The following is a 57,007-nucleotide window of genomic DNA, read 5'->3' as shown; positions in this document are numbered from 1 at the left end:
GTTCCGGGCCGGCTGCGGGTGACCGCCGGCACCCCCGAAGAGAACGACGCGTTCCTCGAAGCGGTGCGCGCACTGAAGAGTTCGGTGGGGGACACCCCCACACCCCCGAAGGAGCAGAAGCGATGAGCCGGGTAGGACGCGTCGAGCGCACCACCAAGGAGACGTCCGTCGTCGTGGAGATCGATCTCGACGGCACCGGGAAGGTCGATGTGGCGACCGGGGTCGGCTTCTACGACCACATGCTCGACCAGCTGGGCCGCCACGGTCTGTTCGACCTGACCGTCAAGACCGACGGCGATCTGCACATCGACAGCCACCACACCATCGAGGACACCGCCCTGGCGCTGGGTGCCGCTTTCAAGCAGGCACTCGGCGACAAGGTCGGCATCTACCGCTTCGGCAACTGCACGGTGCCGCTGGACGAGTCGCTCGCCCAGGTGACCGTCGACCTCTCCGGCCGCCCCTACCTCGTGCACACCGAGCCGGAGAACATGGCGCCGATGATCGGCGCGTACGACACCACGATGACCCGGCACATCCTGGAGTCCTTCGTGGCCCAGGCGCAGATCGCGCTGCACGTCCACGTGCCGTACGGTCGCAACGCCCACCACATCGTGGAGTGCCAGTTCAAGGCGCTGGCGCGGGCGCTGCGCTACGCCTCGGAGCGCGACCCGCGCGCAGCCGGAATCCTTCCGTCCACGAAGGGTGCCCTCTAGTCGTGAACGGTCTTTCCACGGTTCTGATCGTCGTCGGGCTCTTCCTGATCGGCGGCATCATCTCCTTCGCCAAGCAGCAGATGCCCAAGGGCCTGATCGCGCTGCTGTCCGTCGGCGCCGCCATGTGCCTCGCCGCCGGCGTCCTGCGACTGGACGTGTGGTCATGAGCGGGCGGAAGAACGTCGTCGTCTTCGACTACGGCTTCGGCAACGTCCGGTCCGCCGAGCGGGCCCTCGCACGCGTCGGCGCGGACGTCGAGATCACCCGCGACTTCGACCGGGCGATGAACGCCGACGGGCTGCTCGTGCCGGGTGTCGGCGCCTTCTCCGCCTGTATGACGGGGCTGCGGGAGGCGCGTGGCCACTGGGTCGTCGACCGCAGGCTCTCCGGGGGCCGCCCGGTCATGGGCATCTGCGTCGGCATGCAGATCCTCTTCGAGCGCGGCATCGAGCACGGCGTCGAGACCGAGGGCCTCGACGAGTGGCCCGGGGTCGTCGGCCCGCTGAACGCCCCGGTCGTGCCGCACATGGGCTGGAACACCGTCAAGGCCCCCGAGGACTCGGAGATGTTCGCCGGCCTCGACGCCGGCGCCCGCTTCTACTTCGTGCACTCCTACGCCGTGCGCGAATGGGACTTCGAGGTGACCAGCGCGGCCATGGCCGTTCCGAAGGTCACCTGGGCGACCCATGGCGAGCCCTTCGTCGCGGCCGTCGAGAACGGCGCCCTGTGGGCCACCCAGTTCCACCCCGAGAAGTCCGGCGACGCCGGCGCCCAGCTGCTCACCAACTGGATCGAGACCCTCTGATCATGGCTCAGAAGCTTGAACTCCTCCCCGCCGTCGACGTCCGTGACGGCCAGGCCGTCCGCCTCGTCCACGGCGAGTCCGGCACGGAGACCTCCTACGGATCCCCGCTGGAGGCCGCGCTCACCTGGCAGCGCGCGGGCGCCGAGTGGCTGCACCTGGTCGACCTGGACGCCGCCTTCGGCACCGGCGACAACCGGGAGCTGATCGCCGAGGTGTCCGGTGCCATGGACCTCAAGGTCGAGCTGTCCGGCGGCATCCGCGACGACGCGTCGCTCGCCGCCGCCCTCGCCACCGGCTGCGCCCGGGTCAACCTCGGCACCGCCGCACTGGAGAGCCCCGAGTGGGTCGCCAAGGTCATCGCCGAGTACGGCGAGAAGATCGCGGTCGGCCTGGACGTACGGGGCACGACCCTGCGAGGTCGCGGCTGGACCCGTGACGGCGGCGACCTCTACGAGACCCTGGCCCGGCTCGACTCCGAGGGCTGCGCCCGGTACGTCGTGACCGACATCGCCAAGGACGGCACGCTCCAGGGCCCCAACCTGGACCTGCTGCGCAACGTCTGCGCCGCCACCGACAAGCCGGTCGTCGCCTCCGGCGGCGTCTCCTCCCTCGACGACCTGCGCGCGCTCGCCGGGCTCGTGCCGATCGGCGTCGAGGGCGCGATCGTCGGCAAGGCGCTGTACGCCGAGGCGTTCACCCTGGAAGAGGCCCTGGAGGCGGTGTCCCGGTGAGCGACGACATCCGACGCGTCGGTTCCGCCGGCCCCTGGGAGGACGCCTTCGGGTACTCCCGCGCGGTCGAGCTGCCGAACGGCCTGGTACTGGTGTCCGGCTGCACGTCGGTCGTCGACGGCGTGGTCGTCGACGGCGGTCCGTACGACCAGGCCGTCAACGCCTTCAACGCGGCCCTGGCCGCGCTGAAGGAGCTGGGTCTGGGCAGTGACCACGTCGTACGCACCCGGATGTACATCACGCACGCCCGGGACGTCGACGAGGTGGGCCGGGCCCACAAGGAGCTGTTCGGCGGCGTGCGCCCGGCCGCGTCGATGCTCATCGTCTCCGGTTTCGTCGACCCGCGGCTGGTCGTCGAGGTCGAGGTCGAGGCGTACCGGCGGGAGGGCGCATGACCCTCGCCGTCCGAGTCATCCCCTGCCTCGACGTGGACAACGGCCGCGTCGTCAAAGGCGTCAACTTCCAGAACCTGCGCGACGCCGGCGACCCCGTCGAGATGGCGAAGCTGTACGACGCGGAGGGCGCGGACGAGCTGACCTTCCTCGACATCACGGCCTCCTCCGGCGACCGGGAGACCACGTACGACGTCGTGCGCCGCACCGCCGAGCAGGTCTTCATCCCGCTCACGGTGGGCGGCGGGGTCCGCTCCGCGGACGACGTCGACAAGCTGCTGCGGGCCGGGGCCGACAAGGTCGGCGTCAACACCGCGGCCATCGCCCGGCCCGAGCTGATCCGTGAGATCGCCGAGCGCTTCGGGCGCCAGGTGCTGGTGCTGTCCGTCGACGCCCGCCGCACCCCGGAGGGCACCGTCACGCCGTCCGGTTACGAGGTCACCACCCACGGCGGACGGCGCGGCACCGGCATTGACGCCGTCGAGTGGGCCCACCGCGCCGCCGAGCTGGGCGCGGGGGAGATCCTGCTCAACTCGATGGACGCGGACGGCACCAAGGACGGTTACGACACCCGGATGATCGAGGCCGTCCGCGGGCACGTCACGGTCCCGGTGATCGCCTCCGGCGGCGCGGGCAAGCTCGGCGACTTCGCCCCCGCCATCGCGGCCGGGGCGGACGCGGTGCTCGCGGCGTCCGTCTTCCACTTCGGTGATCTGCGGATCTCCCAGGTCAAGGAGTCGCTGCGCGAGGCTGGGCACCCCGTCCGCTGACCGTGCGTTCCCGGTCCACTCCTCGGGCAGCCCGTCCGAGGAGTGGACCGCTCCTGGCCCCGCCGGGCGTCCTGGCGGATTCGCGCGCATAGTGCCGTTATGAGGCCGACCCGTCCGGTGCTGCTGCTTCTCGCGGGGACGCTCGTCGCGGCGAGCCCCGCCACGGCCGCCGCCCCCGAGCGGGCCGCCGGCACCGCGCGGCCCTGCGTCGCCTCGCTGCCGCCCAGGGGCGGGGAGGCGCGGGAGGCGCTGAACATCGCCCAGCGGGTCAAGGCCGAGCAGCACCTCAACTCGGTGCTGGTGCGCGTCGCCAGGGACGGCGAGGAGGTCATCACGACCGCCCTCGGCGAGTCGATGACGGGCGTACCCGCCCGGCCCGACATGCACTTCCGCGCGGGTTCGGTCGCCATCGTCCACATGGGCATCGTCCTGCTCCAGCTGGTGGACGAGAAGAAGGCGGGGCTCGACGACCCCCTGTCCCGCTGGCTCCCCGACGCCCCGCACGCCGACCGGATCACCCTGCGCATGCTCGGCGCCTCCACCTCGGGCCTCCGCGACTACGTCACCGACCCCGAGTTCCTCGCCGCTCTGGAGGCGGCGCCGTTCCGGCACTGGACGCCGGAGGAACTGGTCGCCTACCCGGCCGCCCACCCCCTCTGGTACGAGCCGGGCACCGGCTGGAGCTACTCGCACGCCAACTTCGTGCTGCTCGGCGCCGCCCTGGAGAAGATCAGCGGCACACCGCTCGACGAACTGCTGCGGCAGCGCGTCATGGACCCGCTCGGCCTGGCCGACACACGCAACGAGGCCACCCCCGAGATCCAGCCGCCGGTGCTGCACGCCTTCACCGAGGAGCGGGGCCCCTACGAGGAGTCCACTTTCTGGAACCCCTCCTGGACCACCGCGCCGGGGGCGGTCCTCACCACCCACATCTGCGACCTGGCCCGCTCGGCGGAGGCGGTCGCGACGGGCGAACTGCTGTCACCCGCCGCTTTCCGGACCCAACTCGACCCGGGCACGGTCGGACTCGGCGGCGGGACGAAGACCTGCCCCGCCACCGTGTGCCTGAAGAACACCGCCGCCGAGCACTTCGGGCTCGGGGTGCTCGTCATGAACGGCTGGATCCTGACGAACCCGTCCTTCTCCGGGTACGCGGCCGTCCAGGCATACCTCCCCGCCGAACGGCTCGCGATCGCCGTCGCGACGACCAGGGGCGAGGACACCCCGGAGGGCAACGCGGCACAGACGGTCGCGAACGGGATCGCCGAGGCGCTCGCCCCCGGACACCCCGCCCCCGGAGGCGGCTGAGGCCGCGAGCGGCGCCCCGGGACGACGGGAACCGCGGCCCGGCCCGCCGCCGACGGCCGGACCCGCCCCGCCCTGACTGCTCGACCGCCGCCCCGCCCCGGCGGCCTTGGCGCCCCGACGGCCTCGCGGTTCGACGGCCGCCCGGGCCGGAGTCAGCCCATCCCCAGCTGCGTCCTGCCGACCCGGTCGACCGCCTCCTTGTCGCCCTCGACCTCCACGTGCGCCGCGTCCTGCCGGCCGAAGGCGTACATGGTCAGCTCGCCGGGTTCACCGGTCACGGTCACCACCGGAGCACCGCGGTGCGCCACCGCCGTCTGCCCGTTGGGGCGCCGAAGCACCAGCCCCACCGGCGCCTTGCGGCCCAGCAGCCGGGCCGACTTCTCCAGCCGGGACCAGAGCGCGTCGGCGAACACCGGGTCCAGCTCCCGCGGCGTCCAGTCGGCCTGCGCCCGCCGCACGTCCTCGGCGTGCACATAGAACTCGACCGTGTTCGACGCCTCGTCCACCGGCTTGATCGCGAACGGCGACATCCTCGGCGGGCCGGTGCGGATCAGCCGGATCAGTTCCTCGTACGGCCTCGCCGCGTACTCGGCCTGCACCCGGTCCAGCCTGCTCCTGAGGGGTCCCAGCACGATCCCCGCGGCCTCCGGCCGCCGCTCGCGCACCACGACGTGGGCCGCGAGGTCCCGGGTGTTCCACCCCTCGCACAGCGTCGGTGCGTCCGGGCCGGCCGCCTCCAGCAGATCGGCGAGCAGAAGTCGTTCACGCTTCGCATGGGTCGACATGGCCGCCAGCCTACGACCGGCGCGCCACGTCCGCCCAGTGGACGCAGGCCCGTCACGCCCCCGCCGGCGCGGCACAATGGCGGCATGACCAGCACCCCCAGCGCACTCGACCCCGCCATCGCCGCCCGTCTCAAGCGCAGCGCCGACGGCCTGGTCCCGGCCATCGCCCAGCAGTACGACACCGGTGAGGTGCTGATGCTCGGCTGGATGGACGACGAGGCACTGCACCGCACCCTCACCACGGGGCGTGCCACCTACTGGTCCCGCAGCCGCCGGGAGTACTGGGTCAAGGGCGACACCTCCGGCCACGTCCAGCACGTGAAGGCCGTCGCCCTCGACTGCGACGCCGACACCGTCCTCGTGAAGGTCGACCAGATCGGGGCCGCCTGTCACACCGGAGACCGCACCTGCTTCGACGCCGACGTGCTCGCACTGGGCCAGTAGGGTCGTACGTCATGGATCTCGAGACGTTCCGCAAGCTGGCGGCCGACCGCCGCGTCATCCCCGTGAGCCGGCGCCTCCTCGCGGACGGCGACACCCCGGTCGGCCTCTACCGCAAGCTCGCCGGCGAGCGTCCCGGCACCTTCCTCCTCGAGTCCGCCGAGGGGGGTCGCTCCTGGTCCCGGTACTCCTTCGTCGGCGTACGGTCCGCCGCGACCCTCACCGTCCGCGACGGCCGGGCGCACTGGCTCGGCACACCGCCCGTGGGCGTCCCCACGGACGGCGACCCGCTGAAGGCCCTCCGCGCGACCGTCGAGACCCTCCACACCCCCCGGCAGGACCTCGACGAGGGCATGCCGCCCTTCACCGGCGGCATGGTCGGCTACCTCGGCTACGACATCGTGCGCAGGCTGGAGCGGATCGGCGAGCACGGCGGGGACGACCTGCGGCTCCCCGAGCTGACCATGCTGCTCACCTCCGACCTCGCCGTGCTCGACCACTGGGACGGCTCCGTGCTGCTGATCGCCAACGCGATCAACCACAACGACCTCGACACCGGCGTCGACGAGGCGTACGCGGACGCCGTCGCCCGGCTCGACGCCATGGAGGCCGACCTGGCCCGGCCCGTCGAGAGCCGCCCCCGCGCGCTCCCCGCCTCCGAACTGCCCCCGTACACCGGGCCCATGTGGAGCGGTGAGGAGTTCCGGGCCGCCGTCGAGGACATCAAGGAACGCATCCGCGCGGGCGAGGCCTTCCAGGTCGTGCCGTCGCAGCGGTTCGAGACCCCTTGCGAGGCGAGCGCCCTCGACGTCTACCGGGTGCTCCGGGCGACCAACCCCAGTCCGTACATGTACCTGCTGCGCTTCCCCCACGAGGAGGGCGGGTTCGACGTCGTCGGCTCCAGCCCGGAGGCGCTGGTCAAGGTCGAGGACGGGCGCGCCATGGTGCACCCGATCGCCGGCACCCGCCCGCGGGGCGCGACCCCGCAGGAGGACCAGGCGCTCGCCGACGAACTGCTGGCCGACCCCAAGGAGCGGGCCGAGCACCTCATGCTCGTCGACCTCGGCCGCAACGACCTGGGCCGGGTCTGCGAGCCGGGCTCCGTCGAGGTCGTCGACTTCATGTCGATCGAGCGGTACTCGCACGTCATGCACATCGTGTCGACGGTGACGGGCCGGGTCGCCGAGAACCGCACCGCCTTCGACGTGCTCACCGCCTGCTTCCCCGCGGGCACGCTCTCCGGCGCCCCCAAGCCCCGCGCGATGCAGATCATCGAGGAGTTGGAGCCGTCGCGGCGCGGGCTGTACGGCGGCGCCGTCGGCTACCTCGACTTCGCCGGCGACTCCGACACGGCGATCGCGATCCGTACCGCTCTGCTCCGCGACGGCACCGCCCATGTGCAGGCCGGGGCGGGGATCGTCGCGGACTCGGACCCGGTCGCCGAGGACACCGAGTGCCGCAACAAGGCGGCCGCGGTGCTGCGAGCCGTGCACACCGCGAACCGGCTGAACGGCGGCGGGACGCGTAAGGGATAGTGGGGGACGTGACTGCTGTACCCGTACCCCACTCCAGCGGAGAGACCGAGCGGACGGCGGGGGCCGCCGCGTCCGCCACGAGCGGCCGGCGCAGCCTGGCCGCGGCCCTCTTCCTCGGCGCCGTCGGCGCCGCCGTGGTGCTGCTCGCCTCCGGGCAGACCTGGGCCGAGGGCACGGCCGCCGTCGGAGCCGGCAGCGTGCCGCTCGGGGCCGACGGCCGTGACGTCACCGGGCTCCCCGCGGCGCTCGCCGTCGTCGGCCTCGCCGCCCTCGTCGCCGTCTTCGCGGTCCGCCGGGCGGGCCGTGTGATCGTCTCCGTGCTGCTCGCGCTGAGCGGGGCCGGGGCCGCGGCCGCCGCCTTCCTCGGTGCCTCCGACAGCGCCGCGCTCGACGAGAAGGCCCGGCGGACCACCGGCGACACGGCCGCCGCCGTCGACGGACTCACCCACACGGCCTGGCCGCACGTCACCGCCGTCGCCGGGCTGCTGATCCTGGCCGCCGGGCTGCTCGCCCTGCGGTACGGCTCCTCGTGGCCCGCCATGTCGGGGCGCTACGAGCGCGAGGGCGGCGCCCCGCGCGGGTCCCGCCCGGCCGCCGACCCGGACCGCCCCGAGGAACTGTGGAAGGCCCTGGACCGAGGCGAGGACCCCACCGGCGACAGGTGAGGCGTCCCTCCGCGATCAGTGACGACCCCCACGTCCCGGCAGCCCCACCGGTACGGGACAATGGGGCACGGAGCATCCGACCCACCCCCAGCGCAACACCAACGAGGAGCACTTCATGGCGGGCAGCAGCCACGGACACACCCCGGCCGCCTGGACCGGTGTCACCATCTCCTTCATCGGCTTCAGCATCGCCGGAGTCTTCATGGTGGCCGCAAACCCGCTCGGGTTCTGGGCCGGCATGGGCGTCGTCGTCCTCGGCGGTGTCGTCGGCGTCGCGATGAAGGCCGCCGGCCTCGGGCAGAAGGAGGCGGCCGTGCCCGTCCCGGCCCGTACCCCGGCCGCGCAGCCGGTGGCGGCCGAGGCGACCGCCTCCTGACGGCGGAGATCCCCCGCGGAGGCGCGGCCCGGCGAGCCCGGGCTGCGCCTCCGCGTACGACCGGGGACAATCACGGGGTGGAAGCCACGCCTGCCGCCACCCCCGCCCCCGTACCGGGGCCGTCCGCCGAAGCGGGACCGTCCCCCGCCGCCGTGCCGGGCCCCGGACCCGCGTCCGTGCCCTGGCACCACCACCAGGGTCCCCCGCCCGCACCCGCCGCGCCGCCGCCGCTGCGCCGCCGCCTCGCGGCGCCACTGGCCGCGATGGCCGTCGTCGCCGTGGCCTTCGCCTATGTGAGCGCCGTCGACCCGAACGAGCCGGGCCACTACCCGGTCTGCCCGCTGCTGCGGTTCACCGGGATCTACTGCCCGGGCTGCGGCGGGCTTCGCAGCGCCCATGCGTTCGTCCACGGCGACCTGGGCACGGCCTTCGGTGCCAACGCCGTCGCCGTCGCCGGATACCTGGTCTTCGCCGTGTTCTGGGTCGTGTGGTTGGTCCGCGCGGTCAGGGCGAAACCGGTGCGAATCGCTCTGCGGCCCGTCTGGTGGTGGGGTCTCGGCGCGCTCCTCGCCGTTTTCACGGTTGTCCGGAACCTGCCGTTCGGCTCGGGGCTCATCCCCTGATCCCGGAAGAAATCCCAGGTAGTGGGACGGGACGTCAACCGGATGCGGAGCCATCGCCCGCATCCGGATACCATCGGGATTGCCGACAGTGATCCATCATCAACATCCCGGAAGGGGGCCGCTCGCGTGAGTGTGCTCGACGAGATCATCGAAGGCGTGCGCGCCGACCTCGCAGAGCGGCAGGCGCGGGTCAGCCTCGACGAGCTCAAGGAGCGTGCCGCCAAGGCGCCCCAGGCCAAGGACGGCGTCGCCGCACTGCGCGGTGACGGCGTGAAGGTCATCTGCGAGGTGAAGCGCTCCAGCCCTTCCAAGGGCGCGCTCGCCGCGATCGCCGACCCCGCCGGCCTGGCCGCCGACTACGAGGCGGGTGGCGCGGCCGTCATCTCCGTCCTCACCGAGCAGCGCCGCTTCGGCGGCTCGCTCGAGGACCTGGAAGCCGTGCGGGCCCGGGTGGACGTCCCCGTCCTCCGCAAGGACTTCATCGTCACGTCCTACCAGCTGTGGGAGGCCCGGGCGTACGGCGCCGACCTGGCCCTGCTGATCGTCGCCGCCCTCGACCAGGAGGCCCTGGTCTCCTTGATCGAGCGCGCCGAGTCGATCGGGCTCACACCGCTCGTCGAGGTCCACGACGAGGACGAGGTCGAGCGGGCCGTGGACGCCGGAGCCAAGATCATCGGTGTCAACGCTCGCGACCTCAGGACCCTCAAGGTCGACCGTTCCACGTTCGAGCGGGTCGTTCCCGAGGTCCCCGCGGGGATCGTCAAGGTCGCCGAGTCCGGCATTCGCGGCCCGCACGACCTGATCGCGTACGCCAACGCCGGCGCCGACGCGGTGCTGGTCGGGGAGTCGCTGGTCACCGGTCGGGACCCGAAGGCCGCCGTGGCCGATCTGGTCGCCGCGGGCGCCCACCCGGCCCTGCGGCAGGGGAGGGACTGACCCGCCCCGTGACCGCCGTCGTCCGTCGCGCGCGCACCGCCACCGGGCCGGGGGTTCCCCGGCCCGGCCGGGCGGCCGTGGGCGCCCGCCCACCGCACGCCCCACTGGCGCGCGGCTGCCGTCCTCGCGGCTGCCGCGCCCCGGCCCGCCGGGTGCACGGACGACGGGTCAGGTACGTCATCGGGGACGAGCCCGGCCAGGTCAACGGCATGCGATGGCGTCGCTGAGCGACACGCTCAGCACCACTCGTCATCACTCATTCCTCTTCGGCTCACACGCACACGAGGAGTTCTGGCATGCCCAGTCAATACTTCGTTCCCGACCCCGAGGGCCAGGTGCCCAACGCCGCCGGCTACTTCGGCGACTTCGGCGGCAAGTTCATTCCCGAGGCGCTCGTCGCCGCGGTCGACGAGGTGGCCGTCGAGTACGACAAGGCCAAGTCCGACCCGGCCTTCGCCGCCGAACTCGACGACCTGCTCGTCCACTACACGGGCCGGCCCAGCGCCCTGACCGAGGTGCCCCGCTTCGCCGAGCACGCGGGCGGCGCGCGGGTCTTCCTCAAGCGCGAGGACCTCAACCACACCGGTTCGCACAAGATCAACAACGTGCTGGGGCAGGCGCTGCTCACCCGGCGCATGGGCAAGACCCGTGTCATCGCCGAGACCGGCGCCGGCCAGCACGGTGTGGCCACAGCCACCGCGTGCGCCCTCTTCGGCCTCGACTGCACGATCTACATGGGCGAGATCGACACCGAGCGCCAGGCGCTGAACGTCGCCCGCATGCGCATGCTCGGCGCCGAGGTCGTGCCGGTGAAGTCCGGCAGCCGCACCCTGAAGGACGCCATCAACGAGGCGTTCCGCGACTGGGTCGCCAACGTCGACCACACGCACTACCTGTTCGGCACGGTCGCGGGCCCGCACCCGTTCCCGGCGATGGTCCGCGACTTCCACCGGGTGATCGGCGTCGAGGCCCGGCGCCAGATCCTGGAGCGCGCCGGCCGTCTCCCGGACGCCGCCGTGGCCTGTGTCGGCGGCGGCTCCAACGCCATCGGCCTGTTCCACGCCTTCATCCCGGACGAGGGGGTGCGGCTGGTGGGGTGCGAGCCCGCGGGCCACGGGGTCGAGTCCGGCGAGCACGCGGCCACCCTGACCGCGGGGGAGCCCGGCGTCCTGCACGGCTCCCGCAGCTACGTCCTCCAGGACGACGAGGGCCAGATCACCGAGCCGTACTCGATCTCGGCCGGTCTGGACTACCCGGGTATCGGCCCGGAGCACTCGTACCTCAAGGACAGCGGACGCGGCGAGTACCGGGCGGTGACCGACGACGCCGCCATGCGGGCGCTGCGGCTGCTCTCCCGCACCGAGGGCATCATCCCGGCCATCGAGTCCGCGCACGCGCTGGCCGGCGCCCTCGAACTCGGCAGGGAACTCGGCGAGGACGGACTGGTCCTGGTCAACCTGTCCGGCCGGGGCGACAAGGACATGGACACCGCCGCCCGCTATTTCGGGCTGTACGACGCGGACGGCGGCGCGGGCACGGACGCAGTCGTCGAGGCGGACGCCACCGGCGAGGTCGCGGAGATCGAGGGGGACGCCAAGTGACCGGGAACATCCGACTGCTGAGCGACACCCTGGCGCGTGCGAAGTCCGAGGACCGGGCCGCCCTCGTCGCCTACCTTCCGGCCGGCTTCCCCACGGTGGACGGCGGCATCGAGGCGATCAAGGCGGTCTTCGACGGCGGCGCCGACGTCGTGGAGGTGGGCCTGCCGCACAGCGACCCCGTGCTCGACGGACCGGTCATCCAGACCGCCGACGACATCGCCCTGCGCGGCGGCGTCAGGATCGCCGACGTGATGCGCACGGTCCGCGAGGCCCACACGGCCACGGGCAAGCCGGTGCTCGTGATGACGTACTGGAACCCCGTCGACCGGTACGGCGTCGAGCGCTTCACCGCCGAGCTCGCCGAGGCGGGCGGGGCGGGCTGCATCCTGCCGGACCTGCCCGTCCAGGAGTCCGCGGTGTGGCGCGAGCACGCCGAGAAGCACGGGCTCGCCACGGTGTTCGTCGTCGCGCCCAGCAGCAGGGACGAGCGGCTCGCCGAGATCACTGCCGCGGGCTCGGGCTTCGTCTACGCGGCCTCGCTGATGGGCGTCACCGGCACCCGTGAGTCCGTCGGCGCCCAGGCCGAGGACCTGGTGGGACGCACCCGGGCCACCACCGCCATGCCCGTGTGCGTCGGGCTTGGCGTCTCCGACGCCGAGCAGGCCGCCGAGGTCGCGGGCTTCGCCGACGGGGTGATCGTCGGTTCGGCCTTCGTCAAGCGACTGCTCGACGCCGAGGACCGGTCGGCCGGGCTCGCCGCGGTGCGGGCGCTGGCGGCCGAGCTCGCGGAGGGCGTCCGCAAGCGCTGAGGGCGGGGACCGTCCGGTCACGGGGCGAGTGATCTGATCGGACCGGCTCACCCGTACGGGTGGACATGGGACCGGGGAGGCGCATGGGCGCCTCCCCGGTTCGTTGCTGTGGGCGTGAGCGAGAACAACCAAGACGGAAGGCGGGCCGCGCGCGAGCGGCTCATGCGCGATCGCGAGCTGCAGAAGGCCCGCGAGAAGCGACGGCGCCTGTTGATCGTGTCCGCGGCCGTGGTCGGCGTGCTGGGCCTGGCCGCGGTCGTCGGCGTGATCGCGGCGGGCGGCGGGGGCAAGGACGAGGGCTCGGCCGCCGACGGCCCGGTGGTCGCCCCGAGCGGCGCCCAGGGCGAGGACGCGCTCGCCCTCCCGGCGGGCGCCGACGACGCGCCGTCCACGCTCACGGTCTGGGAGGACTTCCGCTGCCCGGCCTGCGCCCAGTTCGAGAACGTGATGAGGGACACCATCCACGAGCTGACCGCCTCGGGGCAGCTCAGGGTCGAGTACCACCTCGCGACGATCATCGACGGCGGCATGGGCGGCGACGGATCGCACCGCTCGGCGAACGCCGCCGCGTGCGCGCAGGACGCCGGGAAGTTCGTCGAGTACCACGACGTGCTCTACCAGAACCAGCCGCCGGAGACCGAGGACGCCTTCGGGGACAATGAGCGGCTGATCGAGCTGGCGGGCAAGGTGCCGGGTCTGGTCACCCCGGCGTTCACGGAGTGCGTGGAGTCCGGCAGGCACGACGGCTGGGTGGACAAGTCGGGTCAGGCGTTCCAGGAGAAGAACTTCCGGGGCACCCCGACGGTGCTGCTCAACGGCGAGTCCGTGTTCCCGCGGAAGGGGAACGAGCAGATCAGCCCCGAGAACCTGCGCAAGTGGGTCACCGAGGCCAACAAGGGCGAGAAGCCGGGCTCGGCGCAGCCGAGCCCCGCGGCCTCCTGACGGGCCGGCGCTCCCGGTGGGGCGGCCCGCGGCACGGCCGGGGGACACCCACCGGCGGGTCCGCCGGGGCGCGTGTCCGCGTGCTCGTGCGCCCGCCGCCCGTGCGCCCGCCGCTGGTGCGCGTGTCCTCCGTGGGCGTGCCGCACCGGCACCGGGCGGGGGCGTGGCCCCGCCGGTCACAGGGCTCGTTATGCAGACGTTGCGCCGTCGCTTGCCGTGCCCGGGGCCCGGCAGGGTAGCGTCGGACCTGCCATGGACCTTGCCTACATTCCCAGCCCGTCCACGGGTGTCGTCCACCTCGGACCGCTTCCGCTGCGCGGCTACGCCTTCTGCATCATCATCGGTGTCTTCGTGGCCGTCTGGTACGGCAACAAGCGCTGGATCGCCCGCGGCGGCAAAGCCGGCACGGTGGCCGACATCGCCGTGTGGGCCGTCCCCTTCGGCCTCGTCGGCGGCCGTCTGTACCACGTGATCACCGACTACCAGCTCTACTTCGGCGAGGGTGAGAACTGGGTCGACGCGTTCAAGATATGGGAGGGCGGCCTCGGCATCTGGGGCGCCATCGCGTTCGGCGCGGTCGGTGCGTGGATCGGCTGCCGCCGCCGGGGCATCCCGTTGCCCGCGTACGCCGACGCCATCGCTCCGGGCATCGCGTTCGCCCAGGCGATCGGCCGTTGGGGCAACTGGTTCAACCAGGAGCTGTACGGGAAGCCGACCGATCTCCCGTGGGCGCTCGAGATCAGCGAGGGCGTGAACCGGGAGGCCGGCCTCTACCACCCCACGTTCCTCTACGAGTCGCTGTGGTGCGTCGGCGTGGCGCTGCTGGTGATCTGGGCCGACCGCCGCTTCCGGCTCGGCCACGGGCGGGCCTTCGCGCTCTATGTCGCGGCGTACTGCGCCGGCCGGGCGTGGATCGAGTACATGCGCGTCGACGAGGCCCACCACATCCTCGGCCTCCGGCTGAACGTCTGGACCGCGATCCTGGTCTTCGTCCTGGCCGTGGTCTACATCGCGCTCTCCGCCCGGCTCCGCCCGGGCCGCGAGGAGATCGTCGAGCCCGCGGCGGTGCCGCAGGACAAGGAGGACTCCGCCTCCGGGTCCTCCGCTTCCGGGTCCTCCGCTTCCGGGTCCTCCGCTTCCGGGTCCTCCGCTTCCGGGTCCTCCGCCTCCGGATCCTCCGGCTCCGGGGCCCGGCCGCAGGCGGAGGACGCCGAGGGCGATCCGGCGGACTCGGGGTCCGCGAACAGAGGCTGACCGTACCGGGCCCCAGGCCCTGACCGGACCCGAGGCCCGGACACGCACGCCGCTCCCGCAGGGCCGCCCCGCCGTCACCGGCCGGGCGGCCCTGCGGCGTTCGCGGGGCGCCCGGTGCCCCTCCGTTCAGACGCCTTCGCGGCCGGCGAGGGAGAGCGTGCGGTGGGCGGCGGCGACGACCGCCGCGTCCACGAAGCGGCCGTCGGGGAGGGCCAGGGCGCCCGCGTCCGTCGTCGCCGCCTTGACGATCTCCTCGGCCGCCTCGACCTCCTCGGGGCCGGGCAGATAGGCGCGCTCGATCACCGGGAGCTGCCGGGGGTGGATGGCGGCCCGGCCGAGGAAGCCCAGGGAACGCCCGTGGGCGCAGGAGGCCGCCAGCCCGTCCAGGTCGCGGATGTCGGGGAACACCGACTGGGTCGGTGGCGGCAGCCCCGCCGCGCGGGCGGCGACGACGACGCGGCTGCGCGGCCAGTCCAGTCCGGTGTCGTTCCGCACGCCCAGGTCCGCCCGGAGATCCGCCTCACCGAGCGCGATACCGCGCACCGCGGGGTCGGCGGTTGCGATGGCGTAGGCGTGCTCCACGCCGCCGGCGGACTCCAGCAGCGCGTAGAGCCCCTTCCCGGGGGCCAGCTTCGCCGGGACCCGGATGTCGGAGGCGTGCGTCACCTTGGGGATGCGCAGTGCCGCCAGGCCCGGCAGCGGGGCCAGGGGGGCGATGTCGCGTTCCGCGTGGATGCGGACGTGGACCGGCACGGGCTGGGGGGAGGAGAGCAGTTCGACGGTGGCCGCGAGCGCGTAGGCCTTGCGGTGCGGCGCGACGGCGTCCTCGAGGTCGACGATCACGATGTCGGCGCCTGTGGAGAGCGCCTTCTGAACCACCTCGGGGCGGTCCCCGGGGACGTACAGCCAGGTCAGCGGGGTCATAGCGCGCCCTCGCCGCGGAGAGCGGCGATCCGGCCCGGGGTGAGCCCGAGTTCGCCCAGGACGGTGTCGGTGTCCGCGCCGTGCGGCCGGCCGGCCCAGCGGATGCCACCGGGGGTCTCGGAGAGCCGGAAGAGGATGTTCTGCATCCGGATCGGGCCTAGTTCCGGATCGGGCACCTCGGTGACGCTGTCCAGCGCCCGGTACTGGGGGTCCTCCATGACGTCCCGCACGTCGTAGACGGGGGCGACCGCGGCCTCGGCCTTGTCGAAGGCGGCGATGACCTCGTCCCGGGTGTGGCGGGCGATCCAGGCGCCCACCGCCTCGTCGAGCACGTCGGCGTGCTCGGCCCGTCCGCTGCCCGAGGAGAACCACGGCTCGGAGACCAGCTCCGGACGGCCGACGAGCCGCATCACGCGTTCGGCCACGGACTGCGCGGAGGTGGAGACGGCGAGCCAGGAGCCGTCGGCCGCCCGGTAGGTGTTGCGCGGGGCGTTGTTGCGGGACCGGTTGCCGGTGCGCGGCTGGACGTAGCCGAGCTGGTCGTACCAGATGGGCTGCGGCCCGAGCACGGTGAGGATGGGCTCGATGATGGCCATGTCGACGACCTGGCCGCGGCCGGTGGAGGCTCGCGCGGTGAGCGCGGTCATGACGGCGTAGGAGGTGGCGAGGGCCGCGATGGAGTCGGCGAGGCCGAAGGGCGGCAGTGTGGGCGGGCCGTCCGGCTCGCCGGTGATCGCGGCGAACCCGCTCATGGCCTCGGCGAGGGTGCCGAAGCCGGGCCGGTGGCAGTACGGGCCGAACTGACCGAAGCCGGTGACCCTGGCCAGCACCAGCCGCGGGTTGGCGGCGCTCAGTTCCTCCCAGCCCAACCGCCACCGTTCCAGCGTGCCGGGGCGGAAGTTCTCGATCACGACGTCCGCGGTGGGGGCGAGCCTCAGAAAGGTCTCGCGCCCGCCGGACGTCGACAGGTCGAGCGTGATGGTCCGCTTGTTGCGGCCGAGCAGCTTCCACCACAGCCCGACGCCGTCCTTCCCGGGTCCGTGGCCCCGTGAAGGGTCGGGTCTGCGAGGATGCTCGACCTTGATCACATCGGCGCCGAAGTCGCCGAGCATCGTCGCGGCGAGCGGCCCGGCGAAGAGGGTGGCGAGATCGAGGACGCGCAGCCCGGCGAGCGGCCCGCCCGTGGCGGGCGCCCCGACCGGGGGGGACTGGCGGGCGCCGACACCGTCGGCGTCGGATTCGTGCATGGGGGCTCCTTGCAGGTCTCCTGCGGGTGTGCGTGAGGAAGCGACGGGGCGCGGGGTTCGGCCGCCAAGCGCGCGGGGGGCGACGCGTCCGGGGCGGGCGGACCGCACCGGCTCAGCCGTCCCTGGCGCCCTCCAGCCGCCCGGCGTCGATCTCCGGGCGGTACGGCATGGACGTCGAGGCGCCGGGGCGCCCGACGGACAGCGCGGCCGCGGTGGACGCCCACGCCATCGCCTCGGCCATCGGACGGCCCTCGACCAGCGCCACGGCGAGGACGCCGACGAAGGTGTCACCCGCGCCCGTCGTGTCGACGGCACGCACCCGGGGCGCCGGGACCGCGACGATCCCGGCGTCACGGGAGGCATGGAGGCTGCCCGCCGAGCCGAGGGTGATCACCACCTCCGGCACCTCCCGGAGCAGCGCCTCGGCCGCCGCTCGGGGGTCGGCGATTCCGGTGAGCAGAGCGGCCTCGTGCTCGTTGGGCACCAGCAGGTCGGTGACCGCCAGCAGCTCGGGCGGCAGGGGCCGGGCAGGAGCGGGGGTGAGGACGGTCCGTACACGGTGCCGATGGGCGGCCTCGGCGCCCGCGACCACTCCGGCGAGGGGCAGTTCGAGCTGGAGCAGCAGCGCGTCCGCGGCGCCGATGAGGGTCTCGTCGCCGGGTGTGAGGTGGTCCACGGTCCCGTTGGCGCCGGGGACGACGACGATCGCGTTGCCGCCCTCGTCGTCCACCACGATGTGCGCGGTCCCGGACGGCCCTTCCGCGGTGCGCAGCAGATCGGTGTCGACCGCGGAGTGTTCGAGCGTCTCCCGCAGCACGGCGCCGAAGCCGTCCGTGCCGACGGCGCCGATCATCGCCACGTCGCCACCGGCACGGGCGGCGGCGACGGCCTGGTTGGCGCCCTTGCCGCCGGGAACGGTGCGGAACTCCCGGCCCGCCACGGTCTCTCCGCGCAGTGGAGCCCTCGGGACGTGGACCACGAGGTCCATGTTGGTGCTGCCGAGCACGACGATGCCGGTCATGGGTGCGGGTCCTCCCGGAGAGTGGTGCGGTCGCACGTGAGGCGGGCGAGCGAGTCGAAGCCGATGCCGTCGAACCCGCCGACCGTGGTGGCGAGACGGTTCTTGAGCGGGGCGGTCCAGCGCTCGGGCAGCCGGTCGGGGCGCCCGGCGAGCAGCCCGGCCAGCGAACCGGCGGTGGCGCCGTTGGAGTCCGTGTCCCAGCCGCCCGACACGGCACGGCAGACGGAACCGGTGAAGTCGCCGTCCGCATGGGTGAGCGCGGCGGCGAGCAGAGCGGCGTTGGGGACGACGTGCACCCAGTGGTAGGCACCGTGTGCGGCGTGCAGCCGGTCCACGACGGTGTCGAAGTCGCCGTGCGCGGCGGCGGTGGCGATCGCGTGCCGCACGGCCCGCGCGAGCCGCGAACGGGGCGGGACGACTCGGAGCCCCTCGCGCAGGCACGCATGCACGTCGGTACCGCCGCCGGCCGCTACGGCGAGCGCGGCCGCGACGAACATGGCCCCGTACACGCCGTTCGCGGTGTGGGTGAGCACCGCGTCGCGGTGGGCCTGTTCGGCCGCGGCGGCCGGGTCGCCCGGGTGGGTCCAGCCGTGGACGTCTGCGCGGATCACGGCGCCGATCCACTCCCGGAAGGGGTTGTGCCGGGTCGCGGTCTCCGGCGGCTCCACGCCGTGGAGGAGATTGCGGTACGCGACCCGCTCGGCGGTGAAGGTACGGCCTGCGGGGAGTTCGTCCAGCCAGAGCCGGGCCACGTCGGCGGTGCCGAAGTCCTGTCCGTACCGCTGGAGGAGGAGCAGGTTCAGCAGCGGGTAGTCGAGGTCGTCGTCCTCGGGCATGCCGTCGATGTTCTCGGCGAGCGAGGTGGTGGCGGAGCGGCGGTTCCAGGGGTGGGCGGCAAGCAGCCGCGGAGGCACGCCCTCGGCGGTGAACCAGGTCGACAGCGGCCAGTTGCCGGTCGCGCGGGCGAGTGCGCGGATGGCGTGCAGGGGGAGCTTCTCCACGGGCTTGCCGAGCAGACAGCCGGCCGCCCGGCCGAGCCAGGCGGCGTGCAGCCGCTGCTCCAGTGGCCCGTCCCGTCCGCGCCGGGGCGCGCCTCGTGGCCGGCCGACCGTGCCTCCCCCGCTCTCCTCCCGCGAACCGGACGTGGGCCAGTCGGGGCACGCGGCCCGGATGGCCGGCAGGTCCGTCGGCTCGCGGTCGGCGAACGGAGCGGGGAGCGCGTCCAGTTCGTCCAGCAGCCGGGTCGCCAGCCTGCGCAGCCGGGGGTCGGCGGGCCGGGGCGAGGCGCCCGCGGCCCAGGGCGCCGGGGCGCCGCCCGCGGTACGCCAGCGGAGCGCGGCCGCAGCGGCGTCGCGGCCGTCCTCGGCGGCCTGGCGGAGCTCGTGGCCGACCAGGTCCTCGGGCTGGACCCAGGTGAGCCGGAGGCTCACCGGGCGTCCGTCAGTTCGGCGAAGGCGGCCTCGTGCGCCCGGCGGCGGCGGGTGTCGCGGGCGAAGATCTCGCGGGCGACCTCCGTGAGCGTGCGGGCCGGGGCGTGCAGATCGAGGCGGCTGGCCTCGGCGACGGTCTTGACCCACTCGGCCGGGATCGGCTCCCCGCCGTACAACGCGCCCGCGATCGCGCCGGCCATCGTGGCGATCGAATCGCAGTCCCGGCCGTAGTTGACGCAGCCCAGCACGGTCCTGCGGTAGTCGCCGTCACCGATGAGCAGCATGCCCAGCGCGATGGGGAGTTCCTCCACGGAGTGCAGCCGGGAGGGGCGGCGGGCGGCGAGGGACGGGGCGCGGTAGTCGGGCCCGACGCTGTCGAAGGGGGCGACGGCCTCGCGGAGTGGACGGAGCGCGGGCTCGAAGTCGCTGTACCGGCGGGCGACTTCGGCCACCGCCTCGATCGCGGAGCGGGTGCCGTCCTTGGCGAGGGACAGCGAGGCCTCGACGACGGTCTCCGGGCCGGCGCCGGGCGTGCAGGCGGCGGCGACCGCGGCGGCGAGGACGCCCGCGGCCTCCCGCCCGTAGGAGGACTGGTGGGCGCCCGCCACGTCCAGGGCCTCCGCGTAGGCGGCGGCCGGGGCGGCGGCGTTGACCAGGCCGACGGGGGCCATGTACATGGCCGCACCGCAGTTGACGATGTTCCCGGTGCCGGCCTCGCGGGGGTCGACATGGCCGTAGTGCAGCCGCGCCGCGAGCCATTTCTCGGCGAGGAACACCCGTTGCAGGGGCAGGGCCTCGGCCTCCAGCTCGGGAATCCAGCGCGGGGTGGAGACGAGGTCGGGCACGAGGTGGTCGGCGACGGCGTACGCGTCGAGGTGGTCCCGGACCGTGGCGTAGACCCGGACCAGCGCGTGCGTCATCAGGGTGTCGTCAGTGACGTGTCCGTCGCCCTTGTGGTACGGCGCGATGGGGCGGGCGGTGCGCCAGTCGGCGCCGTGCCAGGGGCCGACGACGCCCCGGACGCGGCCGCCGTGGCGCTCCACGATCTGCTCCGGCGTGTAGCCCTCGACCGGCCCGCCGAGAGCGTCGCCCACCGCCGCGCCGACGAGGGAGCCCGTGATGCGGTCGTCGAGCGTCGCGACCGGGTGCGCTGAGAGTGTCATGTCGGAATTGTCCACCCGGGGTGGGTGCGGGCGGGGCAGGCCGCGTCGGGGATTCGCGCACGGTACAGGCGAGTTACGGGCCCGCGGTCCGGTCGGCGCCGTGCAGGCGGGCGGCCGGGGACGAAAGGGGTGCCGCGCCCGGCGGTGCGGTGGACGGCGGGGTGTGCGGCGCGCCCGCGGAACTGTCCGGGGGGCGGACCCCACGGGCGAGCCGTCCCGCGAGTTCGACGAGATCCGTACCGGCGAGACGGGGGAGGGCGCAGCCGGCCAGGATACGGCAGGCGTCCCGCCACGCCGCGGGCACGGCCGTGCCGCCGCAGATGGCCCCGGACAGCGCACCGGCCAGGGCGGGCGCCGAGTCGGCCACGCGCGACAGGCACGCGGCGGCCGGCAGGGCCCCGCCCACCCCGCCGCGCGCCGCCGTCACCAGGGCGAGGGCGACGGGCACGGTCTCGGCGGCGGCGATGCCGTAGCTGTAGACGTGGTCGACGATCTGGTGTTCCAGCAGGGGCACGAGGGAGAAGGCGTCCTCCGCGTCGCGGGCGAGTGCGAGGGCGTGCCGGGCGTTGCGGCCGATCTCGGTGGCCGCGGGGAGTTCGGCCAGGGCGGCGCCGACGGCCGCGTCCACCCGTGCGCCGCCGAGCGCCGCGGCGACGGCGGCCGCCATGGCACGGGCGCCGTGCACCCCGTCGCCGTCCTGGGTGTACCGGGCGTCGAACTCGGCGAGGTCGGCGGCGTTCCGCGGATCACCGGGGTGGACGACGGCGAGCACCGCGGCCCGGACGCAGGCGGCGTCGTCGAAGTAGTGCGGGTTGTCGTGGCCGGTGGCGGGCGGGCGCAGCCCGGTCGCGAGATTGCCGAGTCCCGCGCGCACGGAGATCCGGGCCCGGAGTGGCGGCACGGCCGCCTCGACCTCGGGGGCGCGGGCCTCGGCCGCGGCGATCTTTCCGGCCAGGGAGTTCCAGGCGGCGTCGACGGCCGCGCGCATGCGGCGGCAGGGGTCGAGTCCGTCGAACCGCTCACCGGCGGAGGCGAGGACGGTCTCGGCGGTGAAGGCGGCCCACTCGGCGTCGTCGGACGGGCCCAGGCGTAGTGGTTCCGGGGGCTGGTTCAGGGCGATGGGAACCGGGAGCGTGGTCGTGGCGTTCTGCTCGGCGAACGTGTCCAGCTCACGGGTGAGGCGCCGGGTCCACTCCGGCATCCGCGCGGCCCGGTGCCGGGCGGCGGGCCATCCGGCGGCGTCTCCGGCGGCGAGGCCCAGCAGCAGCCCCTCGATCCGTGCGCGGTACGCGTCGTCGGAGGGGGGAGTGGTGCGCCCCAGGGAGCCGGGGGCCTCGCCGGGGCGGACCGCGGCCCGGTGCGGCCAGGAGGAGTAGCCCCACCCCGAGACGGGACCGCCGGCACCGGTCCCGGCATCGTGGGCGTCCTGCGGCCGGGCCCGACGGGCGGCCCGGCCGCCGTCCGCGGCCGTGCCGCCCGCCCGGCCGCCCGGTGCCGAGTGCCGCCGCGGCGGGTCCGCCCCGTGCCCCGGCCGTCCTGCCGGGCGGGAGTGTTCCGCATTTCCCGGGCGCTGCCGTGCCGCGTGGTCCGCACCCGGGGGACCGGCCGAGGGCCCGCCCGCCGGGCGGGGACCGTGCCGTGCCGCGCCCCGGTCCGCCGGACCGGTGCCCGCCGGCGTCCCGGGCGCCCCGCGGTGTCGCTCGGCCGGCTCCGTGTCCCCGTGGTGTGGTTGCCCCTCGCGGTGGTGTGGTTGCCCCTCGCGCTCGCGGTGTCGCTCGGCCGGGTCCGTGTCCCCGTGGTGTGGTTGCCCCTCGCCTTCGCCGTACGCACCCGCACCTTCCGCGTCCCCGCCCTGCCGGCGCTCGCCGTACGCACCCGCACCTTCGCCGCCCCCGCCGTGCCCTTCCACTGCACCCTCGCCGTACCGAGCCTCCACCCGGCAGCCGTCCTCGCCCTGCCGACGCTCGACCTCGCCCATCTCGCCGTGGCGGTCGTGCCCCACCGCGTCCTCCCCGGCGCCGACCGGTCCGGGGCTCGGGGCCGGCGCTCCCTCACCGCGGTCCTCGTCGGAGGTGCCCGACGGGTCCGACGTCAGGTCCGGAGGGGAGTCCGGGGTGTCGGGGGCGGGGTGGTCCGGGGCCGCCGGGTCGAGGGGGCGGGGGGTCATGACAGGGCCTCGGACTCGTCGTACGGAGTGAGCAGGTCCGCGATCTCCAGGACGTGGTGGCCGCGCATCGAGGGGAGGCAACTGCCGCGGACGGGGCCGATCGCGGCGGCCCAGTCCGGCGGGATGGCGGAGGCGCCCGACATCGCGCCGGCCAGCGCGCCCGCGACCGCCGCGGTGGTGTCGGCGTCGCGGCCCATGTTCACCGCGGTCAGCACCGACGTGCGGAAGTCGCCGCGGGCCGCCGCGAACGCCCCGAAGGCGAGGCCGACGGCCTCGGGAGCCAGGTCGGTCCACGGGTAGCCGCCCACGACGACGGCGGAGCGGACCGTCCGTTCGCGGCCGAGCGGATCCGTCCCGGCGCGTTCCGCCGCGACGACCGCCCGGCGCATGGAGCGCGAGGTCCAGGAGTCGAGGGGGACGACGGACAGGGCCGCGCCGATCACTCCCGCCGGGCCGGCCCCGGCCATCGCCGCGGCCACCCCCGCCGCCACCGCCTGCCCGCCGTAGATGCCCTCGCCGTCATGGCTCACGCAGCCGTCGACGGCCACCAGCCGCGCGGCCTCGTCGGGTCGGCCCGCGGCGAACACGCCGAAGGGTGCCGCCCGCATCGCGAGCCCGTCGCTCCAGGCGTGCCGGTGCTGCGCGGTGATGGGCGCCGCCAGTCCCCGGCGCAGGTTCTCCAGCGTGCCGCGTTCGCTGAAGCCGGCGCCGCGGAACGGCCCCTCGTCCAGATCGGCGATCCAGTGGTGCCACGCCTTCTCGACGTGGGCCACGGTCAGCGCCGACCCGTGCCGGGCGAGCAGCAGCCCCGAGAAGATCGCGTACTCCGTGTCGTCCGTGCCGGCGGGGCTGTCGGTCACGAAGCCCTCGATACGGCCCCAGCGGCGGCGGATCTCGGACGGCCGCATGTTCTCCGCCGGTGCGCCGAGGGCGTCGCCCACCGCGAGTCCCAGAAGCGCGCCGCGGGCCCGATCGCATGCAATCCAGTCCACCGCGCCACTCCTTCGCACCCCCCTCGGGCCTGTTCCCCGATCTGTCCCCCGCGGGGCGCCGGGTGGGGGCGCGCGGGACATCGGTTCATGCATCCGGCCCAACGGCGGAGCGCACCTCCCCGGTCAGGTAAGTAAAGCCTGCCTTGCTGGCGCGCCCCTTACGTCGCGCGTACTTTCGAGAGCGGGAAAAGGGGCGGGACGCGGACGCGGACCGCTCGGGTTCGAGGGGAGAGCTGTGTCCATCATCGAGACCGAGGCGACGCTTCACGAGGCGCACCGCGACAATCACACGCACCGGGACGTCAGCGGCGGCTGGCTGCGTCCCGCGGTGTTCGGCGCGATGGACGGGCTCGTTTCCAACCTCGCCCTGATGACCGGGGTCGCCGGCGGCTCGGCCTCCCCGCAGACCATCGTGATCACGGGCTTCGCCGGTCTCGCGGCCGGCGCCTTCTCGATGGCCGCCGGCGAGTACACCTCGGTCGCCTCGCAGCGCGAGCTCGTCCAGGCGGAGCTGGACGTCGAGCGGCGTGAGCTGCGCAAGCACCCGGTCGACGAGATGGAGGAGCTGGCAGCGCTGTACGTGGCCCGCGGAGTCGAGCCCCGGCTGGCCCGCGAGGTGGCCATCCAGCTGTCCAAGGACCCCGAGCAGGCTCTGGAGATCCACGCCCGCGAGGAGCTGGGCATCGACCCGGACGAGTTGCCCTCGCCGGCGCTCGCCGCCGTCTCGTCGTTCGGTTCGTTCGCCCTGGGTGCGCTGCTGCCGGTCCTGCCGTACCTGCTGGGGGCCACCTCGCTGTGGCCCGCGGTGCTGCTGGCGCTCCTGGGGCTGTTCGGCTGCGGCGCGCTGGTGTCCAGGGTGACCGCCCGCGGCTGGTGGTTCAGCGGGGTGCGGCAGCTGGCCCTGGGCGGCGCCGCGGCAGCGGTGACGTACGGGATCGGAAGCCTGGTCGGCGCCGCGGTGTAGGGCGTGGCGCGGGTGCGGGGCGGGGTGCCGGGAACGGCGTCGTCACAGCCTCCGGGGAGTCCTCCCGAGGCTGTGACCTATGTCCTGCTGCCCTATCGGCCCGTGAGGTGCGACACTTGTTCTTGGCCTCACATCATGAGCCGTTACCCGGCGGTTTCGAATCGTTAACCGCTGGGCATGAGCCACACGCGCTGTGGGCAACGAAGCCTGCTCAGCATCCCGGGTCCGTGGACGCCGATCCCGAACCGATCTGTCCGCACCCGCCCCCACCTGCGCCGCTATCAGATCCTCATAGCGCGGTGTCCGCATGTTGGAATGGGGTATCCGCTTCCCGAGAACCACTCCATCATGTAACCTGCACGAAATTTCAGCGGAGGGCCAACGTCGTCCCTCGGCACCGCCATATGCCACGACGACGACGGGAGAGCCGATGCGTTCCGACGCCTGGTCGCCCATGGACGGTCGCCCCGCTCCGCAGGGGATGTACGACCCCCGTAACGAACACGACGCCTGCGGTGTCGGGTTCGTGGCCACCCTCACCGGTGTTGCCAGCCATGAGCTGGTCGAGCAGGCGTTGACCGTTCTGCGCAACCTCGAGCACCGCGGCGCCACCGGCTCCGAGCCCGACTCCGGCGACGGGGCCGGCATCCTGCTCCAGGTGCCCGACGCCTTCCTGCGCGAGGTCGCCGGATTCGAGCTTCCCGAGGCCGGTTCGTACGCCGTCGGCATCGCCTTCGTCCCCCGGGGTGACGAGGACGAGGCCGTCTCACGGATCGAGACGATCGCCGCCGAAGAGGGTCTCGCCGTCCTCGGCTGGCGGGACGTCCCCGTCGCACCCGAGCTGCTGGGCGCCACCGCCCGTTCGACGATGCCCGCCTTCCGCCAGCTCTTCGTGAGCGGGGAGACCTCCCGGGCCGAAGGCTCCGCGGGAGGCGAGAAGATCAGCGGCATCGCCCTCGACCGCAAGGCGTTCGTGCTGCGCAAGCGCGCCGAGCGCGAGGCGGGCGTGTACTTCCCGTCGCTCTCGGCCCGCACCATCGTCTACAAGGGCATGCTGACCACCGGCCAGCTGGAGCCCTTCTTCCCCGACCTCTCGGACCGCCGTCTCGCCACCGCCGTGGCACTGGTCCACTCGCGCTTCTCCACGAACACGTTCCCGAGCTGGCCGCTCGCCCACCCGTACCGCTTCGTGGCGCACAACGGTGAGATCAACACCGTCAAGGGCAACCGCAACTGGATGCGGGCCCGTGAGTCGCAGCTGGTCAGCGAGCTGTTCGGAGACAGGGACCTGGACCGGATCTTCCCGGTCTGCACCCCGGACGCCTCCGACTCCGCCTCCTTCGACGAGGTCCTGGAACTGCTCCACCTCGGCGGCCGCTCGCTGCCCCACAGCGTGCTGATGATGGTCCCCGAGGCGTGGGAGAACCACGACTCCATGGACCCCGCCCGGCGCGCCTTCTACCAGTACCACTCCACGATGATGGAGCCGTGGGACGGACCGGCCTGCGTCACCTTCACCGACGGCACCCAGGTCGGCGCGGTCCTCGACCGCAACGGCCTGCGCCCCGGCCGCTACTGGGTCACCGACGACGGCCTCGTCGTGCTCTCCTCCGAGGTCGGCGTCCTGGACATCGACCCGGCCAAGGTCGTCCGCAAGGGCCGCCTCCAGCCGGGCCGGATGTTCCTCGTCGACACCGCCGAGCACCGCATCATCGAGGACGACGAGATCAAGGCGTCGCTGGCCGCCGAGCACCCCTACGAGGAATGGCTCGAGGCCGGGATTATCGAGCTCGGCGACCTGCCCGAGCGCGAGCACATCGTGCACACCCACGCCTCGGTCACCCGCCGCCAGCAGACCTTCGGCTACACCGAGGAGGAACTGCGCGTCCTGCTCGCGCCGATGGCCCGCACCGGCGCCGAGCCGATCGGCTCCATGGGCACCGACTCGCCGATCGCGGCCCTCTCCGAGCGCCCGCGGCTGCTGTTCGACTACTTCACCCAGCTGTTCGCGCAGGTCACCAACCCGCCGCTGGACGCCATCCGCGAGGAACTGGTCACCTCGCTGCTCTCCTCGCTCGGACCGCAGGGCAACCTGCTTGAGCCGACCGCGGCGTCCTGCCGCTCGGTCACCCTGCCGTTCCCGGTGATCGACAACGACGAGCTGGCCAAGCTCATCCACATCAACGCCGACGGCGACATGCCCGGCATGAAGGCCGTCACGCTGTCCGGTCTCTACCGGGTCTCCGGCGGAGGCGACGCCCTCGCCGCCCGGCTGGACGAGGTCTGCGCCGAGGCCGACGCCGCCATCGAGGGCGGCGCCCGGCTGATCGTGCTCTCCGACCGGCACTCCGACGCCGAGCACGCGCCGATCCCGTCGCTGCTGCTCACCTCCGCCGTCCACCACCACCTCATCCGCACCAAGCAGCGCACCCAGGTGGGCCTGCTGGTCGAGGCCGGCGACGTCCGCGAGGTGCACCACGTCGCGCTGCTCATCGGCTACGGCGCCGCCGCGGTCAACCCGTACCTGGCGATGGAGTCCGTGGAGGACCTGCTGCGGGCCGGTACCTTCATCGAGGGCCTGGAGCCCGAGCAGGCGATCCGCAACCTGATCAAGGCCCTCGGCAAGGGCGTCCTCAAGGTCATGTCCAAGATGGGCATCTCGACCGTCGCCTCCTACCGCGGCGCCCAGGTCTTCGAGGCCGTCGGTCTCGACGACGTCTTCGTCGCCAAGTACTTCGACGGCACCGCCACCAAGATCGGCGGGGCCGGGCTCGACGTCGTCGCCGAGGAGGTCGCCGCCCGGCACGCCAAGGCGTACCCGGCCAGCGGCATCGCGCCGGCGCACCGCGCGCTGGAGATCGGCGGCGAGTACCAGTGGCGCCGCGAGGGCGAGCCGCACCTGTTCGACCCGGAGACCGTCTTCCGCCTGCAGCACGCCACGCGCACCAAGCGGTACGACATCTTCAAGCAGTACACGGGCCGGGTGAACGAGCAGTCCGAGCGCCTGATGACGCTCCGCGGCCTGTTCGGCTTCAAGTCCGGCCGCCCGTCGATCCCCGTCGAGGAGGTCGAGCCGGTCAGCGAGATCGTCAGGCGCTTCTCCACCGGCGCCATGTCGTACGGCTCCATCTCCAAGGAGGCGCACGAAACCCTCGCCATCGCCATGAACCAGCTGGGCGGCAAGTCCAACACCGGCGAGGGAGGCGAGGACCCGGACCGCCTGTACGACCCGGCGCGCCGCTCCAGCATCAAGCAGGTCGCCTCCGGCCGCTTCGGCGTGACCTCCGAGTACCTGGTCAACGCGGACGACATCCAGATCAAGATGGCCCAGGGAGCCAAGCCCGGCGAGGGCGGCCAGCTGCCCGGGCCCAAGGTCTACCCGTGGGTCGCCAAGACCCGGCACTCCACCCCGGGGGTCGGCCTGATCTCCCCGCCGCCGCACCACGACATCTATTCGATCGAGGACCTGGCGCAGCTGATCCACGACCTGAAGAACGCCAACCCGGCCGCCCGCATCCACGTGAAGCTGGTGTCCGAGGTCGGCGTCGGCACGGTCGCCGCGGGCGTCTCCAAGGCCCACGCGGACGTGGTCCTCATCTCCGGCCACGACGGCGGCACCGGCGCATCGCCGCTCACCTCGCTGAAGCACGCGGGCGGCCCCTGGGAGCTCGGCCTTGCCGAGACCCAGCAGACGCTGCTGCTCAACGGCCTCCGCGACCGCATCGTCGTGCAGACCGACGGCCAGTTGAAGACCGGCCGCGACGTCGTCATCGCCGCACTCCTCGGTGCCGAGGAGTTCGGTTTCGCGACCGCCCCGCTCGTCGTCTCCGGCTGCATCATGATGCGCGTCTGCCACCTGGACACCTGCCCGGTCGGCATCGCCACGCAGAACCCGGTCCTGCGCGAGCGCTTCACCGGCAAGGCCGAGTTCGTCGTCAACTTCTTCGAGTTCATCGCCGAGGAGGTGCGCGAGATCCTCGCCGAGCTGGGCTTCCGCACCCTGGACGAGGCCGTCGGCCACGCCGAGCTGCTGGACACCACGCGCGCCGTGAACCACTGGAAGGCCCAGGGGCTCGACCTGGCACCGCTGTTCCACGTGCCCGAGCTGCCCGAGGGCGCCGTCCGCCACCAGCTGGTCGAGCAGGACCACGGCCTGGAGAAGGCCCTGGACAACGAGCTGATCAAGCTGTCCGCGGACGCGCTGGCCGCGGACAGCGCCGAGGAGGCCCAGCCGGTCCGCGCCCAGGTCGCGATCCGGAACATCAACCGGACCGTCGGAACCATGCTCGGCCACGAGGTGACGAAGAAGTTCGGCGGTGCGGGCCTGCCCGACGACACCATCGACATCACCTTCACCGGCTCCGCCGGCCAGTCCTTCGGAGCCTTCCTGCCGCGCGGCGTCACGCTGCGCCTGGAGGGCGACGCCAACGACTACGTCGGCAAGGGCCTCTCCGGCGGCCGGGTCGTCGTCCGCCCCGACCGCGGCGCCGACCACCTGGCCGAGTACTCGACCATCGCGGGCAACACCATCGCCTACGGCGCCACCGGCGGCGAGCTGTTCCTGCGCGGCCGCACCGGCGAGCGCTTCTGCGTCCGCAACTCCGGTGCGCTGGTTGTCTCCGAGGGCGTGGGCGACCACGGCTGCGAGTACATGACGGGCGGCCACGCCGTCGTCCTCGGCGAGACGGGACGAAACTTCGCAGCCGGCATGTCCGGCGGTGTCGCCTACGTCGTCGACCTCGACAAGGACAACGTCAACGCCGGCAACGCGAACGCCGTCGAGACCCCGAGCGAGGCCGACAAGGAGTGGCTGCACGACGTCGTGCGCCGCCACCACGAGGAGACGGGTTCCACCGTGGCCGAGAAGCTCCTCGCCGACTGGCCCGCCGCCGCGGACCGGTTCAGCAAGATCATCCCGACCACGTACAAGGCCGTGCTCGCCGCCAAGGACGCCGCTGAGCTCGCCGGTCTCTCCGAGCGGGAGACCACCGAGAAGATGATGGAGGCGGCGACCCATGGCTGACCCCAAGGGCTTCCTGACCACCGGGCGCGAGGTCGCCGAGACCCGCCCCGTCGCCGAGCGCGTCAAGGACTGGAACGAGGTCTACGTCCCCGGCTCCCTGCTGCCGATCATCAGCAAGCAGGCCGGGCGCTGCATGGACTGCGGCATCCCGTTCTGCCACAACGGCTGCCCGCTCGGGAACCTCATCCCGGAGTGGAACGACTACGCCTACCGCGAGAACTGGCAGGCGGCCAGCGAGCGGCTGCACGCCACGAACAACTTCCCGGAGTTCACCGGACGGCTGTGCCCCGCCCCGTGCGAGTCGGCGTGCGTCCTCGGCATCAGCCAGCCCGCCGTCACCATCAAGAACGTCGAGGTCTCGATCATCGACAAGGCGTGGGACACGGGTGACGTCAAGCCGCAGCCGCCGGAGCGGCTGTCCGGCAGGACCGTCGCGGTGATCGGCTCGGGGCCGGCCGGCCTCGCCGCCGCCCAGCAGCTGACGCGGGCCGGCCACACCGTCGTCGTCTATGAGCGCGCCGACCGCATCGGCGGCCTCCTCCGCTACGGGATTCCCGAGTTCAAGATGGAGAAGCGGCACATCAACCGGCGTATCGAGCAGATGCGCGCGGAGGGCACCAAGTTCCGTACCGGGATCGAGATCGGCCGCGACCTCACGGCGACTGACCTGCGCAAGCGGTTCGACGCGGTGGTCATCGCCGCCGGTGCCACGACCGCGCGGGACCTCCCGGTGCAGGGCCGTGAACTGAACGGCATCCACCAGGCGATGGAGTACCTGCCGCTCTCCAACAAGGTCGTCGAGGGCGACTTCGTGACCCCGCCGATCACCGCCGAGGGCAAGCACGTCGTCGTCATCGGCGGCGGCGACACCGGCGCCGACTGCGTCGGTACCGCCCACCGCCAGGGCGCGGCGTCCGTCACCCAGCTGGAGATCATGCCCCGGCCGGGCGAGGAGCGCAGCGCCGGCCAGCCGTGGCCGACGTTCCCGATGCTCTACAAGGTGACGTCCGCGCACGAGGAGGGCGGCGAGCGGGTCTACTCCGTCTCCACCACCCACTTCGAGGGCGACGCGGACGGCAACGTCCAGTCCCTGCACCTCGTCGAGGTCGAGTTCGTCGACGGCAGGCCGGCCCCGAAGCCCGGCACGGAGCGGGTCATCCCGGCCCAGCTGGTCACCCTCGCCATGGGCTTCACCGGCACCGACGTCGAGAACGGCCTGGTCACCCAGTTCGGCCTGGCCCTGGACGAGCGCGGCAACATCGCGCGCGACGCGGACTTCGCCACCAACATCGACGGCGTCTACGTCGCCGGCGACGCGGGACGCGGCCAGTCGCTGATCGTCTGGGCCATCGCCGAGGGCCGCTCCGCTGCCCGCGGAGTGGACCGCTACCTCACGGGCGCGAGCGAACTGCCCGCCCCGATCCGCCCGACGGACCGGGCCCTGACGGTCTGATCCGGCGAGTCCACCATCAGGACCGTATGCTGACGGTCCCTCATATACGTCCCGTACAAAGGCGTACGGAACAGACGCGGCGCCTGCCCCCGTCCCCGACCGGATGATGGGCGGGCGCCGCGGCGTCTTCCGCGGTGACGGTACGCGGTCGTAGCCTCGCGCCCCGCTCACCCGGTGGCGTGTGCGCGGACCCCGCCCCGGATTCCGGGCATTCGCCCCTGGGCGTCCCGGTTCCGCGCGTAGTCTCACGGCACGGGCGCGGCCCAGCGGCACCCGAGAGCCCGGCGAACGGAGACATGTCCATGGCGGCGATCAGCCTGCGCAAGATCGAGGAGACCGCTCCGGCGCTCGTCAGCCTCTACAAGTCCGCGGCGGTGTCGCTGGCGAAGCACGGGCTGAGCGACCGGCGCGCGGCGGTCTATCTGGTGCTCGACCACTCCGGTTCGATGAGGCCGTACTACGGGGACGGCAGCGTCCAGGCCCTCGCGGACCGGGTCCTCGGGCTATCGGCCAATCTGGACGACGACGGGCGCGTCCCCGTCGTCGTCTTCTCCACGGACATCGACGCCGAGACCGACATCGAACTCGCCGACCACGAGGGCCGGATAGACCGGATCGTGGCCGGCCTCGGTCACATGGGCAGGACCAACTACCACCTCGCCATGGACGCGGTCATCGACCACTATCTGGACAGCGGCGCAACCGAGCCGGCACTCGTCGTCTTCCAGACCGACGGCGGCCCCAGCAACCGGGCCGCTGCGGAACGCTATGTGTGCAAGGCGGCCAAGCTGCCGATGTTCTGGCAGTTCATCGGCTTCGGCGACCCCGGCAGCCGGCAGTTCGAGTTCCTGCGCAGACTCGACGACCTCGCGGTCCCCGCCAAGCGACCCGTCGACAACGCGGGCTTCTTCCACGCCGGGCAGGACCCGCGGAAGGTCCCGGACGCGGAGCTGTACGACCGCCTGCTGTCCGAGTTCCCGTTGTGGCTGGCGAACGCGCGCGAGCTGGGGATCGTACGCTCCTGACCCCGGTGTCCCCCGGACCCTCCCCGGACCCCGACCGGGGCGGTACGAGCTGGCCGCCGTCGGGGTGATGTGCCGGCCGTCACGGCACCCTGCTCGGGATACCGGACGGCGGATGTCCGGTATTCGGGGTTTCCTGGGCCCATGAGCAACAGCTGGGCAGACTTTCAGGCCGCGGAGCCGGACTTCGCCACGGTGGTGCGGGAGCGCTTCGAGAAGTACAGGCACCATGTCCTCGCGACCCTCCGAAGGGACGGATCGCCACGGCTCAGCGGGCTGGAGGTGACCTTCCGCTCCGGGGAGCTGTGGCTCGGGATGATGCCGGACTCCCGCAAGGCGACGGACCTGCTGCGCGACCCGCGGTTCGCGATCCACGCCAATCCGGGCGCGGACGACTCCATGGCCGACGGGGACGTCCGTGTCGGTGGACGAGCCGTCGAGGTGACCGACGCGGAGGCGAAGGCCCCGTTCCAGTCGGCGACCGAGGCACCGGAGCCGTTCCACCTCTTCCGGGTGGAGCTGACGGAGGTCGTGCGGATCGGGGTCGAGGGCGACGAACTGGTCGTCCGCGTCTGGCGGCCGGGCCGGGACCTGCGAACGGTACGGCGCCGTTGACGACGTTCGTGGTCGGAGCGGGGTCTCAGAGCCCGGTGACCCTGGCGCTCGCCGAGAGTTCGTAGACCAGCGTGACCGTGCGGTGGCCGCCGGGCGGGAGGGCGACGTCCCAGCGGGCCATGCCGTCGGCGTCGAGCACGTCGGGCGGCGGCGAGCAGGCTTCCTTGCGCAGGCTCACCTCCACCGCCGAGACCTCGGACACCGGGATCCGCTCGCGGAGGACGACCACCCGATCCCCCTGCTCCCCGGGGGCGGAGAAGCGGGACAGGTGCAGCCGGACCGTGCGGGTGACCACGGTCCGCTGTGTGATCCCGGCGGTGGAGCGGGCCTCCTCCGCCTCCCGCACCACACGGTGGTCGTCGGAGCTGCCGAAGGCCAGCTCGGCCGGGGCGCCGGGGGCCGTGAAGTCCAGGGTGCCGCGGCCGGTGAAGCCGCTGCCGCGGATCAGGTCCACGGGCCCCGCGAGCAGTGCGTGACCGGATCGGTTGTCGAACCGCACCACCTGCGTGACCAGCGGGGACAGCTCGGGTGAGCAGGCGTACTCGCTTCGCGCGTCGATCGTGAAGGCGGAGACGGGCACCCGGTGGGCGCGGCCGTCGCCGGCCACCGAGACCGGGGCGGGGGACTCCAGCACCCGGACCTCGCCGCCGTCGTCCACCCCGGGCAGGCCGACCACCGGCGCCGGGCCGAGGTCCCCGATCTCCTCCTCGCGCAGTTCGACGTCGACCGTGCGGCGCTCGGCCGCGGAGCGGTCCCTGAGCGTCAGCCGGTCCTCGCCGAGCCGCGGCGGGTCGGTGGCGAGTGCCGAGCGGGCGGTCGAGAACGTCAGCCGTGCGTCCGACCAGTCCTCGCCGGTGCGCTGCCAGACCATCGCGTCGGTCTCCAGCGTCAGGGTCCCGCCGTCGAGCACGGCCCGGTAGACGGGCCGCCACAGGGCACACGGAGTCAGATGGCTGAGCCTCAGGCGGGCCGGTCCGGCCGCCGCGGCGTCCACGGTCAGCTCGATGTGGCCGATCAGCTCGGCGGGCTCCGTCTCGGCGAGGGCCAGCGCCCGGCGGGTCTCCCCGAGTCCGGCCGCGACGGTGGCCAGCCGGGCCTCCACGGTGCGGAGTTCCTCGCCGCGGGTGTCGCGATCGGTGTCCACCCGGTCCAGTTCACGGGCCCAGCGCTCCGGTTCGGCCTCGCCCGCCCCGGCGCCCTCACCGATCTCCCGCAGCAGATCGGCGGCGAGCCGGCCGAGCAGGTCGAGGCGGGCCCGGAGGCGGTCGCGCCGCTGTTCCAGGGCATGCTGTTCTTCCTGGAGTTGGTGCTCGCGACGGCGGAGTGCCGAGTCGTCGCCGGTGGGCGGCTGCGGGTTCCGCGGCGTCCAGTCGCGGACGATCCGCAGATCGAGCACGCTCGCCGGACGCTCCGCGTGATCGGTCGTCAGCTCGGCGTGCAGGGTGCGATCGACGGCCGTCGCGGCGACGGGTCCGAGACGCAGCCGCTGGACCCCGGCCTCCAGGTCGAGCACGGCGACGCGCTCGACGTGGGCCCGGTCCTCCAGGCACGTGACGGCGGTGACGGGAAGGGGGATCGGCGGCGGGACGGTGGACATGGAGTCAGCTCCTCCGGTTGCCGCCGGCCAGACCCTTGCCGGCCGGGATGCGGATCTCGTAGCCACCGTCGAGCGCGGCGCTGCCGCCGGCGGGAAGGTCCACCCGCCAGACGCGGGCACCCGGGGCGTGGTGCTCGGGCCCGTCACCGTCCACGGGCGCCGCCCAGTCGGCGCGCTCCTCGATCCGGACGTCCGGTTCCGAGGTGACCGGGACGCGCTCGTGGACCTCCACGGTGACAGGGCTCCCCAGCCGGTTGGCCAGCTCCACGTGGACGCGGTGGTCGAGCACGGTGGTGCCGTTGCGCAGCCCCGCGGCGGACTCGCGCAGCTCGGTACGCCGGGTGACCCGGACGGCCTCGGCCGGCCCGAGGCCCACCCGGCGCTCCCCGCCGGGGGCGAGCGTGGGCAGTGCGGCGGTCAGGACGAAGCCGTCGTCGACGGTGACCTCCACCGGGCCGGCCAGGAGCGCCCGTCCGGTGGCGTTGGAGAGCACCAGCGTGGCGTACACGGTCTCCTCGACGGACGGCACACAGACGTACTCCGTACGCAGATCGACCGGCATCTCCGTGACGGTGACGGTGTGCCAGGTGCCGTCCGACGGAACGTCGGCGCGTGCGGCGGAGTCGAAGCGGTGGTCGAAGGAGCCCGCCGACTCGCGGGGCCGTACGGCGTGCCCGGGCAGCGGCAGGGCGGCCACCCCCTCGGCCCGGCGGCGGTGCTCGGCGGCCACCAGGTCGCCGGACGGCGCCGGGAAGAGCCGCCCCCGTCGTCCGCGCTGCTCGTCCGGACCGCTGAGGACGAGGCCGGCGTAGTCGAGCTCGGCACCGCTGGGCCGCGGAGGCCCGGCCACCGGCTCCCGCGGCGGTGGCGGCGCGGGACTGCCGGGAGCGGCAGGCGCAGCGGGGGCGTGGGCCGCGAAGGACGCAGCGCGCGCCCGAGGCCCGGCGCCCGGCCGTGCCCCGGCCGGGCGTGCGAGGTCGGGCACCCCGCCGCCGAATGCCGCCGGGGCGGGGCCGGCCGTACCGCCGGGGACCGGCGGCGCCCCGGGCGGAGCGCCGTAGCCCTGCGGAACCTGCGGGGGCGGCGGGGCGGGAACGGGTGGTGAACCGACAGCCACGGGCAGGCCGCCGGCCTCGGCACCGGCCGCGGGGCGCGGCCCCGCCGCGTCGTAACCCACGAACAGGTCGGCGAGTCCTGCCGGGGGCTCGCGCCAACCGGAGGGCGCGGGGGCGGGCTGACGGCGCCCGATCCGGATCGAGCGGAGCCTCGGCAGGTCCGTACGCCGACGCAGGTCGGCGGTGGACAGGCCGATGCGTACGCCCGTCCAGTCCTCGCCGGTGCGCTGGGCGACCGAGGCGCGCAGCACCAGTCGGCCGCTGCCGTCGCCCTGACGGTGGGTGAGCCGATAGGCGGGCACCCAGACCGCGCCCGGCACCCCGTACTCCAGCTCCACCTCCGTCGCCTCCGGCCCCGGCTCCCGCCCGCCCTCTCCGACCCCGGCTCCGGCTCGCGCTCCGGCCTCTACCTCGACTCCGGCTTCGGCCCCGGCCCCGGTTCCGGTGAGTGTCAGGACCACGGAGACCGTGGTCTCCACATGCGCCGACGGTGCGCCGGTGGAGGCGCGTTCGAGCCTTGCCACCGCGAGGTCGAACTCGTGGTCGACGGCGCGCAGCGCCTTCTCCAGTTCGGCGAGCCCGGCGTGAAGAAGCGTCAGCCGTTCGTCGACGAAGTCGCCGAGTCCGAGCCAGGCGTCGACCGGTGTGCGGCGGTGCGGGTCCTCGCGCCTGCGGGTGGGCGGGACCGGACGCAACGCCTGGACCTCTTCGATCAGGCCGAGTTGACGGTCCCTGCGCCCCTCCGCCGCCGCGTGCTCGTCGCGCAACCGCTCGACCTCGCGCCACAGGGCGTCGGAGTTCTCGGCGGCGACCGGCTCCGCCTCGACCTCCACCCGGGCTTCGGCGACCCGTACGCCGGACCCGCCCAGGACCCGTGCCCGCAGGGAACCGGCGTCCAGTGAGCGGGGCAGTCCCGTCACCCGCACCCGGCCGTCCGGCGGCACGACTCCCCGGGCCAGCCGGCGGCAGAGCGCCCCCTGCGCGTACACGACGACCGAATCGAGGGTCGATCCCCACCGCCGTGCCGTCTCGGCCGTCATCCGCCAGCCCCCGCCCCCAGTTGCGTCCACGTGCAGTGAAGCCTACGCGAGGGCCCACCCGCCCGGCGGCCTCCGGACGCCCCGGGTCCCGGCTCCCGTTCGGTGTCGGCGAGCGGACGTGCGGGGCTTTGGTGCACCGGAAGCACGGGCTTGTGGCGGCGTCGGAGCTACGCGCGGCACAGGCGGTTCACGCGGATCGGGCGGTCCCGGGGAAGAGAGGCGCCATGCCCGGCACCGGCCGCACCGGCGCGCACGGCCGCACCGGCGGCCGTTCCCGCCGACGGAAGGGCGGCGTGCCGGCGGCGGAGGTGGTTCGGGCAGCACCGGCGCACGGCGTATCCGCACGCGCACGCCGGCCGCGCACGCCGGCAGCGGGCCGCGCCCCACCCGTCGGCCACGCCCCCCGCTGCGTCCCGGCTACGCAGAGGCGGAGGCCCAGCCCTCCAGCACCGCCGCCCTGCACTGCGCCGGGGTGCCCCACGCGTCCCGCAGCGGGCGCGCCTTGCGCAGCCACAGCGACAGGTCCAGCTCGTCGGTGTAGCCGACGGCACCGTGGAGCTGGAGCGCGGTGCGGGCGGCGGCGTACGCGGCCTCGCCCGCGGCGGTCTTCGCCGCCGCGACATCGGCGGCGGTGAGGGTGAGCGCCGCCCCGTGCACGAGCGGCCGCGCGAACTCCAGGGCGATCAGCGTGTCCGCCAGCCGGTGCTTGACCGCCTGGAAGGAGCCGATCGGCGCCCCGAACTGGCTGCGCTGCCGCACGTAGGCGACGGTCCGCTCCAGCAGTGCGAGTCCGACGCCGAGCGCCTGGGCCGCCGTCGCGAGCCGCGCCCAGCCCGTCGCCTGCCGCACCGCCGCCGTGACGGCGGGCCCGGCGGCGACCACCTCCCCGCCCGCGCCGGGCACGGCGAGCCGCCGCACCGGGTCGACGGAGGCGCGGACGGGCCCGTGCCCGGCGGCGATCCGCAGTGCCGTGCCGTCGCCGTCGCCGCGGTCGACCACGAGCAGACGGTCCGCCGCGTCCGCGTCCAGGGCGTACGGCCCCGTCGCCGACGTGTGCAGCGAGACCAGCAGGCCGCCCGACGCGATGCCGGGCAGCAGGCGTTCGGCGAGTGCGGGCTCGTCCAGGGCCGCCACGAGCACCGCGCCCGCGACCGTCTCCACCAGTGGCCCCGGCGCGGCGTGCCGGCCCAGCTCCACGAACGCGAGGGCCAGTTCGACCGGCAGCGTCCCGAGCCCCTCGTACGCCTCGGGCACGGCCAGCGCGGGCACGCCGGAATCGGCGATCCGCGTCCACAGCGCCCGGCCGGGTGCGGCGTCGCCCGCCGCCCAGGCGCGCGCCACCGCGGGCGTGTCCGCGGCCGACAGCAGCGCGTCCAGCGAGCGGACGAACGCGCGCTGTTCGTCGGTCGGCAGGAAGCGCATGGTCAGCGGCGTCCCTTCGGCAGGCCGAGCAGCCGCTCGGCGATGATGTCGCGCTGTATCTCGTTCGTGCCCGCGTAGACCGGCCCGGCCAGGGCGAAGACGTACCCCTCCGTCCACCCGCCGGGCCCGTCCGCCGGCTCGCCCGCGGCGCCGAGCAGGTCGAGCGCCGTCTCGTGCAGGGCGATGTCGTACTCGGACCAGAACACCTTGTTCAGGCTCGACTCCGCGCCGATCGCCGAGCCGGCCGCGAAGCGCGAGGCGCCCGCGCACGTGAACAGCTGGTACGCCCGCGCGCCGATCACCGCGTCCGCGACGCGGTCCCGCAAAGCCGTGTCGGACGGGTCGGCCGCGGCGCCCCACAGCTCCACCAGGCGCCGCGCGGCGGCCAGATAGCGGCCGGGGGAGCGGAGCACGAGCCCGCGCTCGCTGCCCGTCGCCGACATGGCGATGCGCCAGCCCTGCCCCGGTTCGCCGATCACGTCCTCGTCCGGGACGAACACCTCGTCCAGGAACAGTTCGGCGAACGCGGGCTTCCCGTCCAGCCGGCGGATCGGCCGGACCGTGACGCCGGGGGCCCGCAGGTCGAACATCAGGTACGTCAGCCCCCGGTGCGGCCGCCCGGCGTCCGGATCGGTGCGGAAGAGCCCGAACGCCCGGTCCGCGAACGCCGCCCGCGACGACCACGTCTTCTGGCCGGACAGCAGCCAGCCGCCCGCCGTTCGGACCGCGCGGGAACGCAGCGACGCGAGGTCCGAGCCGGCCTCCGGCTCGGACCAGGCCTGGGCCCACACGGTCTCGCCGCTCGCCATGGGCGGCAGGATCCGGGCCCGCTGCTCCTCCGTGCCGTGGTCGAACAGGGTGGGCGCCAGCAGGCCGATGCCGTTCTGGGAGACCCGGCCGGGGGCGCCCGCCGCGTAGTACTCCTCCTCGAACACCAGCCACCGGAAGACGTCCGCCCCGCGCCCGCCGTACCGCTCCGGCCACGACACCGCCGACCAGCGGTCCGCGGCCAGCCGCGCCTCCCACCGCCGGTGCTCGGCGAAGCCCTCCCGGGTCTCCAGCGAGGGCAGCGGCGCGTCCGGGACGTGTACGCGCAGCCAGGCGCGGGCCTCGGCGCGGAACGCGTCCTCGTCCGCCGTGTGCGTCAGGTCCATCAGCGCACCTCGGTTCCCTAACAAGTGTTTGGTAGGTTAACGTGCCGGTGTGACGGACAACAAGGCTCAGTACGTTCCGGGGCACGCGCTGCTGGCCGGCCGGACCGCCGTCGTCACCGCCGCCGCCGGGGCCGGGATCGGCGGGGCCACCGCCCGCCGGCTCCTGGAGGAGGGCGCACGGGTCCTCATCGGGGACGTCCACGCGCGACGGCTGAAGGAGACGGAGAAGGCGCTCGCGGACGAGTTCGGTCCGGACGCCGTCGCCTCCCTGGTCTGCGACGTCACCGACGAGACGCAGGTGCGTGCCCTCTTCGACGAAGCGGTACGGCTCCACGGCGGTCCCGACGTCGTCGTCAACAACGCGGGCCTCGGTGGGACGGCCGCGCTCGTCGACATGAGCGACGCCCAGTGGTCCCGTGTCCTCGACATCACCCTGAACGGCACGTTCCGGTGCACCCGGGCCGCGCTGCGGGCCTTCCGCGACACCGGCCGCGGCGGTGTCGTCGTCAACAACGCCTCCGTCGTCGGATGGCGGGCCCAGGCCGGGCAGGCCCACTACGCGGCCGCCAAGGCCGGGGTCATGGCCCTCACCCGGTGCGCCGCCGTCGAGGCGGCGGAGTTCGGGGTCCGCGTCAACGCCGTGGCCCCCAGTCTCGCCATGCACCCGCACCTGGTGAAGGTCACCTCCGCCGAACTGCTGGCGGACCTCACCGCCCGCGAGGCGTTCGGTCGGCACGCCGAGCCCTGGGAGGTCGCCAATGTGATCGTCTTCCTCGCCAGCGGCTACTCCTCGTACATGACCGGCGAGACCGTGTCCGTCAGCTCCCAGCACCCGTAGGGGCCGGGGTGGACCGGACGAGCGCAGGCCCGGGGCGGGAACGGGCCGTCCAGAAGCCGGCCCCCGACCGGGCGTCCCCGGCACCCGGACGGCGCCGGCCGTCCCCGGACCGCCCCGGGGCGGACCAGAATGGACATGTGGCCACGACCAAGAAGAAGAACCAGGTGAACGCCTCGCCCGAGCGGCGCCGCGAACTCCTCGGCACCGCCGCCGAGGTCTTCGCCGCCCACGGCTACAACGCCACCACCGTGCGCAGGATCGCCGACGAGGCGGGAATGCTCGCGGGCAGCCTCTACTACCACTTCGACTCCAAGGAGTCGATCGTCGACGAGATCCTCTCCACCTTCCTCGACGAGCTGTGGGCGGGGTACGACGCCGTCCTCGCCGCCGGGCTCGGGCCGAGGGAGACCATCGAGGCGCTCGTCACCGAGTCCTTCCGGGAGATCGACCGGCACCGCGCGGCCGTCGCCATCTACCAGAAGGAGTCCCGGCACCTGTCCGCCCTGCCCCGCTTCCGCTATCTCGCCGACTCCCAGCAGAAGTTCGAGAAGGCATGGCTCGGCACGCTGGAGCGCGGGGTCGCCGCGGGCGCCTTCCGGGACGACCTGGACGTCCGGCTCACCTACCGCTTCGTCCGCGACACGGTGTGGGTCGCGGCGTCCTGGTACCGGCCGGGCGGCCACCACGCCCCCGAGGAGATCGCCCGGCAGTACCTGTCGATGGTCCTGGACGGCATCGCCGTACGGGACTGAGTCCCGCACATCCGCCCGACAACCCACGGAGCAGCCATGGCCGAGGCATTCATCGTCGAAGCGGTCCGCACCCCGGTGGCCCGGCGCGGGGGCGGCCTCGCCGCCGTGCACCCCGCCGATCTGGGCGCGCACGTCCTGAGGGCCCTGGTCGACCGCTGCGGCATCGACCCGGCGGCCGTGGACGACGTCGTCTTCGGCTGCCTCGACACGGTCGGACCGCAGGCGGGCGACATCGCCCGGACGAGCTGGCTGGCCGCCGGGCTGCCGGAGGAGGTGCCCGGCGTGACGGTCGACCGCCAGTGCGGCTCCTCGCAGCAGGCCGTGCACTTCGCCGCGCAGGGTGTGATGTCCGGCACACAGGACCTCGTCGTCGCCGGCGGTGTGCAGAACATGTCGCAGATCCCCATCGCCTTCGCCTCCCGGCGGGCCGCCGAGCCGCTCGGGCTGACCGAGGGCCCGTTCGCCGGCAGCGAGGGCTGGCGGGCCCGGTACGGCGACGCGCCCGTCGACCAGTTCCACGGCGCCGAACTCATCGCCCGCAAGTGGGGCATCACCCGCGGTGACATGGAGGAGTACGCCCTCGGCTCGCACCGGCGGGCCGTGCGCGCGATCGACGAGGGCCGCTTCGCCCGGGAGACCGTCGCCCACGGCGACGTCACCGTGGACGAGGGCCCGCGGCGCGACACCACCCTGGAGCGGATGGCCGCCCTGCCGCCCGTGGTCCCGGGCGGCACGATCACCGCCGCCTGCTCCTCCCAGGTGTCGGACGGGGCGGCGGCGATGCTGCTCGCGGGCGAGCGGGCCGTACGGGAGCACGGACTGACCCCCCGCGCCCGCGTGCACCACCTGTCGGTACGCGGTGAGGACCCGGTCCGGATGCTCTCCGCGCCGATCCCGGCGACGGCGCACGCACTGGGGAAGACCGGACTGACGATCGACGACATCGACCTCGTCGAGATCAACGAGGCCTTCGCCCCGGTGGTGCTGGCCTGGCTGAAGGAGACGGGCGCCGACCCGGACCGCGTCAACGTCAACGGCGGCGCCATCGCCCTCGGGCACCCGCTGGGCGCCACGGGGGTCCGGCTGATGACCACGCTGCTGCACGAACTGGAGCGCACGGGCGGCCGGTTCGGGCTCCAGACGATGTGCGAGGGTGGCGGCCAGGCGAACGTGACGATCATCGAACGGATGTAGCTCCGTACACCGGACGCGGCCCCGGCGCGCCGACCGCCGGGGCGGGGCCGGCTCCCTGATTCCGGGCCTGCGGGGTGGAACCCGCCGAGCGGAGGAGCCCGGTCCGCGGCGAGACGTGCTACGTTGTGACGGTTGCAGTTTGGTACCCATGAACTTTATGCGCGCCTGACGGGAATGATCCGCAGGCGCGTTATCGTTTTTCCGGCATCTCCGGATGGGGCCCCTACCTATCGGGAGAATGACATGGCCACCGGCACCGTGAAGTGGTTCAACTCGGAAAAGGGCTTCGGCTTCATCGCGCAGGACGGCGGCGGCGCCGACGTCTTCGCCCACTACTCCAACATCGCCACCCAGGGCTTCCGTGAGCTCCAGGAGGGCCAGAAGGTCACCTTCGACGTCACGCAGGGCCCGAAGGGCCCGCAGGCGGAGAACATCGTCCCCGCCTGACGCCCCAGGGCTGTCCCGAGGACGCGTACCACGCGGCCGGGGCCCGCACCCTCGCGGTGCGGGCCCCGGCTTGTGCTGTGCTCAGCACCAGGAAGGCAATTCGCATGACTCGTTCCGCACGCCCCGCCCGCAAGCGGCCGGCCGAGCGCACGCCGAAGCGGGCCCCGAAAGGGGCCGGCGGTGCCCGCCGTACGGCGGGCCCGCAGGAATTCACCGTTCCGGAGCCCCGTGTCCCCGGCCTGCCCGCCGTCCGGGCCTTCGAGGAGCTGACGGACCTGCCGGCGGCGCTGCTGAAGGCCCTCGCCGCGCAGGGGGTCACGGAACCGTTCCCGATCCAGGCGGCGACGCTGCCGAACTCGCTCGCCGGCCGTGATCTCCTCGGGCGCGGGCGTACCGGATCCGGCAAGACCCTCGCCTTCGGGCTGGCGCTGCTCGCCCGTACCGCCGGGCGCCGGGCGGAGCCGGGGGCTCCCCTCGGCCTGGTGCTCGTTCCCACCCGGGAGCTGGCACAGCAGGTGACGGACGCCCTCACCCCCTACGCGACCGCGGTGAACCTGCGTCTGGCGACGGTCGTCGGAGGACTGTCGATCACCAAGCAGGCCAACCAGCTGCGGCGCGGCGCCGAGGTGCTCGTGGCGACTCCGGGGCGGCTGCAGGATCTCGTCGAGCGAGGCGACTGCCGCCTCGGCGAGGTGGCGGTCACGGTGCTGGACGAGGCCGACCAGATGACCGACATGGGTTTCCTCCCCCAGGTCACCGCCCTGCTGAAGCAGGTGCATCCCGGCGGGCAGCGCATGCTCTTCTCGGCCACCCTGGACCGGAACATCGACCGGCTGGTACGGGGGTTCCTGAGCGACCCCGTGGTGCATTCGGTCGACCCGTCCGCCGGTGCCGTCACCACCATGGAGCACCACGTCCTGCACGTCGCCGACGAGACCGACAAGAAGGCCGTCACCGTGCGGATAGCAGCCCGTGACGGCCGCGTCATCCTCTTCCTCGACACCAAGCGTTCCGTGGACCGTCTGGTCAAGCGGCTGCTGGCCAGTGGTGTACGGGCGGCCGGCCTGCACGGGGGCAGGACCCAGCCGCAGCGCAACCGCACCCTCGACCAGTTCAAGAACGGCCAGGTCAGCGCGCTGGTCGCCACCAATGTCGCCGCCCGAGGCATCCATGTGGACGATCTGGATCTGGTCGTGAACGTCGATCCGCCGACGGACCACAAGGACTATCTGCACCGGGGCGGCCGCACCGCGCGGGCGGGCGGGTCGGGCAGCGTCGTGACCCTCGTACTGCCGGACCAGAAGCGGGAGATGACCCGGCTGATGGTGGACGCCGGCATCACCGCGCGTACGGCCGCCGTCAGGTCCGGCGACGAGGAGCTGGCCCGGCTGACCGGAGCCCGTGAACCGTCGGGGGTGGCGGTGACCGTCGAGGCGCCCCGAGCCCAGCAGCCGACCACCGCGAAGTCCCGGCCGAAGCGGAGGCGCACGCAGGACGGCGGCCGTGCCGGTGGACGTGACGGGGCCGCCCGAGAGGACGGCGGCGCTCGCACCGACGGCGGGCGCAGGACCGGCGCGCGCGCCGAGGCCGGCCGCACGGAGCGCGGCACGGCCGACAGTGGACGAGCCAGGGGCGGCCGCGCCGCCAAGGGCGGAGCCGGCCGTGACGACGGCGGACGTGCGAGGGGCGGCCGCGCCGCCAAGGGCGGCGCCGGCCGCGGAGAGACCGGACGCACCGGTGCCGGACGGGCCGGGGACGGCGCGGGGCAGAACCGCGGACGCACCGCGGGCCGGCCGCAGGGCGGGTCCAGGGGAAGCAGGGCGACGGCCCGCTGATGCCGTGACCGGGACCGCTGGGCAGCCGCTCTGCGGCCCCGGCCCGGAACCGGTACGGACGGCTCAGGCCGAGCTCCCCAGCCCCCGCAGCACCCCCTCCGCCTCCGCCATCACCCGGGCGACCAGCTCCCCGCAGCTCGGCAGGTCCCCGATCACACCCGCGACCTGGCCGGAGGCCATCACGCCGAGATCGGTGCGGCCCTCGACCATCGCGGCCCGCAGCAGCATGGGCGTGTTCGCGGCGAGGAGTACCTGGCTCCAGGAGAGGTCCTTGCCGTGCCGCAGCGCGAGGCCGTCGCGGACCATCTCCGGCCAGGACAGCCCGGAGAGCTTCCGGAAGCCCGCCGCCCTGCGCAGCGCGTGCAGCAGGGCGCGGACGCGACCGGAACGTTCCAGGGCCTCGACGAGGTCGGAGCGGAGCATGCGGTGCGGCAGGCCGTCGACGGCGGTGGTGACCGTGACGTCCCTGACGGACGCCGCCAGATAGCGGGCCTTCACCGCGTCCGGCACCGTCGAGTCTGACGTGAGCAGGAAGCGCGTGCCCATGGCGACGCCCGCGGCCCCGTACGCGAGGGCCGCCACCAGACCGCGTCCGTCGTGGAATCCGCCCGCCGCGACGACCGGGATGTCCACGGCGTCCACCACCTGCGGCAGCAGCACCGTCGTCGCCACGTCCCCGGTGTGCCCGCCGCCCTCGCCGCCCTGCACGATCACGGCGTCGGCGCCCCAGGCCGCGACCTTCTCGGCGTGGCGCCGCGCGCCGACCGACGGGACCACGACCACGCCGGCGTCCTTGAGCTCCGCGATCAGCTCCCGGGACGGGGCCAGCGCGAACGACGCCACCCGTACGCCCTCGTCCACGACGATCCGAACCCGTTCCCGGGCGTCCCCGGCGTCCGCCCGCAGATTGACCCCGAACGGAGCCTCCGTGCGGGCCTTCACCTCGCGGACCGCCTGCCGCAGCCGGGCCGGCGTCATCGTCGCGGAAGCCAGGACGCCCAGGGCGCCGGCGTTCGCGGCCGCCGAGACCAGCCGAGGTCCCGCCACCCAGCCCATGCCGGTCTGGACGATGGGGTGCCGCACCCCGGTGAGTTCGGTGAGCGCCGTCCTCATCGGGCCCCGATCTCACGGTCGCGCCGGCCGTCCGGATCGAGCACCTCGCGGATGAGCCGCAGCTCCTCGGCGGTGGGTTCGCGAGTGCACGGGACGGAGCCGCCGCCGGGCAGGGCGAGCGGGAAACCGGTCGCCTCCCGGGCCTCCTCCACGGTCACGCCCGGATGCAGTGAGCACAGCCGCATCGACCGGTCCCGCGTCTCGAAGTCGAACACGCCCAGGTTGGTGACGACCCGCGGGATGCGGTGGAAGCGCGCCCCCTCCGCACGGTCGTACCCGACGCCGCAGACCATGTCGACCTTCTCGACGAAGACCCTGCGCGACTGCCGGGGTACCCAGTAACTGACCGGATTGTTGAGCGTGTTGACCGGTGCTCCGCGCACACCGAGCAGCTGGCGCGCCGGCCGGGCCCAGTCGCCGATGCAGGAGATGTTCTGGTTGCCGTACCGGTCGAGCTGGCTCGCGCCCATCATGACGTGCCGTCTGCCGCCCGTGACCATCGTGAGGTGACGGCGGTACGGAAGCCAGCCCTCCACCTCGTCCCCGGGACCGACGAGCAGCGCCTCGCCGTCGGTGAGCAGCAGTTCGGGGGAGAAGGTGTGCCGGGCGAGCCGGGCCCCGAGGGACGGGATCACCCCCATGGGACTCGCCAGCACCTCCCCGTCGCCGCGCCAGGTCTCGGCACAGGCGATCACGCAGTACTCGGACCGGGACGGTGCAGGGACGCGGGTCTGGTCGACGGTCACCGCTGCTCCTCGTGCCAGGTCCGCACGGCGGACCGGTAGGCGTGCTCGTCGGGACCGGACAGGAAGCGATCGGTGAACTCCGACCACGGCGTGGTCGCGTACAGCTGCTGGAAGGGCTCGTCCCGGGCGTGGTCGGGGGCGCAGGACGTGAAGTGCGCCCCGCCCGGGGCCTCGACGACCCCTGTGACGCTGTGCCGTCCCACCAGCAGGGTCTGCGGGGCGGCGTCCCTGGTCAGCTCGGCCGTGTCCACGAGCCGCTCGCACGAGACGTACGCCGCGTCGGCCGCCTCGCAGAAGAGGTCGTCGAAGTACGGGTCGGGCCCGAGGTACTGGCCGTTGCCGAGGCGGTCGGCACGATTGAGGTGGACCAGGGCGGCGTCCAGGCGCAGTGCGGGGACGGCGACGAACTCCTCGCCGTCCTCGTACGGTGAACGGACCGTGCGCAGTTCCGGGTTGACCCGCATGACGTCCGAACCGAGGCCCGACCGCACGGGCATGAAGGGCAGCCGGTTGGCCGCGGCGTGCAGCCCCCACATGAACATCGCCTCGTCGAGCTCCGTCATCGCGATCGCCCCGGATTCGCGGGCCGCCCTGAAGTGGGGTTCCAGGGGCACCGAGTCGAGCGTCGCGAACGGCGCGACGAGCCTGCGGACCCGCCCCGCGGCACAGAGCATCCCCACGTCCGGGCCGCCGTAGGAGACGACGGTCAGGCCGGTGATCCCGGATCGCAGCAGCGCCCTCACCAGGGCCATCGGCTTGCGGCGCGAGCCCCAGCCGCCGATGCCGACGGTCATGCCGCTGCGCAGCCGTCCCGCGACGTCGTCTGCGGTCATCGTCTTGTCCGCCATGGGTCAGGCCCCCTTGCCGAAGGTGTCCCGGACGCGGCCCGCGGTCCCGGCGAGGTTCGCCTCGAAGGTGAAGCCCTGCTCGTACCGGTAGCTGCGGTGCACGTCCACGGGGTCGATGCCGTTGATGGCGGCCTTGGCGAGCCGGATCAGACGGCCGTCCTTGGCGGCGATCTCGCCCGCCAGCCCCAGGGCCGCGGCCCGGAGTCCGTCCCGGGGCACGACCCGCCAGACCGATCCGTGGGCGTGCAGTTCGGCCGCCGTCACGGTGCGGGAGGTGTAGTACAGGGTGCGCATCAGGTGCTGGGGGACCAGCCGGGCGAGGTGCGTGGCCGCCCCGAGCGCGCCCCGGTCCAGCTCCGGCAGCCCGAAGACGGCGTCGTCGGAGGCCACGACGGCGTCCGCGTTCCCGACGAGCCCGATCCCGCCTCCCAGGCAGAAACCGTGTACGGCGGCGACGACGGGGACCTCGCACTCGTAGACGGCCCCGAAGGCCTCGTGGCAGCCCCGGTTGGCGCCGATCAGGGCGTCGTGCCCGGCGTCGCGCTGCAACTCCTTGATGTCGACGCCGGCGTTGAAGCCGCGGCCCTCCGCGGCCAGGACCACACAGCGGACCTCCGGGTCCCGGCCGGCGCGGCGCACGGCGTCGGCGAGTGCGTACCAGCCGTGGACGGGAAGGGCATTGACGGGCGGGAAGTCGGCCGTCACGACGCGAACGCCCTTCTCCGGGCTTGCGGTGGAGACACCCATCAGCGGATCAGCTACCTTTCCACCAAACGTTTGTTAGGTGACTGCTCGTCAGGAAGGTAGCAGCCGATGGAGCTGGACGGGAGGGTCGCGGTCGTCACCGGCGGAACACGCGGTGTCGGCGCCGGCATCGCAAGGGCGTTCCTGGCGGCCGGGGCGGACGTCGTCGTCTGCGCCCGCAGGCCACCCGACGCCCCCGTCGCCTCCGCCGGCCGCGCGGCCCGGTTCCTGCCCGTCGACCTGCGGGACCCGGCCGCCGTCGAGGACTTCTTCGCCGACCTCGCACGCCGCCACGGCCGGCTCGACGTCCTGGTCAACAACGCCGGCGGGGCTCCGTACCGGCCGCTGGACGACGGCGGCCCGGCGCGGCACGCGCGGGTGCTCGAACTGAACCTGGTGGCACCGCTGACGGCCTCGCTCGCCGCCCGTCCGCTGCTGCGCGCCGCGCGCGGTTGCGTCGTGATGGTCGGCAGCGTGAGCGCGACCCGGCCGTCGCCCGGGACGGCCGCCTACGGAGCGGCCAAGGCAGGGCTGGAGAGCCTCGCCCGGTCCATGGCGGTGGAGTGGGCACCGGACGTGCGGGTGAACACGGTCGTGCCCGGAATGGTCCGCACCGAGTTGTCGCATCTCCACTACGGCGACGGGCACGGGATCGCGGCGGTGGGCCGGACCGTACCGCTGGGCCGGCTCGCCGAGCCGGACGAGATCGGGAACGCGGCGGTGTTCCTCGCGTCCCCACGGGCGGCCTACATCACCGGGGCCTCGCTGCTGGTCCACGGGGGAGGGGAGCGCCCCGCCTTCCTCGGCGCGGCGACGGTCAACGGGGGCGGGCCGGGCGGCGGGGCCGCGGGGGCGGGTGGGGCACTGGTGGACGGCGACGGGGCCGGAGCGGACCACGACCGGTCCGGGGCGGGCGGCGAAGTCGGGCCGCGCGGCGCCGTCGGCAGGACGGCCGGCGCCCCCTCGGGGGCCACCGACGACAAGGAGGGCTGAGATGAACGCAGTTGCCGGGATCTGCCGCGGCCGGGTCGTGGCCGTGACGGGTGCGGGCCGGGGGCTGGGGCGCGCGCACGCGCTGGCGTTCGCGGCGGAGGGCGCGCGGGTCGTGGTCAACGACCTGGGCGTCGGGCCGGACGGTACGCCCGGCGGGGACGGTGTGCCCGGCGGGGACAGCCCGGCCGGCCGGGTCGTCGAGGAGATCCGCGCGCGGGGCGGAGAGGCGGTGCCCCACTCGGGCGACGTGTCCTCGGCCGACGGCGCCGCCTCGCTGGTGGCGACGGCGCTCGGCTCCTTCGGGCGGCTCGACACGCTCGTCAACAACGCCGGGTTCCTCCGCGACCGGATGCTGGTCAATCTCGACGAGGACGACTGGGACGCGGTGGTGCGGGTCCATCTGAAGGGCCACTTCCTGCCCCTGAAGCACGCGGCGGCCCACTGGCGGGCCGAGGCCCGGGCGGGGCGCGAGCCGGCCGCCCGCGTCGTCCACACCTCCAGCGGGGCCGGGCTGCTGGGCTCCGTCGGCCAGGGCGGCTACAGCGCGGCCAAGGCCGGCATCGTGGGCCTGACCCTCGTCGCGGCGGCGGAACTGTCGCGCTACGGCGTCCAGGTCAACGCCATCGCCCCGGTCGCACGGACGCGCATGACGGAGCGGACCTTCGCCGAGACGATGGCGGCGCCCGAGGACCTCGGAACCTTCGACGCGATGGCGCCGGAGAACGTCTCGCCGCTGGTGGTGTGGCTGGGCTCGGTGGCGTCGGCGGGCGTCACCGGCCGGGTCTTCGAGGCGGAGGCCGGCCGCATCACGGTCATGGAGGGCTGGCGGCGGGGCCCCACGGCCGACCGCGGCGCCCGTTGGACCCCGGCGGAGGCGGGGGAGACGGCACTGAGACTCCTCGCGGAGGGAACGCCGCCGCAACCGGTGTACGGGGCGCGGTAGCCGGCACCGGCGGCCCGGGCCCCGGGTGCGGGGTCCGTGATGTCGGGGCGCGGTCACGGGCACCGGCGGGGTGCTCCCGGCGCTCCGGGCAGATCGCTCCGCGTAGGGTGCTCCCGGCAGGGTGACCGCCGCCCGTGGCTCGTCGCCTGTCGCCCGCGGCTCGGGGGTGGGGGCGGGGGTGTGCGGCCGGTGGCCGGGCCGGCCCGGGTGCGCGGTGTCCGACGGGTCCGGTGGTCGTGGTGCGGCGGCCCGGCGTCCGCCCCGGCCCGGTGCGCGGTCGTGGTGCGGGGGCGCGGTGGCGGGTTCCCGGGGTCGTGGCGGCCCGGGGCCCGGACTGGGCCCTGCCACCGGTCGCGCGGCCGGCAGCGTCCTGCCCGGCCCGGGAGGCGCCGCCCGGGACCGCGTCCGACCGACGCCCCTCGTCACCGGCGCCCGCCCGTCACCGCGATCTGGGTACCGTCGCCTCCAGGCGCAGCCGCACCTCTTCGTCCTCCACGTACTCCACGGCCTGGTCCGCCGTGGAGTACGCGTATCCGTCCGGGTCCTCGGTCTCCAGGATGCGGGCCAGCGCCCCGGCGGCACGGGGGTCCTGACGCATCGCCAGCCCACGTGCCGCCTCCGCCTCGATGTCGGGCACGGCGTCTTCGAGGCGGGCGGCGAGGGCGTCCCGGATCGCCGGGGTGTCCTGCTCGACGTCGGCCAGCACCGTCGTCGCCCAGTCCCTGACCCCGTCGTCCGGATCCCGGGTGAGCGCGACGACCGCCTCGACCCCGTCCGCGCGGTCCGCGGGCAGCAGTCCGTGCAGCGCCACCGCCACCCCGAAGCGCACCTCGGGATCCGGGTGCCCGGCGTGCCGGAGGATCTCCGTCACGCCGGCGGGGTCTGCCTGCTGCCCGAGCGCCGCCACCGCCGCCCGGATCACCTCGGGGTCGCGGGCCTCCCGCGACAGCTCCCGCAGCAGCGGCACGGACCGCGCCGGCATCCCGTCGTCCACGAGCCCCGCCAGTACGTCGGCCGCGAACATCTGCCGCAGCGGGTCCCCCGTCCCGCACCACGCGGTCGCCGCGCGGAAGGTGTCCTCGTCGCCGCGGCGCTGGAGGACCGCCACGGCCTCGGTCCAGTCGTCCCGGTCCGGGTCCCCGCCGCGCAGGGCGCGCTCGGCCAGGGTGCCGGCCGGGGTGCGCAGTCCCAGGTCCTCCTCCAGGAGGGTCGCCACGGCCGCGTGTCCGGTCTGCTGCTCGGCACCCGTGACCCCGCCCCCGTCGTGGTGCAGCTCGACCACGACGGTGACCCCGCCGTCCTCCTCCACCCGGCGCACGAGAGCCCCCACGAAGGTCGCGCAGTCGTCCCCGTGCTCCTCGCGGTGCCGCTCGGCCATCGTCCGGCGCAGCTCCTCCTCGATGTCGACGCCGAGCCGGCGCCGGGCCTCCGCGAGCGCGTCCTCCCGTCCCCCCGCGCCGTGCCGCAGCAGAGCACGGACGCTCGAGGGCGAGCCCCGCCGCGCGGCCGTGACCAGCGGGGGCTCCTCGCCGGGGCCCGGCAGGTCAGGGTCCGCCCCGTTCGCCAGCAGCAGTTCCACGGCCTCCGCGCGGCCCTGGCGGCAGGCCCAGGTCAGGGCGCGAACGCCATCCGCGCCCTCCTGGAGATCGGGGCGGGCTCCCGCCGCCAGCAGCGCCCGCATCACCTCGGTGCGGCCCCACACGGCGGCCCCGCACAGCGGCAGCTCCGCCCCGTCGGCACCGCTCGCCCGGTCCGGGTCGGCGCCCGCCGCCAGCAGCAGACGCACCATGACCGGCCGGTCCTGGGCCGTGGCCACGTACAGGGCGGTCTGCCCGTCCTCGTCCGTGGCCTCGGCCGGCGCCCCGGCCCGCAGCGCCCGCACCACAGCGTCGTCGTCGCCCCCGTACAGCCCCTCGAAGAGATCTTCGACCGGATCGGGCGCTTCGGCCGGATCCAGAACCGGTCTGCCGGTGTCCTCGGTCTCCTTGGTGCCCATACCAGAACCCTACGGAAGCCCCCTCAGGTGTCGCATTCGAGAACCGTCCGGCACAGCCCGCACCGCGCCCGCACCCGGCCCCGCACCGGCAGCCGGATCCGCTGGTGGCAGGTGGGGCAGGGGAACGTCACGCGCAGCACGCCGCCCGGCGCGTACTCGAAGGCGTACGGCGAGCCGTGTCCGGTCCGGCCCGGTCCCGGATGGTCCACGGCGTACCGCCGGTCCTTGGCGTAGCGGCGCCGTCCGTTCCACCCCGCCGCCGAGAGCGGGGGCTGCCGGCCGTCGCGCAGCGCCCGGTCCCTGCCCTTGGTGTAGGCGGAGTAGCCCTGCGGGCTGGTGAACCAGACCGATGGGTCCTCGTCGAAGACCTGTGCGCGTTTGGCCAGTACGTAACCGAATTCCTCAGGGGTCAGATAGCCCAGTTTCTGGCTGGAAACCTCGTCCTCGCGGTAGGCGTCGAGCAGCAGCCAGCCCGCTCCGAGATAGGTCGTCACCGTGTCGGTGAGGATCTCGTTGTCCCGGGTCCCGTTGAACTCCAGCCCGAGCCGGTGCAGCAGCACGTGCGTGATCTCGTGCGCGAGGGCCGCTCCGATGTCGCGGCGATGGCGGCGGAACCGGTCGTTCAGTTCGATGAAGTACTCGGGGCCCGCCGTGAGTTCCACGCTCGCGGCGTGGTGCATCTCCCGGAAGCTCACGATCATCCGGGCCTCCGGCAGCCGGAGCTGACGGACCAGTGCACGGGCCACCCGCTGGGCCCCGAGGTGGAGGTCGTCGTCGGCGGCGAAGGCGACGTCGGCCGGCGGGACGCTGCTCGCGTAGGCGTGCACGCCGTCGTACGAGAGCCGCTTGTGCAGTGCCGTGATCGCCGCCCGCACCGTGTCGAGGTGCGGGAAGCCGTGCACGACCTCGCTGCCGTTCGCCACGCCCGAACCCCCTGTGGGTGCTGTCCGAGGCCGGTCCGCCACCGGCCGGGAGGGCGGCCGGACCCTCCCGACTCTACGGCGCGCGACGGCCTCCCGACGGTTGCCCGCGGTGCCGTCGAGAGCTCTCGTCTGGCCGAAAAGTGCTTCTTGTGGGGCTCATGTGACGCTCCCCATAATCCGAACACGCTTTGACGGGCTCATGTCACTACCCATGGCGCGGGCCCGCCTGCGCGCACGCGTCAACCCCCCACGAAAGAAGGCAGACCTTGAACAAGTTCGTTCGCGCCCTCAAGAGATGCGCGGCCGTCGGCGCCGTCGTCCTCGCGGCCGTCAGCCTCCAGCCCGCCTCCGCCTCCGCCGCCGCCCCGCCCGTCGTCGGTGGAACCCGTGCCGCCCAGGGCGAGTTCCCCTTCATGGTCCGGCTCTCCATGGGCTGCGGCGGCTCCCTGCTCACCCAGCAGATCGTGCTCACCGCCGCCCACTGCGTCGGGTCCTCCGGCAACAACACCAGCATCACCGCCACCGCCGGTGTCGTGGACCTCCGCAGCTCCAGCGCCATCAAGGTCAGGTCCACCAAGGTCCTCCGGGCCCCCGGCTACAACGGCGACGGCAAGGACTGGGCGCTGATCAAGCTCGCCCAGCCGATCAACCTGCCGACGCTGAAGATCGCCGAGTCGGCCGCCTACAACAACGGCACCTTCACCGTCGCCGGCTGGGGTGCGGCCCGCGAGGGCGGCGCACAACAGCGCTACCTGCTCAAGGCACAGGTCCCCTTCGTCTCCGACGCCTCCTGCCGGCAGTCCTACCCGAGCCTGATCGCCGACGAGGAGATCTGCGCGGGCTTCACCCAGGGCGGCGTAGACACCTGCCAGGGCGACTCCGGGGGGCCCATGTTCCGCCGCGACAACGCCGGCGCCTGGATCCAGGTCGGCATCGTCAGCTGGGGCCAGGGCTGCGCCCGGCCCGACTACCCCGGTGTCTACACCGAGGTCTCCACCTTCGCCTCCGCGATCAAGTCCGCCGCGGCGACGCTGTGACCCGGCCGGGCGCCCCTCGCGCCGCACCGGCAGCGCACTGACCCGAGAGCGCGGCGGGGAAGCCGTCGCCGGCACCACAGGCGTACGTCCTCCCCGCCGCGTCACGTCTCCGCCCCCGCACCCCGCCGGTCTCTCGCCCGGCACCGGGCCGGGCGCGAACGTCGACACCCGCGCTGTTGGCCGGCACCGGTCCGGGCGGCGGCACTTCCCCAGCCGAAGTCCCCGCGTCCAGCCGGGCGGTTCCGGCCGCGCATCCCCGGCGGCGGCCACCTCCGCGACGGCCCGGTACCGCCGGGCAAGCCCCGTAGGCGTCCCCGTCCCACCGCCGCCGTCCGCCCGCCGCCGTCCGTCCGCCGCCCTCGGTGCGCCCGGTCCCGTCCCACCCGGCCGCGACGGCCCTGCCCACTCGCACCCGGCCGTCACCCGCCGTGCCGGTTCCGCCCCGATCCGCCTCCGCGAGCGGCTGGGCCGGGCGCCCCGCCGGCCGGAGCGACCGCGTCCCGGATGCCGAACACCCCCCGGCCGGCACCCCCCGGCCGACGTAAGCTCCCACCCCATGACCACCAGCGAGACGAGCGGCACCGACGACTCCGTCCTGGCCGAGCTCACCAGGCTGCGCGAAAGCATCGACAACATCGACGCGGCCGTCGTCCACATGCTCGCCGAGCGCTTCAAGTGCACCCAGCAGGTCGGCCACCTCAAGGCCGAACACGATCTCCCGCCCGCCGACCCGGCCCGCGAGGCCCGCCAGATCGCCCGGCTGCGCAGACTCGCCGAAAGCGCCAAGCTCGACCCCGGCTTCGCCGAGAAACTCCTGAACTTCATCATCGCCGAGGTCATCCGCCACCACGAGCAGATCGCCGACACCCCCGGCGCCGCCACCGGCAAAGGCTGATCAACACACATACCCCGTGTACGGGACCGGGGCCATCGGGCAGCATGGCCCCCATGCCCGTACTCACGCATGACGAAGCGCAGACCCGAGCCCAGCTCCTGGACGTCCGCCGCTACTCGGTCGAACTGGACCTCACCACCGGCGAGACCTTCGCGTCACGCACCGTCATCGGGTTCACCGCCCGCGCCACCGGCGACACCTTCGTCGAGCTCAAGCCCGCGACCCTGCGCTCGGCGACCCTCGACGGACGGCACCTCGACCCGGAGGAGCTCGTCGACAACCGGCTCCCGCTCACCGGACTCACCGAGGGGGAGCACGAGCTGCGCATCGACGCCACCATGCACTACTCCCGCACGGGCGAGGGCATGCACCGCTTCACCGACCCCGCCGACGGCGAGACGTACGTCTACACCCAGCTCTTCCTCGACGACGTGCAGCGCGTCTTCGCCGCCTTCGACCAACCCGACCTCAAAGCGGTCTTCGAACTGTCGGTGACCGCCCCCGAGGGCTGGACCGTCCTCGCCAACGGCGTCACCACCGACCACGGCGACGGCCGCTGGACCGCGGCCCCCACCCCTCGCATCTCCACCTACCTCGTGGCCGTCGCCGCCGGCCCCTGGCACTCCGTGCGCACCGAGCACCGGGGCCTGCCCTTCGGCATCCACTGCCGCCGCTCCCTCGCCCCCCACCTGGACGAGGACGCCGACGAGATCCTCGACATCACACGGCAGTGCTACGACCGCTACCACGAGAAGTTCGAGGAGCCCTACCCCTTCGACTCCTACGACCAGGCCTTCGTACCCGAGTTCAACGCCGGCGCCATGGAGAACCCCGGACTCGTCACCTTCCGCGACGAGTTCGTCTACCGCTCCGCCGTCACCGACACCGAACGCCAGACCCGCGCCATGGTCATCGCCCACGAGATGGCCCACATGTGGTTCGGCGACCTCGTCACCCTCCGCTGGTGGGACGACATCTGGCTGAACGAGTCCTTCGCCGAGTACATGGGCTACCAGACCCTCACCGAGGCCACCCGCTTCACCGAAACCTGGACCGACTTCGCGATCGGCCGCAAGTCCTGGGGATACGACGCCGACCAGCGCCCCTCCACCCACCCCGTCGCCCCCGACCCGGACAAGGTCCCCGACACCGCCTCCGCGCTGCTCAACTTCGACGGCATCTCCTACGCCAAGGGCGCCTCCGCGCTGCGCCAGCTCGTCGCCTGGCTCGGTGAGAAGGACTTCCTCGCCGGGATCAACATCCACTTCGCGCGCCACCGCTTCGGCAACGCCACCCTCGCCGACTTCATCGACTCCCTCGCCGACGCCACCGACCGCGACGTGCACACCTGGGCCGCCGCCTGGCTGCGCACCACCGGCGTCGACACCCTCACGCCGCGAATCACCGCGGGCACCGGCACCTGGCGCCTCGACATCGACCAGGACGGAAGCCGGCCGCACCGCGTCGCCGTCAGCGCCTACGACCGCGACCCCGTCGACGACCGCGCGCTCGTCCTGCGCGAACGCTTCGAGACCGACGTCCCCCAGGGCGAGAACGGCACCGTCCGCACCGGCCGCCGCCCCGACCTCGTCGTCCTCAACGACGGCGACCTCACCTACGCCAAGATCCGCCTCGACTCCGCGTCCGAGGAACGGGCCCGGCGCGACCTCTCCGGGATCCCGGACGCGCTCACCCGCGCCGTCCTCTGGAACAGCCTTCGCGACATGGTCCGCGACGGCCGGCTCGAACCCGCCGCGTACCTGGAGACCGCCCGCGCCCACCTCCCGCACGAGCGGGACCTCGCCGTCGTCCAGGGCGTCCTCGCGTTCGCCCGGGCCCAGATCGCCGACCGCTACCTCACGCCCGCGGACCGCCCCGCCGCGCTCGCCCTGCTCACCGGCCTCACCCGCGACCTCATCCGCCGCACCGAGGACGGCAGCCACCCCGACCTCCGCCTCACCGCCGTACGCCACTTCATCGACGCCGCCGCGCACCCCAACGGTCTCCACGACTGGCTCGCCGACGGCAGCGTGCCCGGCGGCCCCGCCCTCGACGCCGAGTTGCGCTGGCGCGTCCTCGGCCGGCTCGCCGTCCTCGGCGCCACCGACGAGGCCGAGATCGCGGCGGAACTCGACCGCGACCCCAGCGCCACCGGGCAGGAGGGCGCGGCCCGCTGCCGTGCCGCACTGCCCACCCCGGAGGCGAAGACGGCCGCGTGGGCCCGGCTGTTCGACACCGACGACCTGTCCAACTACGTCTTCGCAGCGACCGCGCAGGGCTTCTGGCAGCCCGAACAGGCAGACCTCGTCAGCGCCTACGTGCCGCGCTTCTTCCCGGCGGCCGTCGCCCTCGCGGACCGGCGCGGCCCCGCGATCGCGGAAGCGGCCGGGCGCTACGCCTTCCCGCTCCACTCCGTGGACGCGCAGACGCTGCGCCTCGGCGAGGAGTGCCTGCGCGACGCGAAGATGATCCCGCTGCTCCGGCGCAAGCTGGTGGACCAACTGGACGACCTGCGCCGGGCCCTGGGGGTGCGGGGGTACGCCGCGTAGGGCGGGTGCGCCGGGAGCGCGCGGCGCGTGGAGGCCCGCGCCGCGACGCCCCCGCGCCGGCGCCGCGACGCGCCCGTGCGGTGGCCGCCCCGCCCGCGCCTGCCCCGCCAGTGCCC

Annotated in this window: 52 protein-coding genes (1 of these 52 cut by a window edge); 34 read left to right on the top strand and 18 right to left on the bottom strand. The window is 73.9% G+C overall.

The window, feature by feature from the left end; translation table 11 throughout:
• The 8 genes from AB0J10_RS30035 to AB0J10_RS30000 form a co-directional block, all read left to right on the top strand.
• Positions 1–126: the 3' end of a histidinol-phosphate transaminase gene (locus AB0J10_RS30035; protein WP_363065945.1), read on the top strand. Its footprint begins 1,044 nt before the window's first position; the window shows 126 of its 1,170 coding nt (coding positions 1,045–1,170); its start codon lies off the left edge, out of view; its stop codon occupies positions 124–126.
• Entirely contained in the window at positions 123–716 is a 594-nt protein-coding gene (hisB, locus tag AB0J10_RS30030) for an imidazoleglycerol-phosphate dehydratase HisB (protein WP_138055870.1), read from the top strand. Before AB0J10_RS30035 ends, hisB begins: the two co-directional genes overlap by 4 nt.
• A gap of 2 nt (positions 717–718) precedes the next feature.
• A complete protein-coding gene (locus AB0J10_RS30025) occupies positions 719–883 on the top strand; it encodes a hypothetical protein (RefSeq protein WP_269730958.1) in 165 nt (54 codons plus the stop codon).
• Complete coding sequence (gene hisH / locus AB0J10_RS30020; RefSeq protein ID WP_363065942.1) at positions 880–1,521, top strand: imidazole glycerol phosphate synthase subunit HisH; 642 nt, start codon at positions 880–882, stop codon at positions 1,519–1,521. Before AB0J10_RS30025 ends, hisH begins: the two co-directional genes overlap by 4 nt.
• 2 nt (positions 1,522–1,523) lie before the next feature.
• Positions 1,524–2,252, top strand: coding sequence for a bifunctional 1-(5-phosphoribosyl)-5-((5-phosphoribosylamino)methylideneamino)imidazole-4-carboxamide isomerase/phosphoribosylanthranilate isomerase PriA (gene priA, locus AB0J10_RS30015; RefSeq protein ID WP_363065940.1), 729 nt, complete (start codon positions 1,524–1,526; stop codon positions 2,250–2,252).
• On the top strand, positions 2,249–2,647 hold the full coding sequence (locus AB0J10_RS30010) for a Rid family hydrolase (protein WP_363065938.1): 399 nt from the start codon (positions 2,249–2,251) through the stop codon (positions 2,645–2,647). Before priA ends, AB0J10_RS30010 begins: the two co-directional genes overlap by 4 nt.
• The gene (hisF, locus tag AB0J10_RS30005) at positions 2,644–3,414 is read left to right on the top strand and encodes an imidazole glycerol phosphate synthase subunit HisF (protein ID WP_363065936.1); all 771 of its coding nucleotides are present in this window, start codon (positions 2,644–2,646) and stop codon (positions 3,412–3,414) included. The genes AB0J10_RS30010 and hisF overlap by 4 nt, the downstream gene beginning before the upstream one ends.
• Positions 3,415–3,513: 99 nt before the next feature.
• Positions 3,514–4,722, top strand: a complete 1,209-nt coding sequence (locus AB0J10_RS30000) for a serine hydrolase domain-containing protein (protein ID WP_363065934.1) — start codon at positions 3,514–3,516, stop codon at positions 4,720–4,722.
• A 152-nt stretch (positions 4,723–4,874) separates the two neighbouring features.
• On the opposite strand, the gene AB0J10_RS29995 is transcribed toward AB0J10_RS30000, so the two are convergent.
• Positions 4,875–5,507, bottom strand: a complete 633-nt coding sequence (locus AB0J10_RS29995; protein ID WP_269730964.1) for a TIGR03085 family metal-binding protein — start codon at positions 5,505–5,507, stop codon at positions 4,875–4,877.
• 84 nt (positions 5,508–5,591) lie between these two features.
• Here AB0J10_RS29995 and hisI point away from each other — a divergent pair, with 84 nt between their 5' ends.
• The 11 genes from hisI (at position 5,592) to lgt (ending at position 14,689) form a co-directional block, all read left to right on the top strand.
• The gene (hisI, locus tag AB0J10_RS29990; protein ID WP_269730965.1) at positions 5,592–5,951 is read left to right on the top strand and encodes a phosphoribosyl-AMP cyclohydrolase; all 360 of its coding nucleotides are present in this window, start codon (positions 5,592–5,594) and stop codon (positions 5,949–5,951) included.
• An 11-nt stretch (positions 5,952–5,962) separates the two neighbouring features.
• Positions 5,963–7,483 carry an anthranilate synthase component I gene (locus AB0J10_RS29985; RefSeq protein ID WP_363065931.1) on the top strand — a complete coding sequence of 507 codons (1,521 nt, stop codon included), beginning with the start codon at positions 5,963–5,965 and terminating at the stop codon, positions 7,481–7,483.
• 8 nt (positions 7,484–7,491) lie between these two features.
• Positions 7,492–8,148: a TIGR02234 family membrane protein gene (locus tag AB0J10_RS29980; protein ID WP_363065929.1), complete on the top strand. Its 657-nt coding sequence runs from the start codon at positions 7,492–7,494 to the stop codon at positions 8,146–8,148.
• 115 nt (positions 8,149–8,263) lie between these two features.
• Positions 8,264–8,524 (top strand): HGxxPAAW family protein, encoded by a 261-nt coding sequence (locus AB0J10_RS29975; RefSeq protein WP_138055879.1) that lies wholly within the window; start codon positions 8,264–8,266, stop codon positions 8,522–8,524.
• Positions 8,525–8,601: 77 nt separating this feature from the next.
• Positions 8,602–9,147 carry a DUF2752 domain-containing protein gene (locus AB0J10_RS29970; RefSeq protein ID WP_363065927.1) on the top strand — a complete coding sequence of 182 codons (546 nt, stop codon included), beginning with the start codon at positions 8,602–8,604 and terminating at the stop codon, positions 9,145–9,147.
• Between the two features lie 126 nt (positions 9,148–9,273).
• Positions 9,274–10,083 (top strand): indole-3-glycerol phosphate synthase TrpC, encoded by an 810-nt coding sequence (gene trpC / locus AB0J10_RS29965; RefSeq protein ID WP_363065925.1) that lies wholly within the window; start codon positions 9,274–9,276, stop codon positions 10,081–10,083.
• A gap of 8 nt (positions 10,084–10,091) precedes the next feature.
• Positions 10,092–10,310 carry a tryptophan synthase subunit(beta) gene (locus AB0J10_RS29960; protein WP_363065924.1) on the top strand — a complete coding sequence of 73 codons (219 nt, stop codon included), beginning with the start codon at positions 10,092–10,094 and terminating at the stop codon, positions 10,308–10,310.
• Positions 10,311–10,379: 69 nt separating this feature from the next.
• The gene (gene trpB, locus AB0J10_RS29955) at positions 10,380–11,684 is read left to right on the top strand and encodes a tryptophan synthase subunit beta (RefSeq protein WP_363065922.1); all 1,305 of its coding nucleotides are present in this window, start codon (positions 10,380–10,382) and stop codon (positions 11,682–11,684) included.
• Positions 11,681–12,493 (top strand): tryptophan synthase subunit alpha, encoded by an 813-nt coding sequence (gene trpA / locus AB0J10_RS29950; RefSeq protein ID WP_363065920.1) that lies wholly within the window; start codon positions 11,681–11,683, stop codon positions 12,491–12,493. The genes trpB and trpA overlap by 4 nt, the downstream gene beginning before the upstream one ends.
• 114 nt (positions 12,494–12,607) lie before the next feature.
• The gene (locus AB0J10_RS29945; RefSeq protein ID WP_363065918.1) at positions 12,608–13,435 is read left to right on the top strand and encodes a thioredoxin domain-containing protein; all 828 of its coding nucleotides are present in this window, start codon (positions 12,608–12,610) and stop codon (positions 13,433–13,435) included.
• A 252-nt stretch (positions 13,436–13,687) separates the two neighbouring features.
• On the top strand, positions 13,688–14,689 hold the full coding sequence (lgt, locus tag AB0J10_RS29940; RefSeq protein WP_363065916.1) for a prolipoprotein diacylglyceryl transferase: 1,002 nt from the start codon (positions 13,688–13,690) through the stop codon (positions 14,687–14,689).
• 126 nt (positions 14,690–14,815) lie between these two features.
• Here the strand turns inward: lgt and AB0J10_RS29935 are convergent, their stop codons facing one another.
• From AB0J10_RS29935 to AB0J10_RS29905, 7 genes are all read right to left on the bottom strand, one after another.
• Positions 14,816–15,613 carry a CoA ester lyase gene (locus AB0J10_RS29935; protein WP_363065914.1) on the bottom strand — a complete coding sequence of 266 codons (798 nt, stop codon included), beginning with the start codon at positions 15,611–15,613 and terminating at the stop codon, positions 14,816–14,818.
• On the bottom strand, positions 15,610–16,860 hold the full coding sequence (locus tag AB0J10_RS29930) for a CoA transferase (RefSeq protein WP_363065912.1): 1,251 nt from the start codon (positions 16,858–16,860) through the stop codon (positions 15,610–15,612). Before AB0J10_RS29930 ends, AB0J10_RS29935 begins: the two co-directional genes overlap by 4 nt.
• 112 nt (positions 16,861–16,972) lie before the next feature.
• Positions 16,973–17,881 carry a ribokinase gene (gene rbsK / locus AB0J10_RS29925; protein ID WP_363065910.1) on the bottom strand — a complete coding sequence of 303 codons (909 nt, stop codon included), beginning with the start codon at positions 17,879–17,881 and terminating at the stop codon, positions 16,973–16,975.
• A complete protein-coding gene (locus tag AB0J10_RS29920; RefSeq protein ID WP_363065908.1) occupies positions 17,878–19,311 on the bottom strand; it encodes an ADP-ribosylglycohydrolase family protein in 1,434 nt (477 codons plus the stop codon). Before AB0J10_RS29920 ends, rbsK begins: the two co-directional genes overlap by 4 nt.
• Entirely contained in the window at positions 19,308–20,474 is a 1,167-nt protein-coding gene (locus tag AB0J10_RS29915; RefSeq protein ID WP_363065906.1) for an ADP-ribosylglycohydrolase family protein, read from the bottom strand. The genes AB0J10_RS29920 and AB0J10_RS29915 overlap by 4 nt, the downstream gene beginning before the upstream one ends.
• Positions 20,475–20,547: 73 nt before the next feature.
• Positions 20,548–21,795: an ADP-ribosylglycohydrolase family protein gene (locus tag AB0J10_RS29910; RefSeq protein WP_363065973.1), complete on the bottom strand. Its 1,248-nt coding sequence runs from the start codon at positions 21,793–21,795 to the stop codon at positions 20,548–20,550.
• 842 nt (positions 21,796–22,637) lie between these two features.
• Complete coding sequence (locus tag AB0J10_RS29905) at positions 22,638–23,633, bottom strand: ADP-ribosylglycohydrolase family protein (RefSeq protein WP_363065904.1); 996 nt, start codon at positions 23,631–23,633, stop codon at positions 22,638–22,640.
• 235 nt (positions 23,634–23,868) lie between these two features.
• Here AB0J10_RS29905 and AB0J10_RS29900 point away from each other — a divergent pair, with 235 nt between their 5' ends.
• The 5 genes from AB0J10_RS29900 to AB0J10_RS29880 all read left to right on the top strand — a co-directional run bounded on the left by AB0J10_RS29900 (position 23,869) and on the right by AB0J10_RS29880 (position 32,710).
• Positions 23,869–24,597, top strand: a complete 729-nt coding sequence (locus AB0J10_RS29900) for a VIT1/CCC1 transporter family protein (RefSeq protein WP_363065902.1) — start codon at positions 23,869–23,871, stop codon at positions 24,595–24,597.
• A 430-nt stretch (positions 24,598–25,027) separates the two neighbouring features.
• Positions 25,028–29,620: a glutamate synthase large subunit gene (gene gltB / locus AB0J10_RS29895; protein ID WP_363065900.1), complete on the top strand. Its 4,593-nt coding sequence runs from the start codon at positions 25,028–25,030 to the stop codon at positions 29,618–29,620.
• Positions 29,613–31,073 carry a glutamate synthase subunit beta gene (locus AB0J10_RS29890; RefSeq protein WP_363065898.1) on the top strand — a complete coding sequence of 487 codons (1,461 nt, stop codon included), beginning with the start codon at positions 29,613–29,615 and terminating at the stop codon, positions 31,071–31,073. Before gltB ends, AB0J10_RS29890 begins: the two co-directional genes overlap by 8 nt.
• A gap of 302 nt (positions 31,074–31,375) precedes the next feature.
• Positions 31,376–32,098, top strand: coding sequence for a VWA domain-containing protein (locus AB0J10_RS29885; RefSeq protein ID WP_363065896.1), 723 nt, complete (start codon positions 31,376–31,378; stop codon positions 32,096–32,098).
• A gap of 141 nt (positions 32,099–32,239) precedes the next feature.
• Entirely contained in the window at positions 32,240–32,710 is a 471-nt protein-coding gene (locus tag AB0J10_RS29880; RefSeq protein WP_363065894.1) for a pyridoxamine 5'-phosphate oxidase family protein, read from the top strand.
• A 25-nt stretch (positions 32,711–32,735) separates the two neighbouring features.
• On the opposite strand, the gene AB0J10_RS29875 is transcribed toward AB0J10_RS29880, so the two are convergent.
• The 4 genes from AB0J10_RS29875 to AB0J10_RS29860 all read right to left on the bottom strand — a co-directional run bounded on the left by AB0J10_RS29875 (position 32,736) and on the right by AB0J10_RS29860 (position 39,038).
• The gene (locus AB0J10_RS29875) at positions 32,736–34,307 is read right to left on the bottom strand and encodes a DUF4139 domain-containing protein (protein ID WP_363065892.1); all 1,572 of its coding nucleotides are present in this window, start codon (positions 34,305–34,307) and stop codon (positions 32,736–32,738) included.
• A 4-nt stretch (positions 34,308–34,311) separates the two neighbouring features.
• Entirely contained in the window at positions 34,312–36,462 is a 2,151-nt protein-coding gene (locus tag AB0J10_RS29870) for a DUF4139 domain-containing protein (RefSeq protein WP_363065971.1), read from the bottom strand.
• Between the two features lie 417 nt (positions 36,463–36,879).
• Positions 36,880–37,884: an acyl-CoA dehydrogenase family protein gene (locus tag AB0J10_RS29865; protein ID WP_363065890.1), complete on the bottom strand. Its 1,005-nt coding sequence runs from the start codon at positions 37,882–37,884 to the stop codon at positions 36,880–36,882.
• 2 nt (positions 37,885–37,886) lie between these two features.
• Positions 37,887–39,038, bottom strand: a complete 1,152-nt coding sequence (locus AB0J10_RS29860) for an acyl-CoA dehydrogenase family protein (protein WP_363065888.1) — start codon at positions 39,036–39,038, stop codon at positions 37,887–37,889.
• Between the two features lie 49 nt (positions 39,039–39,087).
• On the opposite strand from AB0J10_RS29860, the gene AB0J10_RS29855 reads away from it, so the two are divergent.
• From AB0J10_RS29855 to AB0J10_RS29835, 5 genes are all read left to right on the top strand, one after another.
• Complete coding sequence (locus tag AB0J10_RS29855) at positions 39,088–39,876, top strand: SDR family oxidoreductase (protein ID WP_363065886.1); 789 nt, start codon at positions 39,088–39,090, stop codon at positions 39,874–39,876.
• 137 nt (positions 39,877–40,013) lie between these two features.
• Complete coding sequence (locus AB0J10_RS29850; RefSeq protein WP_363065884.1) at positions 40,014–40,628, top strand: TetR/AcrR family transcriptional regulator; 615 nt, start codon at positions 40,014–40,016, stop codon at positions 40,626–40,628.
• Between the two features lie 36 nt (positions 40,629–40,664).
• Entirely contained in the window at positions 40,665–41,822 is a 1,158-nt protein-coding gene (locus tag AB0J10_RS29845) for an acetyl-CoA C-acetyltransferase (RefSeq protein WP_363065882.1), read from the top strand.
• A 243-nt stretch (positions 41,823–42,065) separates the two neighbouring features.
• Positions 42,066–42,269, top strand: a complete 204-nt coding sequence (locus AB0J10_RS29840) for a cold-shock protein (protein ID WP_017947512.1) — start codon at positions 42,066–42,068, stop codon at positions 42,267–42,269.
• Between the two features lie 104 nt (positions 42,270–42,373).
• Positions 42,374–44,104 carry a DEAD/DEAH box helicase gene (locus AB0J10_RS29835; protein ID WP_363065880.1) on the top strand — a complete coding sequence of 577 codons (1,731 nt, stop codon included), beginning with the start codon at positions 42,374–42,376 and terminating at the stop codon, positions 44,102–44,104.
• 63 nt (positions 44,105–44,167) lie between these two features.
• On the opposite strand, the gene AB0J10_RS29830 is transcribed toward AB0J10_RS29835, so the two are convergent.
• Genes AB0J10_RS29830 through AB0J10_RS29815 form a run of 4 tightly spaced genes read right to left on the bottom strand, consistent with a single transcriptional unit; the run spans position 44,168 to position 47,558 of the window.
• The gene (locus AB0J10_RS29830) at positions 44,168–45,217 is read right to left on the bottom strand and encodes a nitronate monooxygenase (RefSeq protein WP_363065878.1); all 1,050 of its coding nucleotides are present in this window, start codon (positions 45,215–45,217) and stop codon (positions 44,168–44,170) included.
• Complete coding sequence (locus tag AB0J10_RS29825) at positions 45,214–45,963, bottom strand: CoA-transferase (RefSeq protein ID WP_363065877.1); 750 nt, start codon at positions 45,961–45,963, stop codon at positions 45,214–45,216. The genes AB0J10_RS29830 and AB0J10_RS29825 overlap by 4 nt, the downstream gene beginning before the upstream one ends.
• Positions 45,960–46,811, bottom strand: coding sequence for a CoA-transferase (locus AB0J10_RS29820; protein WP_363065875.1), 852 nt, complete (start codon positions 46,809–46,811; stop codon positions 45,960–45,962). Before AB0J10_RS29820 ends, AB0J10_RS29825 begins: the two co-directional genes overlap by 4 nt.
• A gap of 3 nt (positions 46,812–46,814) precedes the next feature.
• Positions 46,815–47,558 (bottom strand): enoyl-CoA hydratase family protein, encoded by a 744-nt coding sequence (locus AB0J10_RS29815; protein WP_363065873.1) that lies wholly within the window; start codon positions 47,556–47,558, stop codon positions 46,815–46,817.
• A gap of 66 nt (positions 47,559–47,624) precedes the next feature.
• On the opposite strand from AB0J10_RS29815, the gene AB0J10_RS29810 reads away from it, so the two are divergent.
• Positions 47,625–48,548 carry an SDR family oxidoreductase gene (locus AB0J10_RS29810; RefSeq protein ID WP_363065871.1) on the top strand — a complete coding sequence of 308 codons (924 nt, stop codon included), beginning with the start codon at positions 47,625–47,627 and terminating at the stop codon, positions 48,546–48,548.
• A gap of 1 nt (position 48,549) precedes the next feature.
• Positions 48,550–49,491, top strand: a complete 942-nt coding sequence (locus AB0J10_RS29805; RefSeq protein ID WP_363065869.1) for an SDR family oxidoreductase — start codon at positions 48,550–48,552, stop codon at positions 49,489–49,491.
• 439 nt (positions 49,492–49,930) lie between these two features.
• Here the strand turns inward: AB0J10_RS29805 and AB0J10_RS29800 are convergent, their stop codons facing one another.
• Positions 49,931–51,487, bottom strand: a complete 1,557-nt coding sequence (locus tag AB0J10_RS29800; RefSeq protein WP_363065867.1) for a HEAT repeat domain-containing protein — start codon at positions 51,485–51,487, stop codon at positions 49,931–49,933.
• Positions 51,488–51,510: 23 nt separating this feature from the next.
• Positions 51,511–52,410, bottom strand: coding sequence for a hypothetical protein (locus AB0J10_RS29795; protein ID WP_363065865.1), 900 nt, complete (start codon positions 52,408–52,410; stop codon positions 51,511–51,513).
• A gap of 266 nt (positions 52,411–52,676) precedes the next feature.
• On the opposite strand from AB0J10_RS29795, the gene AB0J10_RS29790 reads away from it, so the two are divergent.
• From AB0J10_RS29790 to pepN, 3 genes are all read left to right on the top strand, one after another.
• Positions 52,677–53,447 carry a serine protease gene (locus tag AB0J10_RS29790; RefSeq protein WP_363065863.1) on the top strand — a complete coding sequence of 257 codons (771 nt, stop codon included), beginning with the start codon at positions 52,677–52,679 and terminating at the stop codon, positions 53,445–53,447.
• 556 nt (positions 53,448–54,003) lie between these two features.
• Positions 54,004–54,342: a chorismate mutase gene (locus tag AB0J10_RS29785; protein ID WP_138055910.1), complete on the top strand. Its 339-nt coding sequence runs from the start codon at positions 54,004–54,006 to the stop codon at positions 54,340–54,342.
• Positions 54,343–54,395: 53 nt separating this feature from the next.
• Positions 54,396–56,891, top strand: coding sequence for an aminopeptidase N (gene pepN / locus AB0J10_RS29780; protein WP_363065861.1), 2,496 nt, complete (start codon positions 54,396–54,398; stop codon positions 56,889–56,891).
• Positions 56,892–57,007: the final 116 nt, after the last annotated feature.

Source organism: Streptomyces sp. NPDC049887, assembly GCF_040656535.1.
Lineage (GTDB): Bacteria > Actinomycetota > Actinomycetes > Streptomycetales > Streptomycetaceae > Streptomyces.
Note: the sequence above shows the minus strand (reverse complement) of the source record. Positions and strands in the feature narration are given on the sequence as shown.

Excerpts from the sequence above, each read along its gene's own strand:
- lgt (WP_363065916.1), top strand. The coding sequence starts at position 13,688 with ATGGACCTTGCCTACATTCCCAGCCCGTCCACGGGTGTCGTCCACCTC.
- AB0J10_RS29935 (WP_363065914.1), bottom strand. The coding sequence starts at position 15,613 with ATGACCCCGCTGACCTGGCTGTACGTCCCCGGGGACCGCCCCGAGGTG.
- priA (WP_363065940.1), top strand. The coding sequence starts at position 1,524 with ATGGCTCAGAAGCTTGAACTCCTCCCCGCCGTCGACGTCCGTGACGGC.
- rbsK (WP_363065910.1), bottom strand. The coding sequence starts at position 17,881 with ATGACCGGCATCGTCGTGCTCGGCAGCACCAACATGGACCTCGTGGTC.
- AB0J10_RS29820 (WP_363065875.1), bottom strand. The coding sequence starts at position 46,811 with ATGGCGGACAAGACGATGACCGCAGACGACGTCGCGGGACGGCTGCGC.
- AB0J10_RS29805 (WP_363065869.1), top strand. The coding sequence starts at position 48,550 with ATGAACGCAGTTGCCGGGATCTGCCGCGGCCGGGTCGTGGCCGTGACG.
- AB0J10_RS29885 (WP_363065896.1), top strand. The coding sequence starts at position 31,376 with ATGGCGGCGATCAGCCTGCGCAAGATCGAGGAGACCGCTCCGGCGCTC.
- AB0J10_RS29865 (WP_363065890.1), bottom strand. The coding sequence starts at position 37,884 with ATGCGCTTCCTGCCGACCGACGAACAGCGCGCGTTCGTCCGCTCGCTG.
- AB0J10_RS29915 (WP_363065906.1), bottom strand. The coding sequence starts at position 20,474 with ATGACACTCTCAGCGCACCCGGTCGCGACGCTCGACGACCGCATCACG.
- AB0J10_RS29880 (WP_363065894.1), top strand. The coding sequence starts at position 32,240 with ATGAGCAACAGCTGGGCAGACTTTCAGGCCGCGGAGCCGGACTTCGCC.
- AB0J10_RS30000 (WP_363065934.1), top strand. The coding sequence starts at position 3,514 with ATGAGGCCGACCCGTCCGGTGCTGCTGCTTCTCGCGGGGACGCTCGTC.
- AB0J10_RS29890 (WP_363065898.1), top strand. The coding sequence starts at position 29,613 with ATGGCTGACCCCAAGGGCTTCCTGACCACCGGGCGCGAGGTCGCCGAG.
- AB0J10_RS29785 (WP_138055910.1), top strand. The coding sequence starts at position 54,004 with ATGACCACCAGCGAGACGAGCGGCACCGACGACTCCGTCCTGGCCGAG.
- AB0J10_RS29830 (WP_363065878.1), bottom strand. The coding sequence starts at position 45,217 with ATGAGGACGGCGCTCACCGAACTCACCGGGGTGCGGCACCCCATCGTC.
- AB0J10_RS29985 (WP_363065931.1), top strand. The coding sequence starts at position 5,963 with ATGGATCTCGAGACGTTCCGCAAGCTGGCGGCCGACCGCCGCGTCATC.
- trpB (WP_363065922.1), top strand. The coding sequence starts at position 10,380 with ATGCCCAGTCAATACTTCGTTCCCGACCCCGAGGGCCAGGTGCCCAAC.
- AB0J10_RS29930 (WP_363065912.1), bottom strand. The coding sequence starts at position 16,860 with ATGCACGAATCCGACGCCGACGGTGTCGGCGCCCGCCAGTCCCCCCCG.
- hisF (WP_363065936.1), top strand. The coding sequence starts at position 2,644 with ATGACCCTCGCCGTCCGAGTCATCCCCTGCCTCGACGTGGACAACGGC.
- AB0J10_RS29800 (WP_363065867.1), bottom strand. The coding sequence starts at position 51,487 with ATGGGCACCAAGGAGACCGAGGACACCGGCAGACCGGTTCTGGATCCG.
- pepN (WP_363065861.1), top strand. The coding sequence starts at position 54,396 with ATGCCCGTACTCACGCATGACGAAGCGCAGACCCGAGCCCAGCTCCTG.
- hisB (WP_138055870.1), top strand. The coding sequence starts at position 123 with ATGAGCCGGGTAGGACGCGTCGAGCGCACCACCAAGGAGACGTCCGTC.
- hisH (WP_363065942.1), top strand. The coding sequence starts at position 880 with ATGAGCGGGCGGAAGAACGTCGTCGTCTTCGACTACGGCTTCGGCAAC.
- AB0J10_RS29810 (WP_363065871.1), top strand. The coding sequence starts at position 47,625 with ATGGAGCTGGACGGGAGGGTCGCGGTCGTCACCGGCGGAACACGCGGT.
- AB0J10_RS29870 (WP_363065971.1), bottom strand. The coding sequence starts at position 36,462 with ATGACGGCCGAGACGGCACGGCGGTGGGGATCGACCCTCGATTCGGTC.
- AB0J10_RS29995 (WP_269730964.1), bottom strand. The coding sequence starts at position 5,507 with ATGTCGACCCATGCGAAGCGTGAACGACTTCTGCTCGCCGATCTGCTG.
- AB0J10_RS29875 (WP_363065892.1), bottom strand. The coding sequence starts at position 34,307 with ATGTCCACCGTCCCGCCGCCGATCCCCCTTCCCGTCACCGCCGTCACG.
- gltB (WP_363065900.1), top strand. The coding sequence starts at position 25,028 with ATGCGTTCCGACGCCTGGTCGCCCATGGACGGTCGCCCCGCTCCGCAG.
- AB0J10_RS29975 (WP_138055879.1), top strand. The coding sequence starts at position 8,264 with ATGGCGGGCAGCAGCCACGGACACACCCCGGCCGCCTGGACCGGTGTC.
- AB0J10_RS29840 (WP_017947512.1), top strand. The coding sequence starts at position 42,066 with ATGGCCACCGGCACCGTGAAGTGGTTCAACTCGGAAAAGGGCTTCGGC.
- AB0J10_RS29815 (WP_363065873.1), bottom strand. The coding sequence starts at position 47,558 with ATGGGTGTCTCCACCGCAAGCCCGGAGAAGGGCGTTCGCGTCGTGACG.
- AB0J10_RS29860 (WP_363065888.1), bottom strand. The coding sequence starts at position 39,038 with ATGGACCTGACGCACACGGCGGACGAGGACGCGTTCCGCGCCGAGGCC.
- AB0J10_RS29845 (WP_363065882.1), top strand. The coding sequence starts at position 40,665 with ATGGCCGAGGCATTCATCGTCGAAGCGGTCCGCACCCCGGTGGCCCGG.
- hisI (WP_269730965.1), top strand. The coding sequence starts at position 5,592 with ATGACCAGCACCCCCAGCGCACTCGACCCCGCCATCGCCGCCCGTCTC.
- AB0J10_RS29835 (WP_363065880.1), top strand. The coding sequence starts at position 42,374 with ATGACTCGTTCCGCACGCCCCGCCCGCAAGCGGCCGGCCGAGCGCACG.